Genomic DNA, 55,704 nt, shown 5'->3' with positions numbered 1-55,704 from the left:
GTCCGCCGCGGCGTGGATGCCGTGCCCGATTCTGGTCAGACCGGGCATGCGCGCCGCGGCGGCGATGTTGGCCGTCGACACCTCGCCCGCGTGCGCCGTGATCCCCAGACCGGCTTCGGCGAATCGCTCCGCCAGCCGGTACATGGGGGTCCAGTCCGCCTCGGTGTCGTACGGCGCGTAGAGGAAGTCGATCCCCGCCAGCCCTTCGCCGGCGGCGCGGATGCAGCCGTCGGCGAACGCGTCCACGCGATCGGGATCCTGCCCCGCGTGGATGACGATCGCCAGCGCCTCGGCGCGCAGGCGCGGATAGTCGGCACGCACCTGCTGCTCGGCCTGCCGGAACAACGACATGAAGCCGTCGCGTGTGACGACCTCACCACCGCAGCGAATCTCGACGTACCACGCGCCGGCGGCGGCGTGGTCGCGCATCAGCGCCGCGAACCGCGCGACGAACAACTCGTCGTCATCGCCGCGTTCGAGCGGAACCGGCTGCACCGACCCGATCCGCTGCAAGCGCTCCTTGCCGGGCGGAAGCTCGGCCGCCAGCCGCCGTCGCCAGGCCGCCCAGTCGTAGGGCTCCCGGCCCTCGCGCTCGGCCAGGATCAGATCGAGATAGCGAGTCGCTTCCTGATGGACGTGCAGATCGGCTTTCGGCACGCTTGCAAGGGAATCCGAGGCCTTCATCATCCCACTCTACCGGCTGGCGAGGGACCGGTGTCGTCGCTGGTCAGAGCGCCGGCAAGCTCACGATCTAGGCGGATTCCGTGAGCAGCGCCGCCAGGCGGTCGGCGAATTCGGTGAGCCGGTCCAACGCTGGCCCACCGCGGGCAATCCGGAATCCGTAACGGCGGCCCAGCAACGCATCCTGAACGGCACGGAACTGAGCCCAACGCCGCACGCGTTCGCGCTCGATTTCCGCGGCCTCGGCGAAGACGTCCAGGACGCGGTACACCGCCTTGCGCACGTCGTCCGCCTCGAGGAGCGTCAGCGCGCGCGACCTGAGCAGCGTGCCGGCGTCGTAAGCGGGATCGCCCGCGTACCCCTTGGGGTCGACGGCCAACCAGGGCTCACGGTCGGCACGCAGGATGTTCCTGGCGTGGAGATCTCCGTGAATGAGCACATCCGGCTGGGCGCGACCCAGCTCACGGACGGTCGCCAGGGCGGCGTCCACCGCGCGGCCCCGCAGCGTGTGCGTCAGCTCCTCGGCATCCTCGCGCAGCTGCTCCGCCCAGGCGTCGGCCTGCTCACTCAGCCGGGGCAGGCCGGGCGGCGCGGGGATGGCCAGCCGGCGATTGATCCGTCCTGCGACCGTGACAACCTCATCGCCGTCCTCGACCTCCGCCAGCGTCGACGCCCGGACCCGCTCCAGCAGCATCGCGAAACGTTCGTCGTCACGCTCGTGCAGCAGAACGGCTCCGCGCCCAGCCCAGGCCGCGAACGCGTCCGGCTCATGGACGTTGCCGGGGTGCGGGAACGACACCTTCAGCACAGCGGTCCCCTCGGCCCCCCGCCGCACCGGAACGATGACCCCGACACCGCCGTGCATGACCTCGCCGTCCGGCTCGCACCCCCAGCGCCCCAGCAGCTTGTCCACGATCCCGGGCAGTTCGGCGAGCCACGCCGCTCCGGGGTCACCCTCGCGCTCGACTGTGCTCCGCGCGAACGCCTCTGGTACCTCAATCATCCGGGCACCCTACGCGCCGGCGTCCCTCCCGAGCCCGGCCTATGCCCGGGTCGCCCAGAGGCGGATCGCTCCGGCCCCGCCGGCGGCGAGTGTGCGGCCGTCGGGGCTGAACGCCAGGCACAGCACCCAGCCGGTGTCGTCGCCGGGCAGTTCGTGGGACTGCGCGCCGGTGCGCGGGTCCCAGATCCGGACCACCTCGTCGCCGCAGCTGGCGAGGGCGCGGCCGTCGGGGCTGAACGCGACGGCCACGTGCCTCGGCACGTCCGCCGGCCATCCGGTGTGCGCGGTCAGCGCGTGGAGTTCCCTGCCGGTGTGCGCGTCCCAGAGGCGGACCGCCCCGGCGTCGTCGCCGCTGGCGAGGACGCGGCCGTCGGGGCTGATGGCGAGCGACGTGACCTGCGAGGCCTGCTCCGGCAATGTCAGGAGCCGTTCGCCGCTCCCGGCGCTCCAGAGGTGGGCTTCCTGGAGACCGCCGCTGGCCAGGACACGGCCGTCCGAACTGACGGCCAGGGCCGTCACGGGTGCGAGGGACTGCCTCAGCGTGCGGCGTTGCTCTCCGGTGCGGGTGTCCCAGAGGCGGATCGCCTCGTCGCCGCTGACCAGGGTGGTGCCGTCCGGGCTGAACGCCACCGATGACACGGACGCCAGCCACCCGGCGTCGCCGTCGAGCTGACGGAGGAGTTCGCCGGTGTGCGGGTCCCAGACGCGGACCACCTTGCCGCTGCCGCTGGCCAGGGTGCGCCCGTCGGGGCTGAACGCCACCGACTCCACGCGCCCGATGCGCCCGCCCATCTCGCGGAGCTGTTCCCCGCTGTGCGCGTCCCAGATGCGGATCCGCTTCTTCTCGCCGCTGGCGAGGACGCGCCTGTCGGGGCTGAACGCCACCGACTCCACGTCCTTCATGCCCTTCGCCGACAGCGTGAGGCGCGGCGTGTGATGCATCCTTGGCTCCGGGTTCACCGGTTGATTGTCCCCTGGAACGCGCGTGCGGGTGGCCGCGCCTCAGCGCGGGCAGTCGAACCCGTCGCCCGGCCCCCATGACTCCGCGGGGTCCTCGGTCTGGGAGAACCAGCCGCAGGACAGCACCGGCGTGGAGCCCGCCTCGGTGTGGTGGAGGATCACGACGGGCTTGTTCCGCGAGACCGCCTCGCCCTCGGCGAAGTCGATGTGGCCACTCGCGCCCTCCTTCTCGATCCCGGCGTGGAGCTCGTTGTGCACGTTCGAGCGGCTGAGCTCCTGACCGCCCGTCGCCGCCAGGGCGCCGTCGGCCGCCTCGGCCAGCACCTGCATCGCGTCGTGGGCGAGCGCCGCGTGCCCGTCGTTGCGCCACAGGTCGTCGGGCCCGAAGTGGGCGGCGTAGTGGTCGTTGAACTCCCGCGCGATGTGGCTGGGCGACGCGCCGACGGGCAGCACGTGGGCCGTGTGGTAGAGGCGCAGCCAGTCGGGCCAGACGGGCGTCTCGTACAGGCCGGAGAGGGCGGCGTTGGTCAGCTCGTTCCCGCCGACGACGGTGAGCCGGTCGCCGCCGCAGGGCGTGGAGTCCTTGTAGTCCGTGAGGAACGCCTGGAACTCCCGCGACCGGGCCGTCCAGTAGACCATCGTGTCCCCGCCCGCCGCCGAGCGGACCTCGTCGCAGACCGCCTGGGCCACGTCGTGGATGCTCGGCTCCCACGTCACGCGCGGGTCGCCCGGCGGGGGCGTCGCGGCGTCCTGGGCGTCCGGGCTGTGCCACAGCTTGCGCCAGCTTCCCCCGGCGTCGGCGAAGAGCGTGGCGAAGCCGTCCCCGAGCGAGGCGCTGTAGAGGTCGTCCGGATCCTGGATCACCACCGCCGTGTCGGCGGGAACGCACGCGCCGGGCGCGGTCTCCACGATGTTGGCCTGGCGGGCGAACTGGCTGGTGATCTGGGCCTCCCGGCTGTTCGGCGGAGCCATCTGGTGGTAGTACGTCCCGGAGTTCATCGCGTCGGCGGTGGCGGTGGTGGCGACCACGGGTATCCGCGCCGCCTCGAGGATCCGCACCGCCGCCTGCGTGTCCGCCCGGCTCTGGGCGAAGCCCACGACCCCGGCGATCTCCTCCGGGCTGCCGGGGTCCGCCGCCTCCGCGTCCGCCACGATGTCCTCCGCGACCGCCTCGGCGTCCGTGTACTTCTCGCCCGCGCGGTCGTACAGCTCCACCCGCAGCCACACCTTCAGCTTGTCGTCGTCCGCCTCCCGGTTCAGCTCGCGCTGCGCCAGCGCGACGCCGCGCAGCTCGGGCACGGCGCCGTCCGAACGGGCCTCCCACTCCTCGTCGCTGCCGGCCATCCCCACGCCGACGTAGGCGACCGTCCGCACCTCGTCGCCCTCCCGGGCCGCGTCCTCGGCGAGGGCGTTCTGCTCGGCGATCATCGCGCGCGCCTCCCCGTACTCCGCGGCCAGCGCGGGCGGGCCGTCCTGGGCGGTGGGCGCCGACACCTCCCCGGCGGCCGCGCCGAGGCAGTCGGCGCTGGGGTCCCGGCCCGCCTCCCACGCCACCCGGCCGGCGCCGCCGAGGACGAGCGAGGCGACGACGCACCACGCGGCCGCCTCGGCGCCGGGCCCGACGAGCCTGCGCTTCGGGGCACGGTCGGAGGCCGGAACGCCCGCCGGCAGCCCGTCGTCCAGCTCCACCAGCAGCGGGCGGACCACGGCGGGACGGCCGCGGGCGGCGCGCAGCACCCCCGCCGCCTCCGCCGGCGTGTGCCGCTCGCCGCCCGCGACCGGCTCGGGCGCGTCGGGCCCCTCGACCGCCTCGGGCGCCGGGCAGTCCGCCACGAGCAGGACCGGGGCGCAGGCGACCCAGTGGGCGGCGGTGGCGTACTCCTCCAGGAAGCGAACGCCTCGCTCCCTGGCCTCCGCGTCCGGGCCGCCCGGCAGGTGGACGGGCAGGACGTAGCGGGTGACGCGGCGGCGCCGCCACGGCGAGAGGCGGGCCCAGCGCCCCGCGCGCCCCCACCGCTTCAGGTCCACGAGCAGGGCGCGCAGCAGCAGTTGCTCCAGCCGGCGTTCCCGCTCGGCGGCCGGCAGCCCGCCCGGGGCGTCCGAGGCCACGAGCCCGCCGACCCGGTTGAAGGCGTGGGTGAAGAACTCCGCCCCCAGCAGCGGCGTTCGGTCGCGGTTGACCCACTCCGCGTACCAGCGGTGCCGCTTCGAGCGCAGCAGACGGCGCGTCCAGCGCCTGGCCCACAGCCGGCGGGGGAGGGTCTGGCACAGCGGGCCGGCGAGCCAGTTCCACGCACCCGCGAGGGTGAGCCCGCCGCCGGGACCGCCCTCGTTGGTGCCCGCTATGCGCCACAGGGCGTCACGCACCGGGCCGCGCTCGTGCTCGTAGCAGTAGTCGCGCAGCGCGGTGGGGCCGGTCGGTCCCCCGGCAGCGGCTGTCCGCATCCCGTCGACGATGCGGCGCGTCAGCGAGAAGTTCGGCAGCTTCAGCCGCCCCGTCCCCGGCACGACTCCCTGCCTCAGGACCTCCGGCTGGATGTCGCAGCACAGCGGCCGTACGCCGTCGCCGGGAGGGCGGTGGCTGGGCACCTGCGTCTCGACGTGGGCGTGCCGCCCGCTGCCCGGGTGGAGAAGCCCCCGGTCCAGCTTGTACACGTCCTGGGGCGCGCCGTCGCCGAGGAGCAGCACGACCGGCGGCAGCACGTCGCGCGCCTTCGCCTTCCGGTCGGGTCTGCCCTCGGCCGTGGTCGGCGCGATGGCGCTCTCCAGCGCGGAGAGCAGGTGATCCCAGTCTGGGTGTCCGGTGTCCGGCATCGTGTGGCCCCCCGTACCGTGTGTGGCCTGTGGATGCCCGCAGTCTGGCCCGTCTTGCTCGGGAGCCCTCCCGAAGCCGCGTCAGGCGACGGCGTCGTCACCGCTTGAGTATCGCCTGGAACGCGCGCCAACTGCCGGGGGGGGAAGCGGAGGATCGGGCCGCGGGGTCGCTTGGAGTCGCGGACGGCGGTGAGAGCGGGGACGTTGGTGGCGACCTCGACGCACTCCCTCTGGGGGTCGCTGTAAGAGGACTTGTAGAAGGCGAAGTTCGTCATGGCTCACAGATCGTTGCGGATGGTGTTGATGAGCGCGAGCGATTCGCTGGAGTCGAGCGCCCGCGCGGTGATCTTCTCGAACAGGTCCGCATGCTGTACAGCCTCTTTCCCGCCCTCGACCCAGCGCCGGGTGAAGGCGAGTTCCATGTACACCACGTCCATGGCGCCTGGTTCGGCGAACGACAGGACACTGAAGTTGCAGTTCATGCCAAGGAGCGCTCCGGCGCTGAAGGGCAGGACGCGGACCGTGATGTGGGACCTGCTGGCCATGCTCGTCAGATGCTCAAGCTGGGCGGCCATGGTGACAGGGCCGCCGACGAGGTGGCGCAGGGCGGCCTCGTAGATGACGACGTTCAGCGTGAGCGGGGGGTCGGCGCTGAGGCGGCGCTGCCGCCTGAGCCGTGTCGCGACGAAGTCCTCGACGCTGGTCGGATCCTCCGGATCCGACAGATCGTCCCGCAGCGCCCGGGTGTACGCCGGGGTCTGCAACAGGCCCGGGATGTAGGTGAGGTGCCAGGCCCGGATGGCCGTGGCCGCATCCTCAAGGCTGACGTACTCCTTCACGTCCCCCAGAAGCGGGAAGTCGTCCCACCATCCCTTGCTCTTCCGGCGTTCGCGGTCCACCCGGGCCAGTTCGAGCAGGTGGGGGACCGTTGCTGGGTCGCTGACGCCGTACAGCTCGGTCAGCACCCGGATATCGGGGTCGCGCATCGGAACCCAGCCGCCCTCCATCTTCGCGACCTTCCCGGTCGAGGACGTCAGCGCCTTCGCGGCCTGGCCCTGTGTCAGCCCTGCCGCGAGCCGGAGTCGCAGCAGCTCGCCGCCGAGGCGCCTGCCCAACACCGTGGAGACGCGGCTGTCTTGGGATGGCTGGCGCTCCGTCACGTGAGAACTCCTCTCGGTCAGCCGGGGCCCAGTCTGGTGTCATCGGCGCGGCGCGTGCAACTCGTTCGGGGATAATTTTCCTGGATCAACTTGAATTCCATCTGCTGCACTCGCTACGGTCGGTGCTCAACTGATCGCTACACGACACCCATTGGAGGTGTGCGCCTGTGTGCGAGGAGCGTGACCACAGGGACGTCATCCGCCAGGACCGCGTCGAGTACCAGCCCCACCCGGCCAGCGTCACGTGGGCCCGGCGGCGGGTACGCGAAGTCCTGGAGAAGTGGGGCTACGCGGAGCTGGCGCTCGAAGCGGAGCTCGTCACGGCCGAGTTGAGCGGCAACGCCGTGCTCCACGGCTGCGTCACCGGCGACCGGTTCTGGGTGCGGGTGACCGTCGCCGCCGCGTGGCTGCGGGTCGAGGTCGGGGATTCGGCCGTAGGGGAGTGGCCGCAGCCGCGCGTGGCGCGCGCTGACAGCCGGTGCGGGCGCGGGCTCGCCATCGTCCGCCACCTCACGCACCGCTACGGCGTGAGCTGCTCGGCCCTGAGCAAGGCCGTGTGGTGCGAGTTCGACCTGACGCGCACCACCATGGCGAAGTCCTGAGCGAGCCCGGCCTAAATGGGTTGCTGCGGCACCAGCGCCCTCCGCACGATGTGCGCATGACCACGAACGCCGCCACCGTCCTGCCGCTGACCGCGACCGACCGCTCGGCGCGGGTTCAGAAGCAGCCCGGCCGGGAACGGAGGCCGACGCTTCCGCCCTCGTGACCGCCGCCCTGGTGGCGGGGCTCCTCGCCGGGTACGGCATCGCCGTGCCGGTGGGAGCGATCGGGGCGTATCTGGTGTCCCTCACCGCCCGCACCTCCTTCCGGATCGGGGCCTGCGCCGCGCTGGGCGTGGCCACCGCCGACGGCGTGTACGCGCTGGCCGCCGTGGCCGGGGGCGCGGTGCTCGCGCCCCTCATCGAGCCGGTCGTGCTGCCGCTGCGCTGGGTCTCGGCGGCGGTGCTCCTGGCGCTGGCGGCCCACGGCGGCGTGACGGCCGTCCGGCGGTATCGCGGGCGGCTGTCGGCGGCCGCCCGGGCCGAGGAGGCCGCCGTCGGCGCGCTGCGGGCGTACGGCGGGCTGCTGGCCCTCACGCTGCTCAACCCCATGACCGTGATCTACTTCGCGGCGCTCGTGCTCGGCGGCCAAGCCGCGTCGGGCGGCGAGGCGCCGAACGGGCCGGAGCAGGCGGCGTTCGTCCTCGCGGCGTTCGCGGCCTCGGCGAGCTGGCAACTGCTGCTCGCGGGTGGCGGCGCGCTGCTCGGCCGGGTGCTGACCGGCGCGCGCGGGCGACTCGTCACCGGCCTGGCCTCCGGCGCGCTCACCGCCGTGCTCGCCGTCCGGCTGCTGTAGCGGCAGCCGTGCGGGGACGGCAAGCAAACGCCCCTCGCCGGTGACGACGGCTGGGACCCCGTCAGCTGACGCCGAAGAGGAGCTGGGGGTCGGCGTTGGCGCCGGTGATGACCGTGGCCACGGTCCCGTTCGCGTCCGCGTCCGTGTCGTCCCCCTGGAGGGCGCCGCCGTGCGCGGCGACGGCCGCCAGCCCGGCCGCGCCCGCCGGCTCCGGCAGCACGCCCAAAGTCTCGGCGGCCAGGCGCATCGCGGACAGCAGCTCCTCGTCCGTGACGAGCACGATGTCGTCCACGAGCGCGCGGGTGCGGGCCACCGCCTCCGCCGTGGGCCGGGTGATGTTGATGCCCGCGGCGAAGACGTTCTCCGGCACCGCCTCGGTCACCTCGCCCGTGCGCCAGCTCCGGTACAGCGCGGGCGCGTTGACGGACGCCGCCCCCAGGACCCGTACGCCGGGCGCGTGCGCCTTGACCCAGCGCGCCACGCCGGTGATCAGCGCGCCGTCGCCGAGGGGCAGCACCACCGCGCCGAACGGCTCGGCCCCCGCGCCGTCGCGCAGCAGCTCGACGCCTATGGTGCCCGCGCCCTCGGCGACGGCGGCGTCGCGCCCGTCCTCGACGAAGACCCGGTCGGCCGCCCCGGCGGCGTACGCCCTGGCCGCTGCCTTCACGTCGTGCGAGACCGCGTGGACCGTCGCCCCCAGGCTCGCCGCCCGGCGCAGCTTCACCGGCGACATCCCGGCGGGCATGAACACCTCGGCACGCAGCCCGTGCCGCCGCGCCGCCCAGGCGATGGCCTGCGCGAAGTTCCCGCCGCCCGAGCCGCAGACGACGGTCGCGCCGGGCGACCGACGCGCCAGCTCCCCGACGTGGAAGTCGGCACCCCGGCCCTTGAAGCTGCGCAGCGGGTTGAGCGTCTCGACCTTCACCAGCACGCGCCGGCCGCCCAGCCGTTCGCAGAGCTGCCCGTCCACGTACTGCGGGGTGTTGAGGAAGAGAGGGTCGATGGTCTCGGCGGCGCGCGCGATGCGGTCGAGAGAGAGGTCGAGTTCGGCGTTCATGCCCGTCACGTTAGACGCCGGCCGTGATCGCGACGGCGGGACGGATGACTGGCACTGGTCATCGGACGGAGTACGGTAGGCGCAAGATCACATTCGGTGACCAGGAGGAACGCGGTAACCACCATGGTGGAACGGCCGAGGGCGATAGAGGGCTCTGCCCCGGAGGGGTTCGAGGACCTCCTCCGGATCGTGGAGGAGCTGGACGTGCCGGGCTTCAAGGCCGAAATCATCAGGGGGAAGATCGTCGCGTCGCCGTGGTCTCATTTCCGGGCCGTGCCGCTTCTGGAGTTCCTGCGTCGGGAGCTGGCGAAGCATGCGCCCGAGGGGCACTCCGCGCACACCACGCCTGTCCTCTTCTCCTTCTCCCACGCACGTCGTGCCTACGGTCCGGACCTCTTCGTCGTGGACGAGGCGACCGCTCTCAAGAGCCCGGGAGTCCATGTCGACAGCGCAGCCCTCTCCCTCGTGGCCGAGCTGACCTCCGTGTCCACCAGGGACGTCGACTGGGAGGAGAAGCTCAAGGTCTACGGCCGCCAGGTGCCCGTCTACCTGCTGTTGGACATGCAGGTCAAGGAGATCACCGTCTTCTCGGAGCCTTCGGAGAAGGGGTACCAGGCGCACCGGACGGTCCCGTTCGGGAAGACGCTATGGATTCCCGAGCCCTTCGGCTTCGACCTGGACACCACCGGTCTCGCGCCCGCCCGGCCCGCCGACTAGGCACCGCGTCTACACGTCCCACACCCCCGTCGCCGCCGTGCGCCGCACGTAGTCGGGGAAGTCGCGCGGCTCGCGGCCCAGGGCCTGGCGTACGCCGTCGGTGGGGGCGGCTTCCTTGCCGCTGAAGGTTTCGAGGAAGATCCCGGTGACCAGCTCGGCGAATTCGGGGGGAAGGCCGGCCTCCACCATGCCCTGGCGGAAGTCGGCGGGGGTGATGGGGACGTCGTGCAGCTCGCGGCCGGTGGCCTTGGCGATCTGGGCCGTGACATCGGCGAGGGTGAGGGCGCGCGGGCCGGACAGCTCGTAGCGGCGCCCGCTGTGGCGGCCGGTGGTGTCCAGCAGCGCGGCGGCGGCCACGTCCGCGATGTCCTCGGCGTCGACGAAGGGCTCGGCCTGGTCGCCGGTGGGCAGGGTCACCTCGCCGCCCAGGATCAGATCGCGCACGAACTCCTCGCTGAAGTTCTGCGCGAACCAGCGGCAGCTGACGATGGTCCAGTCGGCGCCCGAGTCGCGCAGCGCGCTCTCGGCGGGGAGAGCGGAGTCCATGACGGCGGAGAGCAGCACGAGGCGGCGTACGCCGTGCGCGAGGGCGCGGCGGGCGAAGGCGCCGACGGCCTCGGCGGCGCCGGGGACGCTGATGTCGGGGGAGTAGACGATGAACGCCGCCCTCACGCCGGCGAGCGCGGCGTCCCAGGTGGCGGGGTCCTCCCAGTCGAAGGGCGGGGTGGCCGAGCGGGAGCCGATCCGCACGGGCACGCCGTGGGAGGTGAGGCGTTCGGCGACGCGGCGGCCGATCTTGCCGGTGCCGCCCAGGACCAGGATCTCGTCGTTCACGGTGGTGTTCGTCGTGGGGTTCGTCGTGGTGTTCGTCATGGTTCCAGTGCAGCTCAGGGCGGGTGGCGGGGCCATCGTTGATCCGCTCATCGGCATATGCGGCGATCTCATCCGCGTCTACGCTGTGGCCGCATGGACGCACTCACCAGCCTGCTGGACGGGCCCAGGGCCCGGGGGGCTTTCCTGATGCGGGTCGTGCTGGAGCCGCCGTGGGGCATACGGGTGGAGGAGCAGGCGCCGGTCACGGTGGCGTGCGTGGTGCGGGGCGAGGCGTGGATCAGGCCGGACAGCGGCGGGGGGTGGACGCGGCTCGGGCCGGGGGATGTGGCCGTGGTGCACGAGCCCGCGCCGTACGAGGTGGCCGACGCGCCCGGTACGCCGCCGCAGACCGTGATCAAGCCCGGCGGCTGCGCGTACACGCCCGACGGGCGGGTGGACCTGTGCGAGGCGATGGAACTGGGGGTGCGCACCTGGGGGACCGGCCCCGACGGCGCGACGGCGATGCTGATCGGCACCTACCAGACGCGCGACGAGGTCAGCCGCCGCCTGCTGGGCGCGCTGCCCGGGCTGCTGACGCTGCGCCGCGGGGAGTGGGACGGCGCGCTGCTGGCGTTGCTCGACGCGCAGATCGCGCGGGACGAGCCGGGTCAGGAGATCGTGCTGGACCGGATGCTGGACCTGCTGCTGATCTCGGTGCTTCGCGCCTGGTTCGCGCGCCCGGCGGCCGAGGCGCCGCCGTGGTACCGGGCGCACGGCGACCCCGTGGTGGGCAGGGCGCTGCGGCTGATCCACGATCAGCCCGCGCACCCCTGGACGGTGTCGGCGCTGGCGGCCCGGGCGGGGGTGTCGCGGGCGGGGCTGGCGCGGCGTTTCGCGGCACTGGTGGGGGAGCCGCCGATGACGTACCTCACGGGGTGGCGGCTGGCGCTCGCGGCGGAGCTGCTGCGCGAGCCGGACACCACGCTCGACGCGGTGGCGCGGCGCGTGGGCTACGGCAGCGCGTTCGCGCTGAGCGCGGCGTTCAAGCGGGAGCGGGGGGTCAGCCCGAGCGAGTACCGGGCCGAGTACGCCCTGACCGGCGCCCGATGACGCCGGGTCACGGGGAGCCGTGCTCGCGGCGCGTGTCGTATACGGCCAGCGGCTCGGGGGTGGCCGTGACGGAGGTCAGCAGGACCACGGAGTCCTGGAGGGCCTGGAGGGCGTGGCGGCCCTGCGGGATGTTCATGAGCTGGCCCGCCCGCAGCTCGGCGGGCCCGGCGTCCTTGGAGGTCAGCCGCACCCGCCCGCGCAGCACCTGGAGGCTGGCGGCCGGCGGGGCCGTGTGCTCCTCCAGCTCCGCGCCCCCGGTCAGCGCGATGACGCTCTGCCGCAGCGGACCGTCGTGCAGGAACAGGTGCGCGCTGCGCCCGTGGTCCGCGTGCCGGGCCTTGGACAGGTGCTGCTCGGCGAGCAGGGTGAGGTCCTCCATGCCCTCCATGCTGCCGCGCGGGCGGCGTGGCGCAACCGGTGCGACTCGTTAAGTCCACGACTCGTTAAGTCCGACTCGTCCATCGGGACCCGTCAATCCGACCCGTCGATCCGACTCGTCGATCCGACTCCTCAGTCCGCTGCCAGCTCGACCCGCACCGCGCACACCTTGAACTCCGGCATCCGCGAGGTCGGGTCCAGCGCCGGGTTGGTGAGCGTGTTCGCCCGGCCCTCGCCCGGCCAGTGGAAGGGCATGAACACCGTGTCGGGCCGGATGTCCGCGCTGATGCGGGCCGGGGCGACGGCGCGGCCCCGCCGGGAGGTGACGGCCAGGCGGTCGCCCTCGGCGGCTCCCAGGCGTTCGGCCAGCCGGGGGTGGAGCTGCACGAACGGGCCGGGCGCGGCGGCGTTCAGGCTCGCGACGCGGCGGGTCTGCGCGCCGGACTGGTACTGGGACAGCACCCGCCCGGTCGTCAGCAGCAGCGGGTACTCCGGCGTCGGCTCCTCGGCCGAGGGCCGGTGCGTGACCGGCGCGAAGCGGGCCCGGCCGTCCGGGGTCGCGAAGCGGTCGAGGAACAGGCGCGGGGTGCCGGGGTGCTGGGCGGGGGAGTGGTCGTTGGAGGGGTCGTCGTTGACCTCCTCGGGCGGCGGCGCGGCGACCTCGGGACAGGGCCAGAACACCCCGTCCTCCTCGGCGACGCGCCGGTAGGTGATGCCGGAGTAGTCCGCCTTGCCGCCCGCCGAGGCGCGGCGCAGCTCGTCGAAGACCTCCTCGGGGTCGGTCGGGAAGCCCTTCTCCCAGCCCAGCCGGGACGCCAGGTCGTGCAGCACCGCCAGGTCGCTGCGGCACCCGGCCGGCGGCTCCACCGCCTTGCGGCGCAGCAGCACCCTGCCCTCCAGGTTGGTCATGGTGCCGGTCTCCTCCGCCCACTGCGTCACCGGCAGCACGACGTCCGCCATCGCCGCGCTCTCGGAGAGGACGACGTCGCAGACGGCGAGGAAGTCCAACGCCCGCATCCGCTCGGCGACGTGGGCGGCGCGCGGGGCGGAGACCACCGGGTTGGACGCCATCAGCAGCAGCGCCCGCACCCCGTCCGGCGTGTCGCGGCCCAGCGCGTCGAGCAGCTCGTAGGCGCTGCGGCCCGGCCCGGGCAGCGAGTCGGGGTCGACGCCCCACACGCCCGCGACGTGCTCGCGCGCCGCGGCGTCGGCGAGCATCCGGTAGCCGGGCAGCTGGTCGGCCTTCTGCCCGTGCTCGCGCCCGCCCTGGCCGTTGCCCTGCCCGGTCAGGCAGCCGTAGCCGGACAGCGGGCGCCCGGCGCGGCCGGTGGCCAGGCACAGGTTGATCCAGGCGCCGACCGTGTCGGTGCCCTTGGACTGCTGCTCGGGGCCGCGGGCGGTGAGCACCATGGCGGCGTCCGGCTCGCAGAACATCCGCACCGTCTCGCGCAGCTTCGGCACGGGCACGCCGGTGATGCGCTCCACCAGCTCGGGCCAGTGCGCCATGGCCGCCGCCCGCGCCTGCTCCCAGCCGGTGGTGCGGGCGGCGATGAACGCCTCGTCCGTGCGGCCCTCGGCCACCACCAGGTGCAGCAGGCCGAGCGCGAGCGCCAGGTCGGTGCCGGGGCGCGGGGCGAGGTGCAGGTCGGCCTGCTCGGCGGTCCGCGTGCGGCGCGGGTCGACGACGATGAGGCGGCCGCCGTTCTCCTTCAGCTCGGTGAAGTAGCGCAGCACCGGGGGCATGGTCTCGGCGAGGTTGGAGCCGACGAGGATGACGCAGCCGGTCTTCGGGATGTCGGCGAGCGGGAAGGGCAGGCCCCGGTCCACGCCGAACGCCTTCGTGCCGGCCGCCGCCGCCGAGGACATGCAGAAGCGGCCGTTGTAGTCGATCTGCGAGCTGCCCAGCACCAGGCGGGTGAACTTCCCCAGCGTGTACGCCTTCTCGTTGGTCAGGCCGCCGCCGCCGAAGACGCCGACCGCGTCGGGACCGTACCGCTCGCGGGCGCGCGCCAGGCCCGCCGCGACCCGGTCCAGCGCCTCGTCCCAGCTCGCGGGCACCAGGTCGCCGGAGGCGGCGTCGCGCACCAGCGGCTGGGTGAGCCGGGCCGTGGCCGACAGCACCTCGGGGGCGGTCTGGCCCTTGCCGCACAGCGCGCCCTGGTTGACCGGGAACGCCGTCCGCGCCACCACCTCCAGGCCGCCGGCCGCCCCGGGGCTGGGGCGCAGCGTCATGCCGCACTGCAACGCGCAGTACGGGCAGTGCGTGTCGGTGTCCGTGGCCTTTGCCGTCGCTGTCCCCGCTGCCGCTCGCGTCGTCATGCCCTCCGTGCCCTCTCCCGTGCCTCGTCGTGGCACCCAGGATGCTTCGTGCGTGTTACAGCCAAGGCGGCGGCCCGTTACGCGACCGGTGCACCCCCCTCCCCCTGTGAGCTTCGCTACGGTGAGGAACGGGGAGGCCATTGGTGACATCGAGGCAACATTCCGGCAACGCGCCGGGCGCACGCTGACCGCATGAGCACCGCTCCGGCACCCGCCACGCCCCCCGCCACCGCCCCGGCCCCGGCCCTCGTCGCCGTCGCTCACGGCTCCCCGGACCCGCGCGCCCGGCACGCCGTCCAGGCCCTGCTGCGGCTGGTGCGCGCGCTGCGGCCCGGCCTGCGGGTCGAACTCGGCCACCTGGAGACCGACGAGCCGCTGCTCGCCGACACGCTGGCGCGGCTGCGCGGGGAGGCGGTGCTGGTGCCGCTGCTGTTCAGCCGCGGCTACCACATCAAGCACGACATCCCCGCCGTCATCGAGCGCAACGCCGCCCACCTGCGCGTCGCCACCGCCGCCTGCCTCGGGCCGCACCCGCTCCTCGCGGAGGGCCTGCACAGCCGGCTGATGGAGGCCGGGTACCGGAAGGGCTCGCCGGTGGTGCTGGCCGCCGCCGGGTCCCTCGACCCGGAGTCGGCGGCGGGCACCCACCACACGGCGGACATGCTCGCGGCGCGGCTCGGCGGCGTACCGGTGATGCCGGCGTACGCCTCGGCCGCTCGTCCGACCGTGGCGGAGGCGGTGCGCGCGCTGCGCGCGGCCGGGCACGCGGCGGCGGACGAGGAGATAGCGGTGGCCTCCTGCTTCACGGCGCCCGGCCTGTTCGCGACGCGCTGCGCGGAGGCGGCTCCCGGGGTGGCGGCCGCGCCGCTCGGCGCGCATCCGGCGCTGGCGCGCCTGCTCCTCCACCGCTACGACCAGGCCCGCGGCGCCCGCCCGGCCCCGGCCCGCACCCTCCAGACGGTCACCTGACCGGGGGGACCTCCTGGGGGCTCCGCCCCCAGGCCCCCGCCGCTGCGCGGTGCCCCGGCCCGTCCCCGCTCCCGCCTCCTCCTCCGCCCAAGGCGGAGACTGCCCACACCCCAAGGAGGGAGAGGGAGAGGTGGGACGGAGCCCCAGCGGGGGCCCGGGGCAGAGCCCCGGGCTACCGTCAGGCGTATGCACGCCGCCGATGCCTACGCCGCGGCCGACGCCGAGCGGTTCGATCCCGAGCCGGACAAGCGGCCGGGCCGCACCGCGTTCCAGCGCGACCGCGCCCGCGTCCAGCACTCCGCCGCGCTGCGCCGCCTCGCGGGCAAGACCCAGGTCGTCACCCCCGACACCGGTGCCACCTGGGACACCACCCCCCGCACCCGCCTGACCCACTCCCTCGAATGCGCCCAGATCGGCCGCGACCTCGGCGCCGCCTTCGGCTGCGACCCCGACATCGTCGAGGCCGCCTGCCTCGCCCACGACCTGGGCCACCCCCCGTTCGGGCACAACGGCGAGCGCGCCCTCGACGAGATCGCCCGCGACTGCGGCGGCTTCGAGGGCAACGCCCAGTCCCTGCGCCTCCTCACCCGCCTGGAGCCCAAGCGGTGGAGCGAGGGCGGCAGCGGGCGCAGCGTCGGCCTCAACCTCACCCGCGCCACCCTCGACGCCGCCACCAAGTACCCCTGGCCGCGCGGCGGCCACCCCAGCGACCCCGCCTCCGGCAAGTACGGCGTCTACGCCGACGACCTGCCCGTCTTCACCTGGCTGCGCGCCGGCGCGCCCGGCACCCCGCCGCCGACCCGTCGCTGCTTCGAGGCCCAGGTCATGGACTGGGCCGACGACATCGCCTACTCCGTGCACGACGTGGAGGACGGCCTGCACGCCGGCCACCTCGACCCCGCCCTCCTCCTCTCCGGCCCCGAACGCGAGGAGCTGTTCGCCGTCGCCGCCCGCCGCTACGCCCCGCCCGGCACCGAGCCCGCCGCGCTCGCCGACGCGCTCGACCGCCTCCTCGCCCAGGAGTGGTGGCCCCACCGCTACGACGGCTCCGCCCACGCCCAGGCGCGGCTGAAGGACGCCACCAGCCAGCTCATCGGGCGTTTCTGCCTCGCCGCCGAGCACGCCACCCGCGCCGCCCACGGCCCCGGCCCGCTGCGCCGCTACGCCGCCGAGCTGGTCGTGCCCCCCGCCACGCGCCTGGAGTGCGCCGTGCTGAAGGCCGTCGCCGACCGGTACGTCATACAGCGCCCGGACTTCGCGCGCCAGCGCGCACGCCAGCGCGAGCTGCTGACCGAGCTGGGCCAGGAGCTGGTGCGCCGCGCCCCCGACGGGCTCGACCCGCAGTACCGGGCGCTCTTCGAGGACGCCGCGCGGACGGGCGACGACGCCGCGCGGCTGCGCGTGATCGTCGACCAGATCGCCGCCCTCACAGACGCCGCCGCCCGGTGGTTGCACGCCCACCTGACCCGCGCGCCCCGCGCGCCCCGGCATTCACCGCAGACGCCCGCGACACGACCGCCGCGTGGCTGACCGCCCCCTTTCGGGAAGGTCCCAGGTGGGGCAGGCTCCATCGGGAGCTGCCGTGAGTGGCCGTGAGTGGCCGAGTGACCGGGAGGCAAGCGCGTGAACGGTACATACCGGACGTTCGTGATCGTCGGCGGTGGGCTGGCCGGGGCCAAGGCGGCCGAGACCCTCCGGGAGGAGGGCTTCACCGGCCGGGTGATCCTCGTCGGCGACGAGCACGAGCACCCCTACGAACGCCCGCCGCTGTCCAAGGACTACCTCGCCGGCCGCGCCGAGCGGGACAGCGTCTACGTCCACGAGCCCGCCTGGTACGCCAGCCAGCGCATCGAGCTGCACCTCGGCCAGCCCGCCGTCGCCATCGACCGCGACCGCCGCGAGGTGCGGCTGGGCGACGGCACCCGCGTGCAGTACGACGCGCTGCTGCTGGCCACCGGGGCCGAGCCGCGGCGCCTGGGCGTTCCCGGCACCCAGCTCGCCGGCGTACACCACCTGCGCCGCCTCGCCCACGCCGACCACCTGCGCGGCGTCCTCACCGACCGCGGCCGGCCCGGGGAGCCGCTGGTCATCGCGGGCGCGGGCTGGATCGGCCTGGAGGTCGCCGCCGCCGCCCGCACCCTCGGCTCCGAGGTCGTGATCGTCGAGCCGCAGCCGACGCCCCTCCACGCCGTGATCGGCCCCGAGATCGGCGCCGTCTTCACCGAGCTCCACCGCGAGCACGGCGTCACCTTCCGCTTCGGCACCCGCATCCGCGAGATCGCCGGGCGCGACGGCGTCGTCGCCGCCGTCCACACCGAGGACGGCGAGGAGATCCCGGCCCGCGCCGTGCTCGCCGCGATCGGCGCCAGCCCCCGCACCGCGCTGGCGAAGGCCGCCGGCCTCGACCTGATCGACGACGGCGCCGGCGGCATCGCCGTCGACGCGTCGCTGCGCACCAGCGACGAGCGCATCTTCGCCGCCGGCGACGCCGCCGCCGTGGCCCGGCCCGGCGCCGCGCCCGGCACGCCCGGCCGGCTGCGCGTCGAGCACTGGGCCAACGCGCTGAACTCCGGCCCCGCCGCCGCCCGCGCCATGATCGGCCGGGACGTCACCTACGACCGGGTGCCGTACTTCTTCTCCGACCAGTACGACATGGGCCTGGAGTACTCCGGCTGGGCCCCGCCCGGCGCGTACGACCGCGTGGTGTGCCGGGGCGACGTCGCCAAGCGCGCGTTCGTCGCCTTCTGGCTGCGCGAGGGCAGGGTGCTGGCCGGGATGAACATGAACGTCTGGGACGTCACCGGCCCCGTCCAGGAGCTCATCCGCTCCGGCGCCCCCGTCGATCCCGACGCCCTGTCCGATCCGGCCGCGCCACTCGCAGCCACGCAGTCGCGCGACTAAGGTGACGAGAGTAACGCCCGCATAACGAATGCCCGCATAGCGGACAGGCGGGCCACGCGCGCGCGTCGATGGCGCGCGCAGGACCACGAGCACGAGCGAAGGCCCGGGGCCAGGTGCAGCTGAAGTCGCTGGACGCACAGACCGTGACCTCCCTGGTGAGGGCCGCCACGGCCGCCCCCTCCCTGCACAACGCGCAGCCCTGGCGCTTCCGCTTCCTCAGCGACAGCGCCACATTCCAGGTCAGGGCCGCCCTCGACCGTGCCCTGCCGCGGGCCGACCCGCACGGCCGCGCCCTGCACATGGGCTGCGCGGCGGCCCTGTTCAACCTGCGCGTCGCCGCCGCCCACGCTGGCTGGCTGCCGGTCACCACCCTGCTGCCCGACCCCTACGAGCCGCGCCTGCTGGCCACCGTGCGGATGCAGCGCCCGGTCATCGACCACACCGCGTTCCACCCCGCCATGGAGAACAACGCCGCCGAGCTGACCGAGCGCACCGATCTGGCCGCGCTCTACCCCGCCATCCGGCAGCGCCACACCTGCCGCCGCCCCTTCCGCGAGGAGCCCGTCCCCGGGCCGGCGCGTGCCGCCCTGGTCGAGGCCGCCCGGCGCGAGGGCGCGCACCTGCACTGGCCGGCGCCCGGCGAGGCCTGGGCCGTCCTGGAGGTCTCCCGGGACGCCGAGGGGCGCGACCTGGCGGCGTTCACCACCAGCGGCACCGGCCAGCCCTCGCCGCAGCTCGCGCTGCTGGGCACCGCCGAGGACCGCCCCCTGGACTGGCTGCGCGCGGGCCAGGCCCTGGAGCGCGTGCTGCTGGTCGCCACCAGCCACGGCCTGTCCGCCGCCCTCTCCAGCCACACCCCGGAGTGGTCCGAGCCCCACGCGCCCGAACGCCCCCAGCTCGTGCTGCGCATCGGGTACGCCGACGCACCCTCCCCGGCCACCCAGCGCCGCGCGGTCTCCCTCGTCCTCGACATCGTCTGATCGCGCATGATGGCTGCATGACCGACCGGGCCATACGCACCGCCCTCGTACCCGTCGCCGAGATCCTCGACCTGCGCTGGAGCGTGCTGCGCCCCGGCCTGCCCCGCGAGTCGGCCGTTTTCGCCGAGGACGCCGACCCCGCCACCTTCCACATGGCGGCCTACGCCGACGACTCCTCCCGCGGCTCGCCGGCCGTCCTGGCCTGCATCACCGTCTTCCCCGACCCTCCCCCGGGCCCCGCCGCCGGCACGGCGTACCGCTTCCGCGGCATGGCCAGCGCCCCCGAGGTGCGCGGCCAGGGGTACGGCGCCGCCGTGCTGGAGGCGGCCACCGCCGAGGCGGCGGCGCGCGGCGCCGAGCTGCTGTGGTGCAACGGCCGCACCGTGGCCCGGGGCTTCTACGAGCGGCAGGGCTTCGACGTCCTCGGCGAGGAGTTCGTCATCGAGGGCGTCGGCCCCCACTTCGTCTTCGCCCGCAAAGTCGGCCGAGTCGGCTGAGTCGGCCGAGTCGGCTGAGAACGGCGCCAAACGCATCGAAAGCGGATAACTTGCTCATGGCGATCCAAGTGAGCAAGGGAGCGAGCCATGCCCAAGCAGACCGTGGCCGAGCAGTTCATCGACATCCTGGTCAGGTCCGGCGTACGCCGCCTCTACGGCGTCGTCGGCGACAGCCTCAACCCCGTGGTGGACGCCGTCCGCCGCAACGCCGCCATCGAGTGGATCCACGTCCGCCACGAGGAGACCGCCGCCTTCGCCGCCGGCGCCGAGGCGCAGCTCACCGGCCGCCTCGCCGCCTGCGCCGGCTCCAGCGGCCCCGGCAACCTCCACCTCATCAACGGCCTCTTCGACGCCCACCGCTCCATGGCCCCCGTCCTCGCCCTCGCCTCCCACATCCCCAGCTCCGAGATCGGCACCGGCTACTTCCAGGAGACCCACCCCGACCAGCTCTTCCGCGAGTGCAGCCACTACTGCGAGCTGATCTCCAACCGCCGCCAGATGCCCCGCCTCCTCCAGACCGCCATCCAGCACGCCGTCGGCCGCGGCGGCGTCAGCGTCGTCGCCCTCCCCGGCGACATCGCCGCCGAGCAGGTGCCCGAACGCGCCGAGGAGCACGCCCTCGTCACCGCCCGCCCCACCGTCCGGCCCGCCGACTCCGAGGTCGACGCCCTGGCCCGCATGGTCGACGAGGCCGACCGCGTCACCCTCTTCTGCGGCAGCGGCACAGCCGGAGCCCACGCCGAGGTGATGCGCTTCGCCGAGCGCCTCAAGGCCCCCGTCGGCCACGCGCTGCGCGGCAAGGAGTGGATCCAGTACGACAACCCCTACGACGTCGGCATGAGCGGCCTGCTCGGCTACGGCGCGGCGTACGAGGCGATGCACGAGTGCGACCTGCTGCTGCTCCTGGGCACCGACTTCCCCTACAACGCCTTCCTCCCCGACGACGTGCGCATCGCCCAGGTGGACGTCCGCCCCGAGCACCTCGGCCGCCGCTCCAAACTCGACCTGGCCGTCTGGGGCGACGTCAAGCAGACCCTCGGCTGCCTCACCCCGCGCGTCCGCGAGCGCAGGGACCGCCGTTTCCTCGACCGGATGCTGAAGAAGCACGCCGACGCCCTCGAAGGCGTCGTCCGCGCCTACACCCGCAAGGTCGAGAAGCACACCCCGATCCACCCCGAGTACGTAGCCGCCGTCCTCGACGAGGAGGCCGCCGACGACGCCGTCTTCACCGTCGACACCGGCATGTGCAACGTCTGGGCCGCCCGCTACCTCACGCCCAACGGCCGCCGCCGCGTCATCGGCTCCTTCAGCCACGGCTCCATGGCCAACGCCCTGCCGCAGGCCGTCGGCGCCCAGTTCCTCGACCGCACCCGCCAGGTCGTCTCCCTGTCCGGCGACGGCGGCTTCGCCATGCTGATGGGCGACTTCCTCACGCTCGTGCAGTACGAGCTCCCCGTGAAGGTCGTCCTCTTCAACAACTCCTCGCTCGGCATGGTCGAGCTGGAGATGATGGTCTCCGGCCTCCCGGCGTACGGCACCGCCAACCGCAACCCCGACTTCGCCGCCGTCGCCCGCGCCATGGGCGCCCACGCCGTCCGCGTCGAGAAGCCCAAGGAGCTGCGCGGCGCGCTGCGCGAGGCGTTCCGGCACAAGGGCCCGGCGCTGGTGGACGTCGTCACCGACCCGAACGCCCTGTCCATCCCGCCGAAGATCAGGGCCGAGATGGTCACCGGCTTCGCCCTCTCGGCCAGCAAGGTGGTGCTGGCGGGCGGCGTCGGCCGCATGGTGCAGATGGCACGCTCCAACCTGCGCAATGTTCCCCGGCCTTGACGCCGCGGCGCCGTCGCCTAGGTTGTGGTCATGAGCGACGCAGAACCCAGGATCGACACCTCCGTGCCGCAGTCCGCCCGCATCTGGAACTACTTCCTCGGCGGGAGGGACAACTACGAGGTCGACCGGGCCGCTGGCGACGAGGTCATCAAGATGTTCCCCGGCATCGTGGACGGCGCCCGCGGCGCCCGGTACTTCCTGGCCAGGGCCGTGCGCCACCTCGCCGAAGTGGAGGGCGTGCGGCAGTTCCTCGACATCGGCACCGGCCTGCCCACCGTCGACAACACCCACGAGATCGCGCAGCGCGTCGCCCCCGCCTCCCGCGTCGTCTACGTCGACAACGACCCGCTGGTGCTGGCGCACGCCCGCGCGCTGCTCTCCAGCACCGCCGAGGGGACGACGGACTACATCGACGCCGACCTGCGCGACCCCGAGGCCATCGTCGCGGCGGCGGGGCGGATCCTGGACTTCGACCGGCCCGTCGCGCTCATGCTGATGGGCATCCTCGGCCACATCGAGGACTACGACGAGGCCCGCTCCATCGTCCGCCGCCTCGTCGCCGCCCTGCCCTCCGGCAGCTTCCTCGTGCACTACGACAGCACCAGCACCAGCGAGGAGTACATCGCGGCGGCCGACTTCTACAACGCCCGCGCCACCGTGCCCTACATCCTGCGCAGCCCCGAGCAGCTCGCCGGCTTCCTGGACGGCCTGGAGCTGGTCGAGCCCGGCGTCGTCTCCTGCTCCCGCTGGCGGCCCGACACCCTGGCGCTCGGCCTCCCCGCCGAGATCCACCAGTACGGCGGCGTCGCCCGCAAGCCGTAGAGTGTCAGCCCGCCACCGTAGACTTCTGGCGTGGCGGGCAGGATCAACGACGAGGACGTGAAGGCGGTCAGGGACGCGGTCCCGATCGACGCCGTCGTCTCCGAGTATCTGCAGCTCCGCAACGCGGGCGGGGGCAATCTCAAGGGCCTGTGCCCGTTCCACGACGAGAAGTCGCCCTCCTTCCACGTGAGCCCCAGCAAGGGCCTGTACCACTGCTTCGGCTGCCAGGCGGGCGGCGACACCCTCGACTTCGTCATGAAGGTCGAGCACCTGTCCTTCGCGGAGTCCGTCGAGCGGCTGGCCGCCCAGGCCGGCATCACCCTGCGGTACGAGCAGGGCGGGTACGCCCCCGGGCGGCAGGCCGGCGAGCGGACCCGCCTGGTCGAGGCGCACAAGGCCGCCGCGGCGTACTACGCCGAGCAGCTCGCCTCGCCCGAGGCCGAGATCGGCCGCCGCTTCCTGGCCGACCGCGGCTTCGACCAGGCCGCGGCCGGGCACTTCGGCGTCGGGTACGCCCCCGCGGGGTGGGACCACGCCGTGCGGTTCCTGCGCGGGCGCGGCTTCACCGACCGGGAGCTGCTGACCTCCGGCATCGCCCAGGACGGGCGGCGCGGGCCCATCGACCGGTTCCGGGGCCGCCTGATCTGGCCGATCCGCGACATCACCGGCGAGGTCGTCGGCTTCGGCGCCCGCAAGCTCCGCGAGGACGACACCGGCCCGAAGTACCTCAACACCCCCGAGACCCCCATCTACCGCAAGTCCCAGATGCTGTACGGGGTCGACCTCGCCAAGCGCGACATCGCCAAGCGCAACCAGGCGGTGGTCGTCGAGGGGTACACGGACGTGATGGCCTGTCACCTCGCCGGGGTCACCACGGCCGTCGCCACCTGCGGCACCGCCTTCGGCGACGAGCACGTGAAGATCCTGCGGCGCGTGCTGATGGACTCCTCCCGCTCCCACAGCGCCGGGGAGGTCATCTTCACCTTCGACGGCGACGAGGCGGGGCAGAAGGCCGCGCTGCGGGCGTTCGACGGCGACCAGAAGTTCGCCGCCCGCACCTTCATCGCCATCACCCCCGGCGGCATGGACCCCTGCGAGCTGCGGCTCGCCGAGGGCGACGAGGCGGTGGCGAAGCTGGTCGAGTCCCGCTCGCCGCTGTTCGACTTCGCCATCAGGTCCGTGCTCCGCCACCACAACCTGGAGATCGCCGAGGGGCGATCGGCCGCGCTGGAGCAGGCGGCGCCGATCGTCGCCGAGATCAGGGACACCTCGCTGCGGCGCGAGTACGCCGTCCGGCTCGCCGGGATGCTCGGCATCCTGGACGAGGAGTTCATCGTCCGCCGCGTCGGCCGGCTCGCCCGCGCGGGCGGCGGCCGGTCCCAGGCCCGCCCGGCCCTCCGCCCCGCCGCCGTCGCCACCGCCCCGCGCCCCGCCGCTTCCGCTCCCGTGCCCTCCGGCCCGCCGCTGAACCTCCGCAGCCCGGCCCTGCTCGCCGAGCGCGAGCTGCTCAAGCTCGCCCTCCAGCTCCCGCGCCTGGTCTCCCCGGCGTTCGACGCCTATGGCGAGGACGAGTTCACCGCCCCGCCGTACGCCCTGATCCGCCGCGTCATCGGCGAGGCGGGCGGCTGCGACGCGGCCGGCGAGGACGGCGCGGCGTACCTGCGCCGGGTGCAGGACGCCGCCCCCGACGACACCGTCCGCGTCCTGATCCGCGAGCTGGCCGTCGAGCCGCTGCGCACCCGCCGCGACCCCGACGAGTTCTACGCCGGGGAGCAGCTCGTGCGGGTGCGGCTGGCCGCCGTCGACCGCCGCATCGCCGATCTTGAGGGCGCGGCGCGGCGACTGGAGGCGCAGCGGGACGCCGAGCGCTCGGCCGCCGTGCGCCAGGAGCTGTGGACCCTCCAGCGGTACCGCACGGAGCTGCGCGAGCGAGGAGCCCCCGCCCTGTACGGAGCGTGAAAGTGGGCGCATGGCTCTCGTGGTGAGTGTGTGTCGTACCCCACACTGGGTGAGGCGCCGCTCCCCCCTCCCTGGCCGCGACCCCCCCGGAGGTCTCCCCGTGCAGACCGTGCAGACCCAGACGCTCAGCGGTGCGGCTCCTGCCACCCCCGCCCCCCTGCCCGCGCTGGTCACCCTGGAGCGCACGGAGCCCGAGCCGGCCGAGACGGCCGGATCCGTCGACACCGCCGAGCCCGAGCCCACCGACTCCGACTCCGACTCCGACTCCGACTCCGACGAGCTTGCCGAGCAGTCCGCCGCCCGCACACCCGTCGTCGTGCCGTCCAACGGCGGCAGCGACCTCTTCCGCCAGTACCTGCGCGAGATCGGCCGCATCTCCCTGCTGACCGCCTCCGACGAGGTCGAACTCGCCCGCAGGATCGAAGCCGGGCTCTTCGCCGAGGCGAAGCTGCTCAAGGCCGACCAGCTCGACGAGCGGCTCGCCCTGGACCTCGACCGCCTCGTGGTGCGCGGCCGCCTCGCCAAGCGCCAGCTCATCGAGGCCAACCTGCGGCTCGTCGTCTCCGTCGCCAAGCGGTACATCGGCCGCGGCCTGACCATGCTCGACCTGGTCCAGGAGGGCAACCTCGGCCTGATCCGGGCGGTCGAGAAGTTCGACTACACGCGCGGCTTCAAGTTCTCCACCTACGCCACCTGGTGGATACGGCAGGCCATGTCCCGCGCCATAGCCGACCAGGCCCGCACCATCCGCGTCCCCGTCCACGTCGTCGAGCTGATCAACCGCGTCATCCGCGTGCAACGCCGCGTCCTGCAGGAGCAGGGCTACGAGCCCAGCCCCGAGGAGGTCGCCGTCACCCTCGGCCTCACCCCCACCCGCGTCAGCGAGATCCTGCGCCTGGCCCAGGACCCCGTCTCCCTCCAGGCCCCCGTCGGCGAGGAGGACGACGTCAACCTCGGCGACCTCATCGAGGACGCCGACCTCCCCTCCCCGGCCGAGTCCGCGGCGTTCATCCTCCTGCGCGAACAGCTCGAGGCCGTCCTGTCCACCCTCGCCGACCGCGAACGCCGCGTCGTCGAACTCCGCTACGGCCTCCTCGACGGCCGCCCCCGCACCCTGGAGGAGATCGGCCAGCTCTTCGGCGTCACCCGCGAACGCATCCGCCAGATCGAACACAAGACGCTGGGCAAGCTCCGCGACCACACCTACGCGGAACAGCTGCGCGGCTATCTCGACTGACCCCGAGGTGGTCAGTCCGCGAGTTTGGACCGGACCGTGTCCGCCTTAGGATCCTCCAGCTCCTCGAACAGGGTCAGGGAGCGGCGCCAGGCGTCGGTGGCCTGAGGGATGTCGCCAGCGGCGCGGTGGATATCGCCAAGGGAATCGAGGACCATCGCCTCGTGGCGGCGGTCTCCCAGGCGGCGGAAGGCTGTGGCGGCTGCCGTGTGGCGGCCGATTGCCGCGGCTGAATCGTCGCGGCGGTGCAGGGCGGTGCCGAGGCGGAAGGTCGCCAGGGCCTGGCTCCATTCGTTACCCAACTCGCGGAAGATGGCCAGCGCGCGTTCCATGCAGGAGGTCGCGTCGTCCAGATGGCCAAGGCCGAGATGGCCTTGGCCGATGCTGAGGTGGCACATGCCCTCGCCTCTGCGCTCACCGATCTCCGCGAAGATCGGCAGGGCGAGTCGGGAGTAGTTGATGGCCTGCTGGAATTCTCCCCGTTCCAGAAAGGAGAGGCTCATGCCACGCAGCGAGAAGCCCTCACCCCAGCGGTCCGCCGTTTCCCGGGTGGCGGCCAGGGCCCGGGAGTAGCATTCGAGCGCGTCGTCGAAGCGCCGCAGGTCCCAGTAGGCGTCGGCGAGACTGAGGGCAACCCAGCCCTCGCCGAACCGGTCCCCCAGGCTTCTTGCGGCCTCCAGACCGGTGCGGTGGGTGGCGATCCAGTCATCCCAGTAAGATCGGCGTTCAAAGAATCCCATGAGGGCGATGGGGAGTTTCCAGGCAATTTCATTCCTGCCGCTTGAACGCGCTTCGCGAACCGCGTCCAGTAGCGCCATGCGTTCCGTCTCACACCAATGCAGCGCCTCATCCAGGCTGCCGAAAGTCTCTCCGCCGGCGCTTCTCGCCATCGGCGGCAGAGCCAGGTGACGCATTTGCGGCAGAATGAGCCGCGAGGCCGCGTGTGCCGTGTGCAGATACCAACCCAGCGTTCGGTCTACGGCCTCGCCTCGCGTGACTTCTGTCTCCTCTTCCATAGCCCTCTCCAGAGCATACGAACGAATCAGGTCGTGTACCCGATAACGGTCGCGCTTCGTCTGCTGTACGAGATGAAGCCCACTCAGGCTGTCCAGTGCACGGGCCGCGCGAACCCGTGGAACGCCGGTGAGCGCGACCACCGCTGAGGTCGCGAGTTCGGGGGACGGGTGGAGCCCCAGAAGGCGGAAGGTCCGGGCGGTGTCCGGCGCCAGAGAGCGGTACGACCAGGAAAAGACGGTGCGGACCGTTGAGAGTTCGTCCTCGTCCAGGGCCAGCCCGTCGAGCCGATCCCGTTCGTCGAGCAATTCGCCGACGAGGTCGGACAGGTCGTGGTGGGGGTGAGTAACCGCGCGTTCCGCCACAATGCGCAGTGCTAGCGGTAAATGGTCACAGAGCGCTGCAAGGTGGCGCGCGGCCTCGGGCTCCGCGTCCACCCGGTCGGCGCCGACGATCTCGCTCAACAGGTTGAGCGACTCCTCCTGGGTCAGATGGTCTACCGTCATGCGGGATGCCCCGTCTCGCGCGATGAGTCCCGACAGCCGGTTGCGGCTGGTGACCAGCACCAGACACCGACCCGTGCCCGGGAGCAGGTGGCGGACCTGGTCGGGGGTGGCGGCGTTGTCCAGAAGAACCAGGACGCGGCGACCATCCAGAACGGAGCGGAACAGGGCGGATCTGGCGCCGAGGTCCGCCGGGATGCGCGCCGCCGGCACGTTCAGGGCGTGGAGGAAGCCACTGAGCGCCTGCTCTGCCGTCAGCCTGGCGTGGAGGCCGTATCCCCGAAGGTCAACGTAGAGGTCTCCGTCCGGGAAGGCGCGCCGCACCCGGTGTGCCCAGTGCACGGCCAGGGCGGTCTTTCCCACACCCGCCGCGCCGGCAACCGCCGAGATCACCACCGGTGAACTGTGCGGCTGATGGGATATGGCAGAAAGAAGGGAATCGAGTTGAGCGAGCTCACTTTCTCGGTTGACGAACTTTGAGACATCCTGGGGAAGCTGCCGTGGCACCGTCCAGTTCTCGCCACCCCCGACCGTCACGTGCACGCCGCCTGCCACGCTTCCGGCCTGGATCGCGGTCTCCGCGCCGCCCGAGAGTTCGTACCGGACCTCGGGTCCGGAAGTGTGCTGGTCAGACATTCGCTTGCGCTTCCTGTGACAGGCGCCTGGTGATCGGGCATGGTTCGCCCGTGCCGCGTGGGATGGCAATCGATCAGCGGTATGCCCGGAGTTGATCGATTCGAGTGCTCATTTGACTGGAATTCGGCTCATTCGATTTGGTGCCACCTTTTGGTGGTTGGCAGAGGATAGCCGTACCGTTAGCGGAAGGGGTAGGGTACTTCCGGCACATGTGTGGGAAACATGTAGGGGGTACCGTGAAGCTTCGTTTTCTCAGCTCCGCCAGCAACTCGGGATCGTGTCCGTCCCTGTACGAGACAGAAGACGGTGACATCGTTGTCCAGGGCTACAAACTGACCGACCCCGAGGCACTCTCCCAGCTCAGGGACGTGCTGCCGGGCGAGGAGTTCGTCATCGTTCCCCGGTCGCTGCTCGACTCGTTCAAGTGACGTACGGCACGGAGCGCGCTCGGGCAACGGAGATCAACCGCGATCCCGACGCCTTTCTCCAGCTCTTCCGCGACTTCGCGCACACGGCCTTCCGACTCGAAGTGCGCGCAGGGTACGGCGTGGCCGACGAGGACGCGCCGTATCAGCAGTTCCTCGCCGGTGAGGACCCCGGCATCGAGTGGCTGCGGCCCTGGCTGGACCTGATGTCAGAGCAGACCGGCCAGGGCAAGCGGGTGGAGCGGGTGCGCGTGGTGGACGAGCCTCCCAGTGACTACCTGCGCTGGGAGCTCGTCAACACGCCACACAATCTCCGGGCCGGCGAGGACATCCGATACCTGACCCGGCGGCGCGCCGAGGACCTCGGCTTGCCGCCGTACGACTACTGGGTGTTCGACAGCAGCCTGCTCGTCTTCCTCCGCTTCGGCGACGACGACCGCTTTCTCGGCTTCGATTCGACCCGCGAGCCCGCGGCCCTCGTCGAGCACCTGCGGTGGCGGGATGCGGCGTGGCACCACGCGCTGACGTACGCCCGGTACGCAGATGAGCACGTAGCGGAAGGCTCACGGGGCTGAACGCCGACGGGAACGGGTCGCTGTGGGCGGGGAGGCTGGTCCGCCTCCGTGGGTTCGCCGCGCGGGACTGGGAGTACTTCGCGCGCTTCGAGGAGGACTCCGAGGACGCACGGAAGGTGCACCGCATCGTGCCTCCCCGGTCCGACGAGGCGCACCAGCGCGAGACGGCGGAGATGGCTGGCAGGCCCGCCGACGAGGAGCAGGTCGTGCTGGCCATCGAGGATCTGGCGGATGAGGCAACCGTGGGCGCGCTGTCCACCTTCGATGTGGACACGCGGGCCGGGCGGTTCCGGTACGGAATCGCCGTGGACCGGGCACGCCGACGCCGCGGGTACGCGACGGAGGCTGTCGGTCTGCTGCTGCGGTACATGTTCGACGAGCGGCGGTTGCACAAGTGCGAGGCGGAGGTCTACGCGTTCAACGAGGCGTCGCTGCGGTTTCACGATCGGATGGGCTTCACCCGGGAAGGGCTCCTGCGGGATCACGAGTTCTTCGGCGGCGAGCACCACGACGTCGTCGTCGTGGGGATCACGGCACCCGAGTTCCGGCGGCGTCCGCGGCCGTAGGCCCGGCACTTCTTTCCGCGGAGTGTGACGACCCCGACCCCGCCCTGACCGTGTCCGCCGACGCCCGGCAGGCGCTCGTCGAGCACGTCAAGGGCTGACGTACGACGACCCCACTCCCGACACCTCAGGGGTGGGGTCGTTCCCGCTCGGCCAGCTCCTCCTCGGCCGTGGCGGCGAGGATGTCCAGGAACCTCCGCATCCGCTCGGGGCGCTCGTGGGCCTGCCAGTCGCATTCCTTGCTGGAGGCCCGCAGCCCTTCGACGACGAGGGTGGGCTCGTTGCGCATGATCTCGCGCAGCTGGTCGTGGATGCGGCTCTCGCGGTCGGTGCCCATGGCGATCACTTCTCGGTCAACTGCGACGTTTCCCCAGGTCAAGCGTAACGCGCGCGCTCAGGCGCCGCCGAGTCGAACTGTTGCCGTTTTCAACCTGCCCCCGCACATCGGCGAGCAGGAGGCGTGACGCAGCACACCTTCATCGACCGATGACTCCGTTCGTGCCCGTCGGTCATACCAGCGACGAGACCGAAGCAACACAACGGACAGACAGGATGACTGACATGACCGCCACCGCGAAGGGCCCTGCCAGCTACTTCCCCTCCATCGAGAAGAAGTACGGTCGCCCGATTGCGGAGTGGAAGGACCTGATCCGCTCCTCGCCTCTGACCAAGCACATGGAGCTCGTGAACTGGCTCAAGGCCGAGCACGGGCTGGGCCACGGTCACGCCAACGCCCTCGTCGCGCACACCCTCGCCGAGCGGGCCGGCGACTGAGCTGCCACGCATGGGAGCGCGTTTCATGGGGTGGTCCGGGCGCCCCTCGGCAACGACGGGGTGCGCCGCCGCTCAGGCGACGCCGTTGAAGGAGAAGGAGAGGATCTCGCCGGTCGCCAGGTCCATCGAGGCCCTCCAGAAGCAGGAACCGCCGTCGGCCACGGTGATCCACTCGTGGGTCCAGTCCGGCGCGGGCAGCTCCGGCTCGGAGGGCTCGGCGACGAAGTCCTCGCACAGCCCCGCCACCCGCAGCTGCCGGTGCCCGTCCCCGCTGAGCTCGGTGTACTGGCGGACGTAGCCCTCGTCCAGCTCGATCGTCTCGGGCCCGTCCGCCGTGTACGTGAACTCCTCGGTGGGTGGCAGCGCCTCCTCGAACCGCTCCACGTCCGCCCGCTCGGGGACGCCGGAGGTCGCGTCCACCGTCGTGCCGTCCGGCAGAGCCATCGACTCGTGGTCCGACTCCAGCAGTGCCCCCCGCCAGCCGTCCCCCTCGATCACCGTCCCGGACTCGGCCCCGTCCGTCTCCCCGCACCCGGCGAGCGCCGCACCCGCCAGCACCGCCAGTGCCGCCGCCCCGAGGGTCGCTCGCCAGCCCCGTACCCGTCCGTGAGGTGTCATGCCGCTCGGACGGCGACGGCCACGAAGCGGTTCCCGCCCCCGCCCCCGCCGCCCCTACGTCTCGTCCAGTGCCGTGGCGGCCGCGTCGACGAAGGGTCTGATCAGCCGGATGTAGGCGCGCAGGGTCTCCCGGAACTCACGGCGGTTCTCCGGATTGGCGTTCTGGGCCGTGGCCGCCAGGGCGGTGGAGAGCGTTCCCGACATGATCAATAAGTCCGATGCCGCGACTTGGACCGGGGGAGGGCCTTCCAGATCAATCAGCGTCACCGCCCGACGCAACCGCTGATGCCGGTCGCCGTGGGCGGCCAGCGCGGCTTCGCACTCGGTGGCCGAGAGGCCGTCAACCCCTCGGAGTCCGTCGGCCACCGCCTGGGCCTGCTCGATGAGGCCCAGGTAGGCGGCCCGCCGAGTCTGGCGGATGCCTTCGCGGCGCTGCGCCTCGGCGGTGGCGTCGACGTGGATGCGGGCGGCGTGGGCGTTGCCCCTGCTGGTCAGCCAGCTCGCGAGCGAACTGGCTGCGACAGCCGTCGCACCCGTGAGGGCGGCGACGATCAGCGAGTTGTCAGGCACGCCAAGAAGTCTCTCCGACCCGCCCCGTGTGGTCGACGCCCCGCCGCTCAGGCGAAGTTGATCGCGCTGCCCGTGCCTACGTCCGCCGTCGCGTCCAGGTCGGCGGCGACCGAGGCCAGCTTGCCGCGGATGGCCGAGGCCGCGTCGTCGCCGAGGGCCAGGCGCAGCGGGGGGTCGGGCAGGTCCAGGGTGGCCAGCAGGGCGCGGGCCGCCTTCTCCGGATCGCCGGGCTGCTTGCCGGCGTTGGCAACGAGCTGCTCGCGGACGGCGCCCACCGTGCCGTCGTAGTCGGCGATGGGGGCGGAGGCCCGCACCGCGCCGTTGAACTCCGTGCGGAACGCGCCCGGTTCGACGATCAGCACCCGGATGCCGAGCGGCGCGCCCTCGGCGGCGAGGGCCTCGCTGGCCTGCTCCAGCGCGCCCTTGGCCGCGCAGTACGTGCCGAAGCCGGCGTACGCCAGCAGCCCACCCATGCTCGTGACCTGCACGATCGTGCCGCTGCGCCGCCGCCGCATCGGCGGCAGCACCAGCCGCGTCAGCCGCATCGGGGCGAAGAACATCACCTCCATCGCGTCCCGCAGCTCCGCCTCGCTCGTCTCCTCCAGCGCGCCGACCGTGCCGTACCCGGCGTTGTTGACCAGCACGTCGATGTGGCCGTACGCCGCCACCGCCGCGTCCACCGCAGCCCGGCACTGGGCCTCGTCCCGTACGTCGAGGGTGACGACCGTGAGCCGCTCCGGGTACTCCGCGGCCAGCTCCGCCATCGTCTCCGGGCGGCGCACCGCCGCCACCACCGCGTCCCCCGCCGCGAGGGCGGCGCGCGTGAAGGACGCGCCGAAGCCGCTGCTGGCGCCGGTGATCAGCCAGGTGCGTGCGTTGTCCTGTGTGTGCGTCATCGTGACCTCAACCTCCTGCACGTGACTCTGCCGGGCCCGGGGCACCGGCGACATGGCCCAAAGGTGGAAGGCGGAAAGGCGCTGGAGGGCGGAAAGGTGGTGGAACGCCGGGTGGGCGCGTTATAACGGCGGCATGACGCACGCTCCGACCCCGCCCCGCGCCGTGGCGGCGGCCCACACGATCGTCTCCGAGCCGCGCCGGCCGCGCCCGCTGCCCGGCGGCGAGGCGTTGCCGCCCGAGGACTACCGGAGGCTCTTCGGCGTCATCGAGGCCGTGGACCGGGCGCCCGACCTGCCCGCCTTCCGGGAGCGGCTGCTGCGCGCCCTGGCCGAGTGGTTCGGCTACTCCACGCTCGCCGTGCTGCACGGTCCGGGCATCGCCGAGGCGCTGTGGGAGGGCCGGGGCATCAAGAGCGGCTACAGCCAGGAGTTCCTGGACGAGTACGCCGAACGCTGGATCGCCGACGACCCGTTCATGGCGCCCGCCGCGCACCGGCTGCTCGCCGAGCGCGGCGTGGTGACGCTGCGCGAGCTCCACCCCGAGCGCGACCCCAGGCAGCGGGCGTACGTGGAGGGGTTCCTGACGCCGCACGGCATCGCCGACAAGGCCGGGATGATCGTCGACGGCGGGGCCGAGGGCGTGGTGTACGTGGGGGCGGTGATACGCGGCGCGCTGGCCGTGCCCGCCCGCGACCTCGCGGTGATGCGGGCGCTCAGCCGCCACCTCGCGCCGCACGCGGCCGCCCAGCTCGCCCGCGACCGGGAGGCGGCCGCCGCCTGCGAGGGGCTGGGGCTCACCGCGCGGGAGCGGGAGGTGGCGGGGCTGGCGGCGCAGGGGCTGACCAACCAGCAGATCGCGCGGCGGCTGTTCGTGGGCGTGGACACCGTCAAGAAGCACCTCACCCGCGCGCTGGCCAAGACCCGCACCACCAGCCGCACCCAACTCGCCGCCCGCTGGCGCGCGTTGTAACGCCTAGGACCAGCCCTCGGCATCCTCCCCGGTGCCTTCGCCGGTGCCTTCTCGGGCGCCTTCTCTGGCCGGTTCCGGCGGGTCGCCGGCCGGGCCGGGAACCTCCTGGCCGTCGCCCGCGTCCAAGGCGAAGGCGCCCGGGTGGGTCTGGTCGCGGACGGCTCCGTACTGCTTGCGGACCGCCGCGCCCACCTGGGCGTCCTCGCCCGGCTCGTACGTCTCGCCCGGCGCGGACGGCCACGCCGGCGGGGCGTCGGGCGTCAGCGAGCCGTCCGCCACGCCCAGCGCCCACGCCGCCTGCCGGGCCGCGCCCAGCGCCGTGTAGTCGCCCGGGGCCGGGATGACGACGCGCGCGCCGAGGATCGCGGGCGCCAGCGCCCGCACCGCGGGCAGCTCCGCCGCCGGGCCCAGCAGGAAGATCCGCTCTATCCGCACCCCGCGCCGCCGCAGCACCTCGGCGGCGTCGGCCAGGCCGCACAGCATGCCCTCGAACGCCGCCCGCGCCAGGTGCTCCGGCCTCATGCTCTCGCGCCGCAGCCCGGCCAGGGTGCCGGCGGCGTGCGGCAGTTCGGGGGTGCGCTCGCCCGCGAGGTACGGCAGCAGCACCAGGCCGTGGGCGCCGGGCGTGGAGGCGAGCGCCAGCTCGGACAGGCGCGGCAGCTCGACCCCCAGCAGGTCGGCGGCGCCGCGCAGCACGCGCGTGGCGTTCAGGGTGCGTACCACCGGCATGTGGTGGCCGGTGGCGTCGGCGTAGTTGGTGATGGTGCCGGCCGGGTCGGTCAGCGCCTCGTCGTGGACCGCGCAGACCGAGCCAGAGGCGCCCAGCGACACGACGGCGTCGCCGGGACCGACGCCCAGGCCGAAGGCGGCGGCCATGGTCTCGCCGGTGCCCGCCGAGATCAGCAGGCCCTCGGGCGTGCGCCCGGCGGCCTCGGCCGGGCCGAGCACCTCCGGCAGCGCCACGGGGTGGCCCACGGCCAGCTCCGCCAGCTCCGGCCGCCAGGACTCGGCCGCCGCCGACCAGTAGCCGGTGGCGGAGGCGGCGCCCCGGTCGGTGGTCCAGCGTCCCGGACGGCCCAGGAGCTGCCACACCAGCCAGTCCTGCGCCTGGAGCACGGTGGCGGTGCGCCGCGCCGCCTCGGCGTCGGCGCGCGACAGCCATCGCAGCCGCGCCACGGGCTGGCCGGTCTGCGGCACCGAGCCGACCGCCTCGGCCCAGGCGCGGCGTCCGCCGAGCGAGTCGACGAGCCACCGCGCCGCCGCCTGCGCGGCCTGCGCCCTGTCCTCGCCGCCGGCCGGCATCGCGACCGGCTGCCCGTCGGCGTCGAGCGCGACCAGGCCGTGCATCTGGGCGGCGACGCCGATGGCGGTGACGTCCTCCAGCAGGCCGCCGTCGGCTGCCTCCCCGAGCGACAGCAGCCAGGACTGCGGGACGGGCTCGCCCTCGGGGTGAGCGGCGTGTCCGTGGCGGAGGACCTGACCGGTCTCGGCGTCGCAGACAACGATGCGGGTGTAGGCGGACGAGTTGTCCAGACCGGCAACGATTCCCATGGCCAGATCATGCACCATCTCTCGGCCCCCTCTTCCGGGGGATGTCGGCAGTCTCCGCCGAGGCGGAGGGCCGGGGCGGAGGCCCGCCCGGCCTGAGCGTCCTGAGTGGCCTGAGCGTCCTGAGTGGCCTGGGTGGCCTGAGGCCCCGGCGGCCCGGCCGTCTCAGGCCGGGGTCGCCGAGTCGGTGGGCTCCTCCGCGGCCATCGCGCCGCCCCCGTGGCGGTCCGGCGGCGGCTGCGCCGTCGGGGACCCGGCCGCGGCGGGCGCCTCGCGGCCCGTCCGCCGCCGTTCCCGCAGCCGACGCGCGACCGGCTCGGTCCAGCGCGCCGCGAACGGCCCCATGATGACGAGTATCAGCACGTACGCCGTGGCCAGCGGCGCCAGCCTCGGCTCCGTCCCGGCGGCCAGCCCCGCGATGACGATGGAGAACTCGCCGCGCGCCACCAGCGCCCCGCCCGCCCGGAACCGGCCGCGCGGCCCGATCCCGGACCGCCGCGCCGCGTACCAGCCCGTCGCGATCTTGGTGAACGCCGTGACCACGGCCAGCAGCAGCGCGGGCAGCAGCACCGGCGGGATCTCCGTCGGGTCGGTCGACAGCCCGAAGAAGACGAAGAAGACGGCCGCGAAGAGATCCCGCAGCGGCGTGAACAGCCGCCGCGCCGTCGTGGCGACCTCCCCCGACAGCGCGATGCCGACGAGGAACGCGCCCACCGCCGCCGACACCTGCACCTTCTGCGCCAGCCCGGCGACCAGCAGCGTCAGGCCCAGCACCACCAGCAGCAGCATCTCCGGGTTCTCCGAGGAGACCGCCTTGCTGATCAGCCGCCCGTGCCGCAGCGCCCCGTACAGCGCGATGCCCGCCGTGGCCAGCGCCAGCGCCACCGTGAGGCTGCCGCTGGCCAGGCCCACCCCGGCCACCGCCGTGGTCAGGATCGGCAGGTAGAGCGCCATCGTCAGGTCCTCGATCACCAGCACGCCGAGGATCACCGGCGTCTCGCGGTTGCCGAGCCGGTCCATGTCGGTGAGGACCTTCGCGATGACGCCGGAGGAGGAGATGTAGGTGACGCCCGCCAGCGCCAGCGCGCCCACCGGCCCCCAGCCCAGCAGCAGCGCGGCGACGGCGCCGGGGAGGGCGTTGAGCACGATGTCGACGACGCCCGACGGGTACTGCTCGCGCAGGCTGTCCACCAGCTCCGGCGCGGTGTACTCCAGGCCCAGCATGAGCAGCAGCAGGATGACGCCTATCTCGGCGCCCACCTCGATGAACCCCTCGACGGTGTCCAGCGGCAGCAGCCCGCCCTGCCCGAAGGCGAGGCCGCCGAGGAGATAGAGGGGGATGGGGGAGAGCCCGACGCGCTCGGCGAAGCGGCCGACGATGCCGAGGCCCAGCACGAGCAGGCCGAGCTCGATGAGCATGCCGGTCGTGTCGTGCACGCTCAGTCCCCCGCGCCCAGGCCGGCGATGATGTCGGCGAGGTCCGAGACGCCTTCCCGGGTGCCGATGGCTACCAGCGTGTCACCTGCCTCCAGCCGGTAGTCGGGCCCGGGCGCCGGGTGGGCGCCCGTGCGGCGCAGCACGGCGACGATGGACGCGCCGGTACGGGTGCGGGCGCGGGTGTCGCCCAACGGCCCGCCGCGGTAGGGCGACTCGGGCCCGATCTCGATCTTCTCGGTGACGAGGTCGAGACCCAGCTCGCCCCCGGAGAGCTTGCTGACGGCGGCACCGACCGCACCCGTGCCCTGCGGCGCGAGGAGGGAGGCGAGCTTGGCCGCCTCCTTCGGCTCCAGCGGCACGGTGGCCTGGCAGGCGTCGGGGTCCTCCGGGTCGTAGAAGCCGACGAATCGCCGCCCGTCATCGTGGACGACGACGGAGATGTGCCGGCCCTCCCGGGTGGAGAAGTCGTACTGGGTGCCGACGCCGGGCAGCGGTGTGCGCTTCAGCGCCATGATGGGATGCCTCCAGAACAGCCAGGGGCCGTGGTTCCTGTGATCATAACGCCATAGAAGGTCCGGATAGTCCCTGCGGCGGCGGGCCTGGGCGGTTCGGCGGGCTGTGCCCGGCCTCAGGGGGCCGGGACGGCAATGCGGTACGCGCCACTGCCGCGCCTGCGCTCCCCCGGGCATGATGTGGACCATCCGCACCGGCACGGACGAAGGGCGCGACGATGCGCAACGACGGACTGGGGTCCTGGCCGGCACGCCGCGCACGCATGGCCCCCCACCACCCCGCCGTGGTCCACCGGAACGGTCAGCTCACCTACGCCGAGCTGCACGAGCGCGCCACCCGCCTCGCCCACGCCCTCCGCGCGCTCGGCTTACGCCGCGAGGAGCGCGTGGCCTACCTCGGCCCGAACCACCCCGCCTACCTGGAGACCCTCTTCGCCACCGGCGCCCTCGGCGCGGTCTTCGTCCCTCTCAACGCCCGCCTCACCGCCCCCGAAGCCGCCCACCAGCTCGCCGACTCGGGCGCGAAGATCCTCGTCCACGCGCCCTCCCACGCCCCGCTGGTCGACGAGCTGCGCGGCCAGGACACGGGCGTCCGCGCGTACGTCGAGGCGGGCCCGGCGTACGCCAGGCTGCTGGCCACCGCCTCCGCCGAGCCGATCGACGAGCCGGTGGGGCACGACGACCTCTGCCTGATCATGTACACCCCGGGCACCACCGGCCCGCCCAAGGGTGTCATGCTCACCCACGGCAACCTCACCTGGAACGCCATCAACGTCCTCGTCGACCACGACCTCGCCGCCGACGAGCGGGCCCTGGCCGCCGCGCCGCTGTTCCACATGGCCGCGCTCGGGATGCTCACCCTGCCCGTGCTGCTCAAGGGCGGGACCTGCGTGCTGGCCGAGTCCTTCGACCCCGGCGGCGTGCTCGGCCTGATCGCGCGCCACCGCGTCACCTTCATGTTCGGCGTGCCCACCATGTTCGAACTGATGGCCCGCCACGCCCACTGGCGGCAGGCCGACCTGACCTCGCTGCGCACCCTCACCTGCGGCGGCGCGCCCCTGCCGCCGGAGCTCGCCGCCGCGTACCGGGAGCGCGGGCTGACGCTCCGCCAGGGGTACGGCATGACCGAGACCGCGCCCGGCGTTCTCCTCCGCGGCGTCCCCCACTTCTTCACCGACGTGCGCGTCGCCCGGCCCGACCTCTCCCCGGTGCGGGACGGCGAGACCGGCGAGGTCCTGGTCAGCGGCCCCAACGTCATGCGCGGATACTGGCGGGCGCCCGAGGCGTCCGCCGCAGGCTTGGTCGACGGCTGGTTCCGCAGCGGCGACGCCGCCCGCGTCGGCGACGACGGCCGTGTCCACATCGTGGACCGCTTCAAGGACGTGATCATGTCCGGGGGCGAGAACGTCTACCCCGCCGAGATCGAGAAGCTGCTGCTGACCCACCCGGACATCGCCGAGTGCGCCGTCATCGGAACGCCCGACGAGCGCTGGGGGGAGGTGCCCCGCGCGGTCGTCGTCCCCCGGAAGGGGGCGGACCTCGACGCCTACACGGTGATCGCGGCGCTCTCCGGCCGCCTGGCCCGGTACAAGATCCCCACGTCGGTCGTCTTCACCGACCGGCTGCCGCGCACCGCCAGCGGCAAGCTCCTCAAGCCGCGCGTGCGCGAGCTGTACGGCACCCGCTGACACGCCTCCGTCTCCGCCGTCGCCTCCGCGTGGCGGGACGGGCGCGCCGGTGGTCTGCTGGAAGGACAGCGCGCCGGGAGACGGAGGAGCTGGAGGTGGAGGTGGAGGTGCCGGGGATGGACCAGCCCGTCGTGGCGGGGGTGGACGGATCCGACTCCAGCCTGGAGGCGGTGGACTGGGCCGCGGACCTCGCCGCCCGGCACGGCCGCGCCCTGCGCCTGGTCCACGCCTCCCTCTGGGAGCGCTACGAGGGCGGCGGCACGCGGGCCCGCGAGGTGCTGGCCGCCGCCGAGCGGCGCGCCGCCGGCCGCCGGCCCGACGTCAAGCTGTCCCTCGACACGGTGGCCGAGGCGCCCGTCGACGCCCTCCTCGGCGAGGCGATCGAGGCGTTCGTCCTCGTCGTGGGCCACCGGGGCCGCGGCCCGCTCACCAGCGCGATGCTCGGCTCCGTCAGCCTCGGCGTCGCCGGGCGCGCCCCCTGCCCGGTCACCGTCGTGCGCGGCTCCGCCCTCGCACGGGCCGGCCGCTTCGGCCGCGTCGTCCTCGGCGTGGACGCCACCGAGCAGGGGCGTTTCGCCGTCGACTTCGCCTTCGCGGAGGCCGGGGCGCGCGGCTGCGAGCTGCGCGCGGTCCACGCCTGGCGCGGACCGGGCCCGGGCCCGGAGGAGGACGTGGACGCCACCGAGGCGGCCACGGATGCCGAGGAACGCCTGGAGCGGGCGGTCGGCCCGGCCGCGGCCGCCCACCCCGGCGTGCCGCTGGCGCTGGAGACGGTGGACGGCCCGCCGCGCCCGGCGCTGCTGCACGCCGCCGAGGCCGCCGACCTGCTGGTCCTCGGCGCCCACCAGCGGCGCGGCGCCCCCGGCCTGCACCTGGGCCTGGTCGGCCACGCCCTGCTGCACTACGCCGCCTGCCCGGTCACGGTGGCCCCACAGCCGTGACCGGGTCCTGATCCGGGTCCGGGTCCGGGTCGGGAACCCGGTCCGGAACCGGCGCCCCGGCGAGGGCCCGCCGCACCTCGGCCGCCGGGAACGGCGTTCGCTTGCTGCGCGTGAGCAGCCGCCGGTGGAAGTCGCCCAGCACGACCGTGGCCCGCGCGTGCCGGTCGATGATCGCGCCGACCTCGGGCGGGACGCCGTCGGGCCGGCGGCCCGCGATCCACGCGCGCAGGAACGCGTCGCGGTCGGTGTCGCCGCGCACGCCGTCGAGCAGGTGGTGGCGGAGCAGGTGGCCCGCCACGTAGCAGCGGTCGTACGTCAGATGGTCCGCCAGGAAGCCCGCCTCCGCCGCCGACAGCTCGAAGTCCGAGCTCAGCGCGAGGCCGAGGTCCGCGAAGTACAGCCGCCGGCCGTCGGTCAGCACGTTGCGGAAGTGCGCGTCGAAGTGGACCATGCCGCGCGCGCTCATGAACGCCGCGCCGCGTGCCAGCTCATCCTCGACCCACGACCACCGCTGTGGGGAGGAGGTGGCCAGCCAGGCGGCGAGCGTGTGCGGCACGTGCTCCAGGAACAGCACCAGGCTGGCGGAGGACCGGCCGATCGCCTCCAGCCGGCGGCGCACGGCGGGGGCGCCCTCCCAGCGCGCGACGGCCCCGTCGACGCCCCCGAACTCGTCGGCGAAGCCGGCCGGCGGGTCGTCCGGCAGGACCCGCCAGTGGTAGAGCAGCGGGAAGCCGGCGTAGGCGTCCGTCAGGACCCACCCGGTCGTGAGGAGGTGCGCGGCCAGCTCGCGCCAGGCGCCGAAGCCGGCCGATCCCACCCCGTACTGGTAGAACAGCGGGAGGCTGAAGAGGTTGGCGGTGGACCGGGCGTTCGCGGGCCGGGCCTCGATGTCCGTCAGCGGGACGCGCTTGACGAAGACCGGCGTCCCCGCGACGTCCAGCATGCCCGACCGGCCGCCGATCCCCGAGCCGAGGGCGGGCGCGGCGGCCACGGCCTCGCGCAGCCGCCGGTCGCTGAGCAGGGACAGGCGCGCGCCCACCGTCGCGTACGCGGACAGCCGCGCGGCGTGCGGGCGCTCCTCCCGGCCCGGCGGGCGGTGCCCGCCCTGCTCAGCCGAACCCATGCCCGCTTCCCGCCTCTAGCCCCGGGCCATGCCGTCGGACGGCCAGTCCTGGTACAGCTCGTTGATCCCCGCGCCGCCGAAGAGCCGGTCGTCGCCGTCGTTCCCCACCAGCACGTCGTTGCCGTCGTTGCCGTACAGCGTGTCGTCGCCGCTGTAGCCCCACACCTCGTCGTCGCCGCTGCCGCCGTAGAGGTCGTCGTTCTCGCTGTCGCCGTTGACGTTGTCGTCCCCCGCCTCGCCGCGGACCTCGTCGTGGCCCTGCCCGCCGCTGACCCAGTCGTCGCCTCCGCCGCCGCGGACCGTGTCGCTGCCGAACGCGCCGTGCAGGTCGTCGGCACCGCCCGTGCCGGTGAGCGTGTCAGGCCCGCCGCCACCGTACTGCCAGCTCGCGCCGCTGAGGACGTCCGCCCCGGGCCCGCCGTCGACCTGGTCGCCCGCTTCGGCGGCGATCACGTCCTCGCCGTCTCCCCCGTCCACGTCCACGGTGCCCTCGCCGCCCGTGGCGATCCTGTCGTCGCCGTCGCCGAGCGAGAACCACGCGATGGGGTACTCGTACGCCGGATCGGGGAACGTGCACGTCACACGGGTGAGGTCGCCCTCATCGGGGTGCGCGCAACCCTCGCCCGCCTCGATGGGCACGGAGTCGGTGATGACATAGGTGCCTTCCTCGGCGCCCTGGTCGAAGGTCAGGTCGTTGACCTCGCCGTCGCCCGCCTCGTAGTAGAGGATGCTGTCGGCGACCGAGGCCAGGGCCCCCGACTGCTGCGCTGCCGCCGCCGCGCCCGGCCACAGCCCGACGCCCACGCCCGCGCCCGCCAGGGTGACGGCGCCCAGGGCGGCTAAGGACTTCCGCATGTGTCTCTCCCTCCGCATGTGCACCATGGTGGCTTTCAGGCATCGTCGTGCAGAACGTCGGCGAGGTCCACAGCTCGCGCACACGCGCGGAGCGCCCGGCGGAGCCCGGAGACGCCGCCGAACCGGTGCGTCCGGAAGCCCAGCGCCCGCGCCGCCTCCACGTTCGCCGCCGTGTCGTCGACAAAGAGACACCGCGACGGGTCGGCGCCGGCCGCCTCGCTCGCGCGCAGGAACGCCTCGGGATCCGGCTTGGCCACCCCGAGGTCGCAGGAGGCCAGCAGCGCCGCGAAGTGCCGGAGCTCCGGGTGCGCCGCCCGCACGGCCCGCCAGTAGTCGCGGTCGACGTTGGACAGCAGCACCAGGCGGTGGCGCGCGGACAGCGCCTCGACGAGGGAGGCCATGCCGGGCATCGGCCAGGAGTACGGCTCCAGCCAGGCGTCCTCGAACCGCCGGTAGCTCAGCGCCAGGCCGTGCGCGTCGACGAGTCGGCGGTGCACCTGGCGCAGCGTCACCTCGCCGGTGATGATCTCGCGGCGGGCCATGAGCCCGTCGAGGCGCCGGAGGGCGTCCCCGGGATCCGCGCAGTGCCAGGCGAGCCGCGCCGGCACAAGGGCGTGCCCGCCGATCGGATCGCCCGCCGACAGCGCCCGCTCGACGTTGACGCGCGCGCCGGACCGGAGCCGGCCCAGCGTCGACCTGCGGCGCGTGTCGGCGGACGGCGTGGCCCGCAGCAGCCCGTCGGAGTCTGAGGCGACGGCGAGGCCAACGCCGTTGACGCAGACCGAACGGGCTCCCGCAGCAGCCGAGTTGACGGCTCGCACGACGAAGCGGTCCTGGCCGGTGGCCACGACCGTACCGATCTCCTGGATGTGTCCGGTGAACAACCGGCACCCACCACCTCTCCACAGCAGGATGTGCAGGGGCCCGCCTCGGGCCCGAGAGATGGCGGGGTATCACCGCGTGGCCCCGGAGTCGCACCGGGTCGTCCCGCCGGCACCGGCGGAACCGGCGGGCTGTCACCGCCGCACCTGGAATCGCACCGGCCCGATTCTCACACGCGGCGCGGCGGACGGGAAAGCGTCGGCCTGCGGGCCGCCGCTGTCACCGCTCGCGGTACAGGTCGCGCAGCAGGGCGATCTCGGCTCCGTGGTGCAGCAGTTCCTGGTTGACCCACCACACGATGTCGATGAACGGCTCCTCGGCGTCGCTGCCGTGGGGGTAGGTGGAGTACCCGACCGTGTCCAGCGCGGCGTCGTCGACGCTCAGCAGAGCCTCCCGCCAGGCGGAGGCGCCCGCGTCGAAGGCCGCGACCGCCTCCGCGGCGTTCCCGCTGATGCGGTAGTCGTCCCGGGTCAGCGCGCGGCTGCCCGCCGCGTGGTCGGCGCGCAGGGCCAGCCCCTCGCTGACGTGGCTCAGGCGCCACGCGATGGTGGTGAAGGGCGGCGGCCACGGATGCGGATAGGGCGCGGCGTCGCGCCCCCAGTCCCCGGCACCGGCCAGCATCGTCGCACGCGGCCCGGGCCCGTCCACGCGCCGCCTCACCGACCAGCAGCCCGGCACCGGCTCCCAGAACAACTCCTCGTCGGTCATGGGCACGACCTCGGTGTCCGTCCCGTCACCGCTGTCCATGACGGGTCCCACCAAGCGGTTGGCGAGGCGCTCGCGGGCGAAGTCGAACTGCTCCAGCAGCGGAAGGAGGCGGGGAGGTGGGGTCACGGCAGGCTCCTCTCAGGGGTTGTTGACCGGTCAGCCTGTCACTGCCGCCTCCGCACCGCGTTCCCTTTTTCTCCTCGGCCCCGGACAGGCAGTGCGAGGCACTGCGAGGCGCTGCGAGGCGCTCCGGGCGAAAACACCTCGCCGATGGCGCACGACGCCCTTCCCCAGCCCTTCGCATGACGAATTCGTCCTTAACCTTTGGCCGAGCCTCAGCGAGATCGGTAGATTCTCCGCGGTGACCTTGATGGAGGTGCAGGGCCTCGCGTCGATGACCGACGGGGCGCGGTTGCGCTGGATGGCGCTGGGGGACACGACTCGGCAGCCGCCCGTGGTCATGCTCCATGGCGGTCCGGGTCTGCCGGACTATCTGGGCGATGTCGCTCCTATGGTCGGGGACCTCGCGCCCGTGTACCGGTATGACCAGCGTGGCACTGGCCGATCCCCGTGGCGGGGCGCCCATTCCCTGGCCCGGCACGTCGAGGATCTCGCCGAGTTGCTCGACGCATGGGGCGTGCCCAGGGCCGTGTTGATCGGGCACTCCTACGGCACCGACCTGGCGAGCCGGTTCTGCCTGGCGCACTCTGACCGGGTTGCGGCAGCGTTGTTGATGTGCGGGCCCTTCGTTGGCGATTGGCGCGCTGGGGACCGAGCGGAGCGAGTCCGCCGCATGTCCGTCGCGCAGCAGGAGCGGCTCCGCGCGTTGGAGGAGTTGCCGCACCGCACGGAGGAGCAGGAAGCCGAGCTGCTCACGCTGGCCTGGTTCACCGACCACGCCGATCCCGAACGCGGGTGGCGCTGGGCAGCGCGGGAGGCCCGGCAGCGTCGCCCGGTCAATTGGGCGATGAACGGCGAGCTTGGCAGGGAGGGACGCGCGGACCCGCTCGATGAGCACCTTGCCGAGCTGCGCGCGTGCCTGCCCGCGCGAGCGGAGCTCCTCGGTGGGTGCGACGACCCCCGCCCGGTGTCGGCACTTGAATCACTCGCGCGCCGGCTCGCTCTTCCGCTGACGCGGATCGAGGGCGCGGGACACGAACCCTGGCTGGAGCAGCCCGACGCCGTGCGTGCGCACCTTCGGCGATTCGTGCAGGGCGCGGTGGGCCCGTAGGAGCCGGGGAGGAGAATCCGATGGCGCTGTGCGGCCGCGCGGTCAACAATCGGCCGATGCCCGGCGTGAAGCTGTCCGATGGAATCGTCACCCTGTCACCGCTGCGTTTGGAGGACGTGGAGGCGCACCTCGCGGGGGAGGACGAGCTGCTGGTGCGCTGGCTCAACGGAGGGCCCGGGACCCGCGAGGGAACCGAGGCGTACATCCGGCACTGCCTGGATCAGTGGGACACCGCAGGACCGCTGCGCGCCTTCGGCGTCCGGGCGGGTGCCGAGGAGGTGCTCGCCGGGACGATCGACGTGCGGTTCGCGCAGGAGGGGTTGGGACGCGGCCAGGTGAACGTCGCGTACGGGCTGTACCCGTCCTGGCGGGGTCAGGGTCTGGCGACCCGCGCGGTCCACCTGGTCTGCGGGTACGCGGCGAGCGAGGGTGCGGCCGAGGCGGTGATCCAGGTGGAGCCGCGGAACGCCGCATCGGCCGCGGTCGCGCTGCGGGCGGGGTTCACCTACCGCGCCCGGATCCAGGCAGAGGACGGTACGCGGTTCGATCGGTATGTGCGGGGTCTGGCCGCTGTCAGCCGAGGTGGCTGAACGCACCGGCCCTCGTAGCCATGCCGCCCGCCGCGAAGGTGATCGCTCGCATCGTGATGTCGTCGCGTTCGGATGCCTCGGCGCGGTAGGTGAGCTGGGAGCGAGCCACCTTCCGAGCCGCCGAACCGCATGCGCGGCGCTCCAGTTCGGCGGCGGCGCCACCGCCTCACGGCGGGTGCGCCGGCGAATCCGCCGTGAGGCAGCCAGGCCCCGGCAGGGGTACCGGGTTGGCCGGGCCAGGGTGGTGGAACCCGTGTGTGAACGGTGGGCGCAGCGAACCTGAAAGGGGCGAGCGGATGATGACGACGGTGCCGGTGGTAGAGCCGCCAGGGCTCTGCTACCGGCTGGTGGCGCCGAACCTGGTGGGAACGCCGAAGCTGGTGCGGGACCACGTGGCCACCGTGCTGCGGCACAGCGGGTGCGAGGACATCGCCGAGACGGCGCGGCTGCTGGTCAGTGAGACGGCGACGAACGTCTTCCTGCACGCGGCCGTTGCGCGGCTCACCGTCGCGACCACGATCGGGCCCGAGCGGGTGCTGATCGAGGTCGAGGACGAGTCGGCGCGGGAACAGCCCGAGCGGCGCGTGGCGGGGGAGTGGGACGCCGAGTCCGGGCGGGGGCTGGCGTTGCTGGACGCGCTGGCGGAGGCGTGGGGGGTCAGGCCCGTGGCGCAGGCGAAGGTCGTGTGGTTCGAGCTGCGGCTGCCGCAGGGGACGGCTCGATGAGCCGGGACCCGGGACCTGCGCGGGAGCCGACGGCGGTGCGGCGGTATGCGTGCGAGCGTCCGGCGAACGGCAAGGGGCGGGCGCGACATGACCGTTCTGGCTCGCGCCGTCGCGGTGCGGGTCCTGACGCTGTCAGTCACTGACACTGCTGGTCCCTCTCGCCGTCCCTCGCCAGGCCCGCACCCACCGCTCTGGACGGCGGCGGCTCGGGCGGCGTAGCGTGGCGGCCGTGCGTTGATCTTCAGTGCGGCGGCGTCGCGGCTGCCGCGGACGGAGTGACCACCCTCTCGTTGGCGTAACGGCGGACGCGGGGGCGGCTTGGCGTCTTCACCCCTCACCCCCGTCGCACCGACTGGAGATCATCACGTGCATCACCTGACCTACGAGGCGTTCATCGCCCGCGCCGCCGCCGACCCGGCCGTCGTAGGGCTCGTCCTCAAGGGCTCCCACGCCCACGAGGGCATGGTCACCCCCCACTCCGACCGCGACCTGTACGTCCTCCTCGCCGACGACGCCGAGACCGACACCGAGACCGACCTCGCGGCGCTCGACGGCTACCGCTCCGCGGAGCTCGATCTCCTCGTCACCACGCTCGGCGCCTTCCGCGCGATCGGCGGACAGGAGCGTTACGCCCTCTCCCGCGCCCGGGTCGTGCTCGACCGGCTCGACGGCGAGATCGCGGAGATCGTCGCCGCCAAGGGGCGGCTCGGCGAGGACGAGGCGTTCCGCGAGGGCGCCGGCTGGCTGGACGCCTACGCCAACTCGCTCTATCGCTCGCTCAAGAACGCCCGGGACGGCCACCTGCTCGCCGCCCGCCTCGACGCGGGCGACAGCGTCGGATTTCTGCTGGGGCTGCTGTTCGTCCTGGACCGGCGCCCGCGCCCGTTCAACAAGTACCTGGAGTGGGAGCTGGAGCGCTTTCCGCTGCCGGGGTGGGACACGAGGGAACTGCTGGACGCGCTCGGCCGGATCGCGGGGACCGGTGACGTGGCCGCGCAGCGGCGGCTCTTCGCCCGGGTCGAGGCCGTGGCGCGGGAGGCCGGCCACGGCGCCACGCTGGACGCCTGGGGCGAGGACCTGGCGTTGATGCGGGGCGGAGGGCGTTGACCGAACGCGGCCACCCGGCGGGTGTCCGCCGGGTGGCCGCGCTCACGCCCGGGTTACCGCCGGAGGCTCACTGCTCACTGCTGGTGGGCCTCGACCTCGATGGTGATCTTGACGGCTTCGCTCACGGCGGCGCCCGCCGCGCCGCCCGTGACGCCGAAGTCCTTGCGGCTGATCTCGGTGGTGGCGGTGAAGCCGGCGGCGGGCTTGCCCTCCATGCCCGTCCCGAAGCCGTTCAGCTCCAGCTCAAGGGTGACGGGCTTGGTCACGCCGCGCAGGGTGAGCTCGCCGTCGACCAGGAGGCCCTCGCCCTCGGACCGCACCCCGGTGGAGGTGAAGGTCATCGTGGGGAACTCCTCGACGTGCAGGAAGTCCTCGCTCCGGACGTGGTCGTCACGCATGTCGTTGCCCGTGTTGATGGAGGCGGTCTGGATGGTCGCCGTGACCGAGGACTTCAGCGGGTCCTCGGCGGTGACTATCTCGCCCTCGAAGGAGTCGAAGCGGCCGCGCGTCTTGGCGATGCCCAGATGCCTGACGCTGAAGGAGATCTCGGAGTGGACCGGGTCGATGATCCAGGTGCCGGCGGTGTAGCCGGGCAGAGCGTCGGTGAGAGGAGTAGACACGGAAGCCCCCAGTGACAGAGTGAGATGGATGTGTGGCTAGAGGTAGTTGATGTAGTTAAACGCTCAGTCGGTGAGACGGTGACAAAGTAGCATGCAATAATTGAAGCCTCAACCATTCCCCCGCCTGCTGGGAAGACCATGTCCGACCACTCGGAGATCCGCTGGCTGAGCGACCATGAACAGCGCGTGTGGCGTTCGTATTTGATGGCCAACAGCGAGCTCCAGGCCCGCCTCGACCGGCAGCTGCGGGCCGATGCCGGGATGCCCGTTGCGTACTACCAGATCCTGGTGATGCTCTCCGAGAGCCCCGATCGCGCGATGCGCATGAGCTGCCTCGCCGAGCTCCTGCACTCCTCGCGCAGCCGTCTCTCCCACGCCGTCAGCGCCCTGGAGAAGTACGGCTGGATCAGCCGCTGCGCCCACGCCCACGACCGGCGCGGCTCCGTGGCCCGGCTCACCGACACCGGCTACGAGGCTCTGGTCCGGGCCGCTCCCGGCCACGTCACCGAGGTCCGCGAGGTGCTGTTCGACGCGCTCACGCCCGAGCAGCTCGACTCCCTGCACGAGATCAGCCAGGCCGTCCTGGCGAAGCTGCGGGAGCGCTGCGGAACGCCCGGAACGCCCCCGCCCTGACCAGCGGCGATAGCGAAACGCCGCTGGCGTACTGGTCCTGCCGGTCCTGCCGGTCCCGCTAGTCCTCGTGGACCTCGTCGTTCCCGGGGCCGGGGTGGAGGTCGTCCTGCTCCGCGCCGCCGTGGAGGACGTCATCGCCGCTGTTGCCGTAGATGGTGTCCCGGCCGGGGCCGCCGAGCAGCTCGTCGTGCCCGCGTCCGCCGCGTATCTCGTCGTCGCCCTCGTCGCCCTCCAGTTCGTCGCTCCCGTCCTGGCCGAGCAGCAGGTCGTTGCCCTCGTCGCCCTCGATGTAGTCCCGGCCGACGCCGCCGTCGAGGGTGTCGTTCCCCTGCTCGCCCCACTGGTAGTCGCCGCCGCTGAGGTCGTCGTCTCCGGGGCCGCCCCACAGGACGCCCCCACCGTCGCCCGCGAGCACCACGTCGTCGCCCTCGTAGGCCGAGATGTTGTTGTACCCCTGCGATCGCGTCGCGTCGATGTAGTCGTCCTCGTCGCCGAGCGAGATCTCCAGGACGGGCTCGGCCCAGTCCGGGTAGACGCACGAGACGAGGGTGAGGTCGGCCTCGTCGGGATGCGTGCACCCCTCGCCCACCTCGATCGGCACCTCGTCGTCGAACAACACCGCGAGCTCGTCCGGGCTGTGGGTGACGGTCACCACGTTCACCTGGCGGTCGCCCGCGTAGTAGTTGATCGCCTGCTCGCGCTCCGCCGAGTACGTCGTGTCGGCGTACGCCGCGTTCTGGGCGGCGGCCGAGGCGGACGCCGCCGGCGCCATGCCGGCGCCGGCGCCCGCGAGGGAGAGGGCGGACAGGGCGGACAGGGCGGGCAGGGCTTTCCAGGGCTTTCGCATCGTCATCGTTGCTACTCCGAGGAGGCTTGTGGGGTGTGGAGTGTGCGCCCGCCGCCAATCTAATTTCTCCGCTCTGTTGACGTAAATAGCGCCGACTCACACACTCGTCCCCATGGCACAGCAGCCTCAGGGGGCGCTGGCGCAGCTACGACGCGGCCACCAGGAGCGCGTGCTCGACCTGCTGCGCCGACACGGCGCGCTCAGTCGCGGCGAGTTGGGACACCGCTCGGGCCTGTCCCGCACCACGCTCCACGACATCGTCTCCGGCCTGATGGCCAACGGCACCGTGGTCGCGACCGTGCCCGACCAGGCGGTGCGGGGGCGTGGCCGGCCCGCCGAGTCCCTCAGCCTCAACCCCGCCGCCGGGCAGGCCATCGGCATCGACTTCGCCCACCGTCGGCTGCACGTCGCGATCGTCAACGTCGCGCACGAGATCATCGGCTCGGCCAGCGAGGGCCACGCCGCGAATCCGCCCTGGCAGCGCCGCGTCGAGATCGCCGAGCGCCTGATCGGCGAGCTGTCGGAGGGCCGCTCGGCGGATGGAGCGGATGGAGCGGATGGAGCGGGGGACGGCGCGGCGGGTGGCAGGGTGCGGCTCGGCGCGCTGCGGGCGATCGGCGTCGGCGTCGTCGGCCCCGTGGGCAGCCCGGGTGAGGAGAACGCCGCCGCCCGGCGGCTGGACGCGGTGCCCACGCTGCTGCGCAAGCGCTTCGGCGTTCCGGTGCTGATGGACAACAACACCCGCCTCGCCGCCCTCGCCGAGTCCATCTGGGGGGCGGCGGCGGGCTGCCAGGACGTGCTGTACCTGCGCCTGTCCCACGGCGTGGGCGGCGGCCTCGTCCTCGGCGGCTCGCTGCACCGCGGCGCCCACGGCGTCTCCGGGGAGTTCGGCCACATCACCGTCGATCCGGACGGCAGGGCGTGCCGGTGCGGGGGCCGGGGCTGCCTGGAGACCATCGCCTCGGTCAAGGCGGTGCTGGACGCTCACCGCGAGGCGGGCGGCCGGGCGCGGACCCTCCGCGCCCTGGCGTCGGCGGCCGGGGCGGGCGACCCCGGCGTAGGGGACCTGCTCGCGCGCGTCGGCGGCCAGGTCGGGCTCGTGCTCGCCTCGGTGTGCAACACGGTGGGCCCGGACCTGGTCGTGCTCGGCGGGGAGGTGGCCGAGGTCGGCGCGGCGCTGACCGATCCGGTCGAGCGGGAGCTGCGTGCCCACGTCATGCCCATGCTGCGACGCCGCCTGAAGGTCCGCGCCGCCCGGCTCGGCGAGACGGGCGGCGCTCTGGGCGGCATCGCCCTCGTGCTGCACGAGTCGCCGCTGCTGGCCCGCTACCCGCCCTCACCCGCCCCGCACGACCCCGACAGCCCGGCCAGCGACCCCACCTCCTACTACGCCGGGGATCTCTACGCGAGGGCCTCCCGCAGGAGAACCGTCCCGTGAACAGTCCTTTGAACCTTCTCTTCCTGATGACGGACCAGCACCGGGTGGACACCCTGGGCTGCTACGGCAACCCCCACGTGGACACGCCCAACCTGGACCGGCTCGCGGCCGCCGGCACCCGCTTCGACCGCTGCTACACGCCCACCGCCATCTGCACCCCCGCGCGGGCCAGCCTCCTCACCGGCCAGGCGCCGTTCCGGCACCGCCTGCTGGCCAACTACGAGCGGAACGTGGGCTACCTGGAGGATCTCGCCGACGACGCCTTCACCTTCCCCGACGCCCTGCGGGAGCGCGGCTACCGGCTTGGCCTGATCGGGAAGTGGCACGTCGGCACCCACCGCACCGCGGCCTCGTTCGGCTTCGACGGCCCGGAGCTGCCCGGCTGGCACAATCCCGTGGACCACCCCGACTATCTGGCGTACCTGGCTGAGCGCGGCCTGCCGCCGTACCGCATCTCCGACCGGATCCGCGGCACCACCCCCAACGGCAACCCCGGCAACCTGCTGGCCGCCCGGCTCCACCAGCCGGTCGAGGCCACGTTCGAGCACTACCTGGCGACCCGGGCCATCGAGCACCTGGAGCGCTACGCCGCCGGCGGCGGCACCGGCGGTGCGGGGCGCCCCTTCTTCCTGGCCACCCACTTCTTCGGACCGCACCTGCCCTACCTGCTGCCGGACGCGTACTTCGACCGCTACGACCCGGGACTCGTCGAGCTGCCGGAGTCGATCGCCGAGACCTTCGAGGGCAAGCCGCCCGTGCAGCGCAACTACAGCGCGCACTGGACGTTCGACACCATGCCGATCGAGGTCACCCGCAAGCTCATCGCCGTCTACTGGGGGTACGTCTCCCTCATCGACGAGCAGATCGGCCGCATCCTCGACCGGCTCGACGAGCTCGGCCTGGCCGAGGAGACCGCGGTGTTCTTCACCGCCGACCACGGCGAGTTCACCGGCGCGCACCGCCTGCACGACAAGGGACCGGCGATGTACGAGGACATCTACCGCATCCCCGGCATCGTGCGCCTGCCGGGCGGCCCGCCGCAGGTCAGGCGCGAGTTCGTCAGCCTGACGGACTGCACCGCCACCCTCCTGGACCTCGCCGGCTGCGATCCCTCCCCGGCGGTGGACAGCCGCAGCCTCGTGCCCCTGCTGCGCGGCGAACGTCCGCCGTGGGCACCCGAGATGACCGCCGAGTTCCACGGCCACCACTTCCCGTACCCGCAGCGCATGATCCGCGACGAGCGCTACAAGCTCGTCGTCAACCCCGAGTCGGTGAACGAGCTGTACGACCTGGCCACCGACCCGCACGAGCTGCGCAACCGCCACGAGCACCCGGAGCTGGGACCGGTGCGGCTGCGCCTGACGCGCCGGCTGTACGACCTGCTGCGGGAGCGCGGCGACAACTTCTACCACTGGATGACCCCCATGTACGACATCGGCGCCGCCGACCACGACCCGACCCTCAGCGCGTTCGAGGCGGACGACGACGACGGCGGCGTGCCCGGCACCGTGTGATCACTGGGAACCCACGAGGCCCGGAGCCGTCGGCCCGCCGGGATTGTCAGTGGCCGGTGGCAGACTCGTCGGCATGGGTGTGCAGGTGTGTTTGAGAGACGTCGGGCCGGCCGATCTGGAGGTGTTCTTCGCTCAGGCGCACGACCCGGAGGCCGTGCGGCGGTCGAAGGTCCCGCCCCGGGAGCGGGAGGCGTTCATGACCCACTGGGAAACGAGGATCCTCGGCGATCCAGCTGTCTTCGTGCAGGCCGTCACCGTCGAAGGGGAGCCGGCGGGCAACGTGGTGGCGTGGTGGGACGAGGACCGGCGTTTCATCGGGTACTGGTTCGGCCGGCAGTTCTGGGGCGGGGGCGTGGGCACGCGGGCGCTGGCGCTCTTCCTGGAGCGGGAGAGGACCCGCCCGCTGTACGCCGATCCCTTCGTGGGGAACACCGGCTCGGTGCGGCTGCTGGAGAAGCACGGCTTCCGGCGCGCCGAGACGGTCCGGCACGGCGAGAACGAGCACGTCATGCTGGTGCTCGCGAAGACCGCCGACGGCGCCGACGGCGCTGACGACTCCTGACCCCGCGCAGTGCGGGCGCAGAGCAGGGCCCAGCCGTCGTACGCCTGCCGCTGCGCGGTGAGGAAGCGCGTGAGCACCTCGGCGAGGCGGGCAGGCATTTCCGCTCAACGTGTAGCGGCGCGCGTAGGAGGCCGCGTAGGAGGCAGAGCCGCTCGGCGCCACCCCGCTCACCAGCGCGGCAGCGCCGCGTCGTACGCCGGCTGGATCCGCCGCATGTAGCCAGTGTCGTCCCGCCGGTCCCGGCCGGCGGCCAGGTAGGCGTCATGGAGGCGAGCCAGAGCCTCCGGGTCCAGCTCGACGCCCAGGCCTGGGCCGGTGGGGACCGGCACCGCGCCGTCGACGAAGCGCAGCACGCCGGGGCGGACCACGTCGGTGGCGTCGGGCTCCCCGGCGTTCCACGGATAGTGGGTGTCACAGGCGTAGGTGAGGTGGGGCGTGGCGGCGGCGGCGTGGGTCATGGCCGCGAGGCTGATGCCGAGGTGGGAGTTGGAGTGCATGGACAGCCCGATGCCGAACGCCTCGCTCACCGCCGCCAGGTCGCGGATGCGGCGCAGCCCGCCCCAGTAGTGGTGGTCGGCGAGGATGACCTGCACCGAGCCGCGCTCCACCGCCGGGCGGATGGTGTCGAAGGAGATGACGCACATGTTCGTGGCCAGCGGCATCGGGGAGGTCTCCGCGACCGCGGCCATGCCGTCGAAGCCCGGAGTGGGGTCCTCCAGGTACTCCAGTACGCCGTCGAGCTCCCGCGCCACACGGCGCGAGGTCTCCACCGTCCACGCGCAGTTGGGGTCCAGCCGCAGTGGACGGCCGGGGAAGGCCTCGGCCAGGGCGCGGATGGCGGCGATCTCCTCCTCGGGCGGGAAGACGCCGCCCTTGAGCTTCAGGGAACGGAAGCCGTAGCGGTCGATCATGCGGGCGGCCTGGCGGACGATGCCCTCGGGGTCCAGCGCCGGGCCCCAGGAGTCGGCGATGGCGGGGCGGCCATCCAGCGCGGGGTGTTCGGCCCACTTGTAGAACAGGTAGGCGCTGTACGGGACGGCATCGCGCACGGCGCCGCCGAGGAGCTCGCTGACCGGCCGGCCGGTGATCTTGCCCTGGGCGTCCATGCAGGCGACCTCGATCGCGGAGGTGACGCGTGCCCGCTCGAACGCCGTCAGCGGCCCGTCCGGCCCGCCGAGAGCCTCGTCGACGGCCCGGGCGATGGCGGTGGTGGCGAACACGCTCATGCCGGTGATGACGCGCCGGGCCACGCGCAGTCGTTCCAGCTGGTCGCGGTCGCCGGCGCACTCGCCGAGGCCGACGACCTCGCCATCGCCGGCACGCAGCCGCAGCACGCAGCGCAGCACCAGCGGCTCGTGCACGCCGTCGGCGTTGAGGAGGGGCGGATCGGCGAAGGCGATAGGGGTGATGGCCAGGTCGTCTATCCTCACGGGCGTTTCTTCCTCTGTTCCGATCCCGGTAGCGCAGCTTCGAGTGCCATAGACCGGACGCCCACTCGGGGAGGCGCGAGGGGCGTCCGGTGGCCAGGGTGTACGACGCGGTGATCACGGCCGGGGGTGCCGCCCGCGTTTCGGCTACCCACCGGGTCGTGTCGGCGCCCCGTTCCACGCGGCCGTGTGCGCCTCCGGACCTGCCGCGCGGATGCTGTAGGGCAAGGGTTCTTCTTCCTCTCAGGGACTGGCGCACGTGTGCGGACGAGGTGGCCGGGGTGGTGGCCGTGGTGGCCGGGTCCGCATGCTGGGATGTGCGGCCCGGCCACCGCCGGTCAGTGTGACGCGTCGTAGGACTGCTGGTAGATCTCCAGGAAGCGATCGAGTCCCAGGCCGTCGAGTTCGCCGAGGTAGGAGTCCCAGTCGGAGTCGAGGGACTTCTGTCCGGTGATGAACTGCACCGCGCTCTGCTGGATGTAGGTGCCGAGGTTTGTCTGGAGTGTGGCGAGTTCACTGGCCACGGTGTTGTCGATCCATGTCTCTGCGATGGGGAACACCAGATCCTGGTCCGCGTGCGGCTCGTAGAGCTGGGTGGCTTCGAACAGCCGGCGTTCGTATCCCTCTGGCGTCATCGGGTCGGCGGCCGTGACCTGCGAGTTGCGGAACTCCTCGGTGTGGTAGTACTGCGACATTGCGCTCCATGCACCAGTGTTTTGCTCGGGAATGGCCCTGAGCGCCGGCTCCATGGTCTCGTCGAGCGCGATTTCGCCCTCTTCGGGCTCCTCCCAGCCCGTGCCCTTGAGGCCGAAGTGGCCGTTGGCCCGGCCTTCGTCGGTGAAGAGGTAGTCGAGCATCTTGATGGCCTGGATCTGCTCGGTCTGCGTGGCCTGGGTGGTGAGGACGAAGGTCGCTCCGGCGAACGACGAGGGCTGGTAGGTGGCGTAGCTGGTGCCGTCCGGACCGCTCAGCGGCTCCATGGCGGCGTAGTCGAAGTCGCGGCCGTTCTCCTGGCCGGTTGTCACGAAGAGGCCGGGGTGCATTGCCGCGGCGGCGCCCAGGATGACGTCGTTCGCGTGGTCGCCCTGCTGAATGTACGCGTCACCGTTCTGGGTGAAGGCGCTGCTGTCGATCAGGCCCTCGTCGTAGAGGGACTGGATGTACCTCAGGCCCTCGCGCCAGCCTTCCTTGTTGGCCTGGATGTCGGCCTGGCCGTCGTTCATGAAGAGGGTGGGGTTCACATCAATGGTGGTCAGGGGTGCCGGGTAGTAGGCGAACGCGTTCATCAGGAACGGGATGAGCGAGTTCTCGGCGCTGCCGCTCAGCGGGATCTCGTCGGACTTGCCGTTGCCGTTGGGGTCGTCGTTCTTGAAGGCGCGCAGCACCTCGCGGAACTCGTCCGTGGTCGTGGGCATCTCCAGGCCCAGGTTGTCCAGCCACTCCTGGTTGATCCACGTCTTGAATCCGTGCGAGCAGTGGTAGCAGTCGTTCCACTGGGGCATCCCGTAGATGTTGTCGTCCGGCGCGGTGGCCATCCGCTCGAATTCCGGCGTTTCCGTGAACGCGTCCTGGATATTGGGGGCGTACTGGTCGATCAGCTGATTGAGCGGCTGAATGATACCTTGCCCGCCGTACCTCAGAAGTTCTGCCTGGCTGAACTGATCGAGCCATGGAATGAGCAGATAGACGTCGGGGAGGTCACCGCTGGCCAGCGATATCTGGCGCTTCTCCTTTGCGGCGGTGGCGTCGAGGGTGGTCGTCTGCCACTTGATGGTGATGTTGAATTCGTCCTTGATCAGGTCGGTGAAGGCGTTTTTGTCCATATCATCGACCCAGTCTTGCTGTGGGGCGAACACGGTGAGGGTCACCGGCGGATTTCCCTTGATCGTGGGCAGCGGCTCCGAGGTGCTGGTGCCGCCAGTGCCGCCGGAGCAGGCCGCCAGGGTCGCCAGAAGCGCCCCGGCGGCCGAGAATCTTGCGAGCAGGCGTGAACGACGCACGGTGCAGTCCTTTCTGTAACAGGGCTGTGAAAGAGGGAGGGAGACGGGGAGGGAGGGGTTCAGCCCTTGATCGCGCCGATCATGATTCCCTTGGTGAAGTAGCGCGCGACGAAGGGATAGATGAGCAGGACGGGCACGCTCGCGATGACGATCAGCGAATATTTGAGGAGGTC

54 protein-coding genes and 1 pseudogene (1 of these 55 only partly in view) are annotated in these 55,704 nt (G+C 72.9%); 28 read left to right on the top strand and 27 right to left on the bottom strand.

Annotated features, from left to right (window positions below; genetic code table 11):
• The 6 genes and pseudogenes from ACTWQH_RS16430 to ACTWQH_RS16405 form a co-directional block, all read right to left on the bottom strand.
• Window positions 1–684: the 5' portion of an adenosine deaminase family protein gene (locus ACTWQH_RS16430; RefSeq protein WP_443287296.1), read on the bottom strand. Its footprint begins 342 nt before the window's first position; only the first 684 of its 1,026 coding nucleotides appear in the window; its start codon is at window positions 682–684; its stop codon lies beyond the left edge, outside the window.
• Window positions 685–751: 67 nt separating this feature from the next.
• Complete coding sequence (locus tag ACTWQH_RS16425) at window positions 752–1,684, bottom strand: aminoglycoside phosphotransferase family protein (protein WP_443287295.1); 933 nt, start codon at window positions 1,682–1,684, stop codon at window positions 752–754.
• Window positions 1,685–1,723: 39 nt separating this feature from the next.
• Window positions 1,724–2,626 carry a WD40 repeat domain-containing protein gene (locus tag ACTWQH_RS16420; RefSeq protein WP_443287294.1) on the bottom strand — a complete coding sequence of 301 codons (903 nt, stop codon included), beginning with the start codon at window positions 2,624–2,626 and terminating at the stop codon, window positions 1,724–1,726.
• A 60-nt stretch (window positions 2,627–2,686) separates the two neighbouring features.
• Window positions 2,687–5,458 (bottom strand): hypothetical protein, encoded by a 2,772-nt coding sequence (locus ACTWQH_RS16415; RefSeq protein WP_443287339.1) that lies wholly within the window; start codon window positions 5,456–5,458, stop codon window positions 2,687–2,689.
• A 185-nt stretch (window positions 5,459–5,643) separates the two neighbouring features.
• Window positions 5,644–5,733, bottom strand: a pseudogene (locus ACTWQH_RS16410) (DUF397 domain-containing protein); the annotation flags it as partial.
• 3 nt (window positions 5,734–5,736) lie between these two features.
• A complete protein-coding gene (locus ACTWQH_RS16405; protein WP_443287293.1) occupies window positions 5,737–6,618 on the bottom strand; it encodes a DUF5753 domain-containing protein in 882 nt (293 codons plus the stop codon).
• 167 nt (window positions 6,619–6,785) lie between these two features.
• Between ACTWQH_RS16405 and ACTWQH_RS16400 the strand changes: the two genes are divergently transcribed.
• Both ACTWQH_RS16400 and ACTWQH_RS16395 read left to right on the top strand, forming a co-directional pair.
• Window positions 6,786–7,220, top strand: a complete 435-nt coding sequence (locus ACTWQH_RS16400) for an ATP-binding protein (RefSeq protein WP_443287292.1) — start codon at window positions 6,786–6,788, stop codon at window positions 7,218–7,220.
• A gap of 160 nt (window positions 7,221–7,380) precedes the next feature.
• Window positions 7,381–8,013, top strand: a complete 633-nt coding sequence (locus tag ACTWQH_RS16395; RefSeq protein WP_443287291.1) for a LysE family transporter — start codon at window positions 7,381–7,383, stop codon at window positions 8,011–8,013.
• A gap of 61 nt (window positions 8,014–8,074) precedes the next feature.
• Here ACTWQH_RS16395 and ACTWQH_RS16390 read toward each other — a convergent pair whose 3' ends face one another.
• Window positions 8,075–9,070: a threonine ammonia-lyase gene (locus tag ACTWQH_RS16390; RefSeq protein ID WP_443287290.1), complete on the bottom strand. Its 996-nt coding sequence runs from the start codon at window positions 9,068–9,070 to the stop codon at window positions 8,075–8,077.
• A gap of 96 nt (window positions 9,071–9,166) precedes the next feature.
• Between ACTWQH_RS16390 and ACTWQH_RS16385 the strand changes: the two genes are divergently transcribed.
• Window positions 9,167–9,787, top strand: a complete 621-nt coding sequence (locus ACTWQH_RS16385; protein ID WP_443287289.1) for a Uma2 family endonuclease — start codon at window positions 9,167–9,169, stop codon at window positions 9,785–9,787.
• A 9-nt stretch (window positions 9,788–9,796) separates the two neighbouring features.
• Here the strand turns inward: ACTWQH_RS16385 and ACTWQH_RS16380 are convergent, their stop codons facing one another.
• Complete coding sequence (locus ACTWQH_RS16380; protein ID WP_443287288.1) at window positions 9,797–10,660, bottom strand: NmrA family NAD(P)-binding protein; 864 nt, start codon at window positions 10,658–10,660, stop codon at window positions 9,797–9,799.
• Window positions 10,661–10,753: 93 nt separating this feature from the next.
• Between ACTWQH_RS16380 and ACTWQH_RS16375 the strand changes: the two genes are divergently transcribed.
• A complete protein-coding gene (locus ACTWQH_RS16375) occupies window positions 10,754–11,710 on the top strand; it encodes a cupin domain-containing protein (protein WP_443287287.1) in 957 nt (318 codons plus the stop codon).
• Window positions 11,711–11,717: 7 nt separating this feature from the next.
• On the opposite strand, the gene ACTWQH_RS16370 is transcribed toward ACTWQH_RS16375, so the two are convergent.
• Both ACTWQH_RS16370 and ACTWQH_RS16365 read right to left on the bottom strand, forming a co-directional pair.
• Window positions 11,718–12,098 (bottom strand): cupin, encoded by a 381-nt coding sequence (locus ACTWQH_RS16370; RefSeq protein WP_443287286.1) that lies wholly within the window; start codon window positions 12,096–12,098, stop codon window positions 11,718–11,720.
• A gap of 122 nt (window positions 12,099–12,220) precedes the next feature.
• Window positions 12,221–14,407 (bottom strand): molybdopterin oxidoreductase family protein, encoded by a 2,187-nt coding sequence (locus ACTWQH_RS16365; RefSeq protein ID WP_443287285.1) that lies wholly within the window; start codon window positions 14,405–14,407, stop codon window positions 12,221–12,223.
• 192 nt (window positions 14,408–14,599) lie between these two features.
• Between ACTWQH_RS16365 and ACTWQH_RS16360 the strand changes: the two genes are divergently transcribed.
• From ACTWQH_RS16360 to ACTWQH_RS16320, 9 genes are all read left to right on the top strand, one after another.
• A complete protein-coding gene (locus tag ACTWQH_RS16360; protein WP_443287284.1) occupies window positions 14,600–15,376 on the top strand; it encodes a sirohydrochlorin chelatase in 777 nt (258 codons plus the stop codon).
• A gap of 186 nt (window positions 15,377–15,562) precedes the next feature.
• A complete protein-coding gene (locus tag ACTWQH_RS16355; RefSeq protein ID WP_443287283.1) occupies window positions 15,563–16,906 on the top strand; it encodes a deoxyguanosinetriphosphate triphosphohydrolase in 1,344 nt (447 codons plus the stop codon).
• Between the two features lie 93 nt (window positions 16,907–16,999).
• Entirely contained in the window at window positions 17,000–18,277 is a 1,278-nt protein-coding gene (locus tag ACTWQH_RS16350) for an NAD(P)/FAD-dependent oxidoreductase (RefSeq protein ID WP_443287282.1), read from the top strand.
• 113 nt (window positions 18,278–18,390) lie between these two features.
• Complete coding sequence (locus tag ACTWQH_RS16345) at window positions 18,391–19,257, top strand: Acg family FMN-binding oxidoreductase (RefSeq protein WP_443287281.1); 867 nt, start codon at window positions 18,391–18,393, stop codon at window positions 19,255–19,257.
• Between the two features lie 17 nt (window positions 19,258–19,274).
• Window positions 19,275–19,754, top strand: coding sequence for a GNAT family N-acetyltransferase (locus ACTWQH_RS16340; RefSeq protein ID WP_443287280.1), 480 nt, complete (start codon window positions 19,275–19,277; stop codon window positions 19,752–19,754).
• 87 nt (window positions 19,755–19,841) lie between these two features.
• Window positions 19,842–21,584: a pyruvate dehydrogenase gene (locus tag ACTWQH_RS16335; RefSeq protein WP_443287279.1), complete on the top strand. Its 1,743-nt coding sequence runs from the start codon at window positions 19,842–19,844 to the stop codon at window positions 21,582–21,584.
• Window positions 21,585–21,614: 30 nt separating this feature from the next.
• Window positions 21,615–22,406 carry an SAM-dependent methyltransferase gene (locus tag ACTWQH_RS16330; RefSeq protein WP_443287278.1) on the top strand — a complete coding sequence of 264 codons (792 nt, stop codon included), beginning with the start codon at window positions 21,615–21,617 and terminating at the stop codon, window positions 22,404–22,406.
• Window positions 22,407–22,436: 30 nt separating this feature from the next.
• Complete coding sequence (dnaG, locus tag ACTWQH_RS16325; RefSeq protein ID WP_443287277.1) at window positions 22,437–24,365, top strand: DNA primase; 1,929 nt, start codon at window positions 22,437–22,439, stop codon at window positions 24,363–24,365.
• 10 nt (window positions 24,366–24,375) lie between these two features.
• Window positions 24,376–25,602, top strand: a complete 1,227-nt coding sequence (locus tag ACTWQH_RS16320) for an RNA polymerase sigma factor (protein ID WP_443287276.1) — start codon at window positions 24,376–24,378, stop codon at window positions 25,600–25,602.
• Between the two features lie 11 nt (window positions 25,603–25,613).
• On the opposite strand, the gene ACTWQH_RS16315 is transcribed toward ACTWQH_RS16320, so the two are convergent.
• Window positions 25,614–27,752: an ATP-binding protein gene (locus ACTWQH_RS16315; protein WP_443287275.1), complete on the bottom strand. Its 2,139-nt coding sequence runs from the start codon at window positions 27,750–27,752 to the stop codon at window positions 25,614–25,616.
• A gap of 236 nt (window positions 27,753–27,988) precedes the next feature.
• On the opposite strand from ACTWQH_RS16315, the gene ACTWQH_RS16310 reads away from it, so the two are divergent.
• The 3 genes from ACTWQH_RS16310 to ACTWQH_RS16300 are packed head-to-tail and all read left to right on the top strand — an operon-like array spanning window position 27,989 to window position 29,318.
• On the top strand, window positions 27,989–28,180 hold the full coding sequence (locus ACTWQH_RS16310; protein ID WP_443287274.1) for a hypothetical protein: 192 nt from the start codon (window positions 27,989–27,991) through the stop codon (window positions 28,178–28,180).
• Window positions 28,177–28,752 carry a DUF6879 family protein gene (locus ACTWQH_RS16305; RefSeq protein ID WP_443287273.1) on the top strand — a complete coding sequence of 192 codons (576 nt, stop codon included), beginning with the start codon at window positions 28,177–28,179 and terminating at the stop codon, window positions 28,750–28,752. Before ACTWQH_RS16310 ends, ACTWQH_RS16305 begins: the two co-directional genes overlap by 4 nt.
• Window positions 28,749–29,318 carry a GNAT family N-acetyltransferase gene (locus ACTWQH_RS16300; RefSeq protein WP_443287334.1) on the top strand — a complete coding sequence of 190 codons (570 nt, stop codon included), beginning with the start codon at window positions 28,749–28,751 and terminating at the stop codon, window positions 29,316–29,318. Before ACTWQH_RS16305 ends, ACTWQH_RS16300 begins: the two co-directional genes overlap by 4 nt.
• A gap of 124 nt (window positions 29,319–29,442) precedes the next feature.
• On the opposite strand, the gene ACTWQH_RS16295 is transcribed toward ACTWQH_RS16300, so the two are convergent.
• Window positions 29,443–29,652 (bottom strand): hypothetical protein, encoded by a 210-nt coding sequence (locus ACTWQH_RS16295; RefSeq protein WP_443287272.1) that lies wholly within the window; start codon window positions 29,650–29,652, stop codon window positions 29,443–29,445.
• 224 nt (window positions 29,653–29,876) lie between these two features.
• Here ACTWQH_RS16295 and ACTWQH_RS16290 point away from each other — a divergent pair, with 224 nt between their 5' ends.
• Entirely contained in the window at window positions 29,877–30,089 is a 213-nt protein-coding gene (locus tag ACTWQH_RS16290) for a DUF4287 domain-containing protein (RefSeq protein WP_443287271.1), read from the top strand.
• 72 nt (window positions 30,090–30,161) lie between these two features.
• On the opposite strand, the gene ACTWQH_RS16285 is transcribed toward ACTWQH_RS16290, so the two are convergent.
• The 3 genes from ACTWQH_RS16285 to ACTWQH_RS16275 are packed head-to-tail and all read right to left on the bottom strand — an operon-like array spanning window position 30,162 to window position 32,173.
• Entirely contained in the window at window positions 30,162–30,707 is a 546-nt protein-coding gene (locus tag ACTWQH_RS16285; RefSeq protein WP_443287270.1) for a hypothetical protein, read from the bottom strand.
• 54 nt (window positions 30,708–30,761) lie between these two features.
• A complete protein-coding gene (locus ACTWQH_RS16280) occupies window positions 30,762–31,277 on the bottom strand; it encodes a hypothetical protein (protein WP_443287269.1) in 516 nt (171 codons plus the stop codon).
• 47 nt (window positions 31,278–31,324) lie between these two features.
• Window positions 31,325–32,173 carry an oxidoreductase gene (locus ACTWQH_RS16275; RefSeq protein WP_443287268.1) on the bottom strand — a complete coding sequence of 283 codons (849 nt, stop codon included), beginning with the start codon at window positions 32,171–32,173 and terminating at the stop codon, window positions 31,325–31,327.
• Window positions 32,174–32,306: 133 nt separating this feature from the next.
• Here ACTWQH_RS16275 and ACTWQH_RS16270 point away from each other — a divergent pair, with 133 nt between their 5' ends.
• A complete protein-coding gene (locus ACTWQH_RS16270) occupies window positions 32,307–33,143 on the top strand; it encodes a helix-turn-helix transcriptional regulator (protein ID WP_443287267.1) in 837 nt (278 codons plus the stop codon).
• A 3-nt stretch (window positions 33,144–33,146) separates the two neighbouring features.
• Here ACTWQH_RS16270 and ACTWQH_RS16265 read toward each other — a convergent pair whose 3' ends face one another.
• The 3 genes from ACTWQH_RS16265 to ACTWQH_RS16255 form a co-directional block, all read right to left on the bottom strand.
• On the bottom strand, window positions 33,147–34,694 hold the full coding sequence (locus tag ACTWQH_RS16265) for an FGGY family carbohydrate kinase (RefSeq protein ID WP_443287266.1): 1,548 nt from the start codon (window positions 34,692–34,694) through the stop codon (window positions 33,147–33,149).
• 162 nt (window positions 34,695–34,856) lie between these two features.
• Entirely contained in the window at window positions 34,857–36,128 is a 1,272-nt protein-coding gene (locus tag ACTWQH_RS16260) for a cation:proton antiporter (RefSeq protein WP_443287265.1), read from the bottom strand.
• Between the two features lie 2 nt (window positions 36,129–36,130).
• On the bottom strand, window positions 36,131–36,640 hold the full coding sequence (locus tag ACTWQH_RS16255; protein WP_443287264.1) for a cation:proton antiporter regulatory subunit: 510 nt from the start codon (window positions 36,638–36,640) through the stop codon (window positions 36,131–36,133).
• 218 nt (window positions 36,641–36,858) lie between these two features.
• Between ACTWQH_RS16255 and ACTWQH_RS16250 the strand changes: the two genes are divergently transcribed.
• Together ACTWQH_RS16250 and ACTWQH_RS16245 are read left to right on the top strand one after the other, a co-directional pair.
• Window positions 36,859–38,328: an acyl-CoA synthetase gene (locus tag ACTWQH_RS16250; RefSeq protein ID WP_443287263.1), complete on the top strand. Its 1,470-nt coding sequence runs from the start codon at window positions 36,859–36,861 to the stop codon at window positions 38,326–38,328.
• 95 nt (window positions 38,329–38,423) lie between these two features.
• Window positions 38,424–39,269 (top strand): universal stress protein, encoded by an 846-nt coding sequence (locus ACTWQH_RS16245; RefSeq protein ID WP_443287262.1) that lies wholly within the window; start codon window positions 38,424–38,426, stop codon window positions 39,267–39,269.
• Here ACTWQH_RS16245 and ACTWQH_RS16240 read toward each other — a convergent pair.
• The 4 genes from ACTWQH_RS16240 to ACTWQH_RS16225 form a co-directional block, all read right to left on the bottom strand.
• Window positions 39,247–40,392, bottom strand: a complete 1,146-nt coding sequence (locus tag ACTWQH_RS16240) for a protein kinase family protein (protein ID WP_443287261.1) — start codon at window positions 40,390–40,392, stop codon at window positions 39,247–39,249. The genes ACTWQH_RS16245 and ACTWQH_RS16240 overlap by 23 nt on opposite strands.
• 15 nt (window positions 40,393–40,407) lie before the next feature.
• A complete protein-coding gene (locus ACTWQH_RS16235; RefSeq protein ID WP_443287259.1) occupies window positions 40,408–41,247 on the bottom strand; it encodes a calcium-binding protein in 840 nt (279 codons plus the stop codon).
• Between the two features lie 35 nt (window positions 41,248–41,282).
• On the bottom strand, window positions 41,283–42,131 hold the full coding sequence (locus tag ACTWQH_RS16230) for an HAD-IA family hydrolase (protein WP_443287258.1): 849 nt from the start codon (window positions 42,129–42,131) through the stop codon (window positions 41,283–41,285).
• 217 nt (window positions 42,132–42,348) lie between these two features.
• Window positions 42,349–42,963, bottom strand: coding sequence for a DinB family protein (locus tag ACTWQH_RS16225; RefSeq protein WP_443287257.1), 615 nt, complete (start codon window positions 42,961–42,963; stop codon window positions 42,349–42,351).
• Window positions 42,964–43,207: 244 nt separating this feature from the next.
• Here ACTWQH_RS16225 and ACTWQH_RS16220 point away from each other — a divergent pair, with 244 nt between their 5' ends.
• Both ACTWQH_RS16220 and ACTWQH_RS16215 read left to right on the top strand, forming a co-directional pair.
• Complete coding sequence (locus tag ACTWQH_RS16220) at window positions 43,208–44,068, top strand: alpha/beta fold hydrolase (RefSeq protein WP_443287333.1); 861 nt, start codon at window positions 43,208–43,210, stop codon at window positions 44,066–44,068.
• 20 nt (window positions 44,069–44,088) lie between these two features.
• The gene (locus ACTWQH_RS16215; protein WP_443287256.1) at window positions 44,089–44,658 is read left to right on the top strand and encodes a GNAT family N-acetyltransferase; all 570 of its coding nucleotides are present in this window, start codon (window positions 44,089–44,091) and stop codon (window positions 44,656–44,658) included.
• Here ACTWQH_RS16215 and ACTWQH_RS16210 read toward each other — a convergent pair.
• Window positions 44,642–44,767 carry a hypothetical protein gene (locus ACTWQH_RS16210; protein ID WP_443287255.1) on the bottom strand — a complete coding sequence of 42 codons (126 nt, stop codon included), beginning with the start codon at window positions 44,765–44,767 and terminating at the stop codon, window positions 44,642–44,644. The genes ACTWQH_RS16215 and ACTWQH_RS16210 overlap by 17 nt on opposite strands.
• Window positions 44,768–44,954: 187 nt before the next feature.
• Here ACTWQH_RS16210 and ACTWQH_RS16205 point away from each other — a divergent pair, with 187 nt between their 5' ends.
• Window positions 44,955–45,383 (top strand): ATP-binding protein, encoded by a 429-nt coding sequence (locus tag ACTWQH_RS16205; protein WP_443287254.1) that lies wholly within the window; start codon window positions 44,955–44,957, stop codon window positions 45,381–45,383.
• 366 nt (window positions 45,384–45,749) lie between these two features.
• Entirely contained in the window at window positions 45,750–46,490 is a 741-nt protein-coding gene (locus tag ACTWQH_RS16200; RefSeq protein WP_443287252.1) for a hypothetical protein, read from the top strand.
• Between the two features lie 74 nt (window positions 46,491–46,564).
• Here the strand turns inward: ACTWQH_RS16200 and ACTWQH_RS16195 are convergent, their stop codons facing one another.
• The gene (locus ACTWQH_RS16195) at window positions 46,565–47,110 is read right to left on the bottom strand and encodes a YceI family protein (RefSeq protein WP_443287251.1); all 546 of its coding nucleotides are present in this window, start codon (window positions 47,108–47,110) and stop codon (window positions 46,565–46,567) included.
• Between the two features lie 138 nt (window positions 47,111–47,248).
• Here ACTWQH_RS16195 and ACTWQH_RS16190 point away from each other — a divergent pair, with 138 nt between their 5' ends.
• A complete protein-coding gene (locus ACTWQH_RS16190) occupies window positions 47,249–47,743 on the top strand; it encodes a MarR family winged helix-turn-helix transcriptional regulator (protein WP_443287250.1) in 495 nt (164 codons plus the stop codon).
• 58 nt (window positions 47,744–47,801) lie between these two features.
• Here the strand turns inward: ACTWQH_RS16190 and ACTWQH_RS16185 are convergent, their stop codons facing one another.
• Window positions 47,802–48,596 carry a calcium-binding protein gene (locus ACTWQH_RS16185; RefSeq protein ID WP_443287249.1) on the bottom strand — a complete coding sequence of 265 codons (795 nt, stop codon included), beginning with the start codon at window positions 48,594–48,596 and terminating at the stop codon, window positions 47,802–47,804.
• A gap of 106 nt (window positions 48,597–48,702) precedes the next feature.
• Here ACTWQH_RS16185 and ACTWQH_RS16180 point away from each other — a divergent pair, with 106 nt between their 5' ends.
• The 3 genes from ACTWQH_RS16180 (at window position 48,703) to ACTWQH_RS16170 (ending at window position 52,104) form a co-directional block, all read left to right on the top strand.
• Window positions 48,703–50,028, top strand: a complete 1,326-nt coding sequence (locus tag ACTWQH_RS16180) for an ROK family protein (RefSeq protein ID WP_443287248.1) — start codon at window positions 48,703–48,705, stop codon at window positions 50,026–50,028.
• Between the two features lie 8 nt (window positions 50,029–50,036).
• On the top strand, window positions 50,037–51,542 hold the full coding sequence (locus tag ACTWQH_RS16175) for a sulfatase-like hydrolase/transferase (RefSeq protein WP_443287332.1): 1,506 nt from the start codon (window positions 50,037–50,039) through the stop codon (window positions 51,540–51,542).
• 73 nt (window positions 51,543–51,615) lie between these two features.
• Window positions 51,616–52,104 carry a GNAT family N-acetyltransferase gene (locus tag ACTWQH_RS16170; RefSeq protein ID WP_443287246.1) on the top strand — a complete coding sequence of 163 codons (489 nt, stop codon included), beginning with the start codon at window positions 51,616–51,618 and terminating at the stop codon, window positions 52,102–52,104.
• Window positions 52,105–52,271: 167 nt separating this feature from the next.
• On the opposite strand, the gene ACTWQH_RS16165 is transcribed toward ACTWQH_RS16170, so the two are convergent.
• Together ACTWQH_RS16165 and ACTWQH_RS16160 are read right to left on the bottom strand one after the other, a co-directional pair.
• Window positions 52,272–53,534: an enolase C-terminal domain-like protein gene (locus ACTWQH_RS16165; RefSeq protein WP_443287245.1), complete on the bottom strand. Its 1,263-nt coding sequence runs from the start codon at window positions 53,532–53,534 to the stop codon at window positions 52,272–52,274.
• A 335-nt stretch (window positions 53,535–53,869) separates the two neighbouring features.
• A complete protein-coding gene (locus ACTWQH_RS16160) occupies window positions 53,870–55,531 on the bottom strand; it encodes an ABC transporter substrate-binding protein (RefSeq protein WP_443287244.1) in 1,662 nt (553 codons plus the stop codon).
• Between the last annotated feature and the right edge of the window lie 173 nt (window positions 55,532–55,704).

Source organism: Streptomyces sp. 6N223 (genome assembly GCF_052246635.1).
Taxonomy (GTDB): Bacteria; Actinomycetota; Actinomycetes; order Streptomycetales; family Streptomycetaceae; genus Streptomyces.
The sequence above is the reverse complement of the archived record's forward strand: the minus strand, read 5'-3'. Positions and strand labels throughout refer to the sequence as shown.

Bases quoted from the DNA above. Each gene is read 5' to 3' on its own strand.
- ACTWQH_RS16425 (WP_443287295.1), bottom strand. From the start codon at position 1,684: ATGATTGAGGTACCAGAGGCGTTCGCGCGGAGCACAGTCGAGCGCGAG.
- ACTWQH_RS16420 (WP_443287294.1), bottom strand. From the start codon at position 2,626: ATGCATCACACGCCGCGCCTCACGCTGTCGGCGAAGGGCATGAAGGAC.
- ACTWQH_RS16415 (WP_443287339.1), bottom strand. From the start codon at position 5,458: ATGCCGGACACCGGACACCCAGACTGGGATCACCTGCTCTCCGCGCTG.
- ACTWQH_RS16390 (WP_443287290.1), bottom strand. From the start codon at position 9,070: ATGAACGCCGAACTCGACCTCTCTCTCGACCGCATCGCGCGCGCCGCC.
- ACTWQH_RS16380 (WP_443287288.1), bottom strand. From the start codon at position 10,660: ATGACGAACACCACGACGAACCCCACGACGAACACCACCGTGAACGAC.
- ACTWQH_RS16375 (WP_443287287.1), top strand. From the start codon at position 10,754: ATGGACGCACTCACCAGCCTGCTGGACGGGCCCAGGGCCCGGGGGGCT.
- ACTWQH_RS16370 (WP_443287286.1), bottom strand. From the start codon at position 12,098: ATGGAGGGCATGGAGGACCTCACCCTGCTCGCCGAGCAGCACCTGTCC.
- ACTWQH_RS16365 (WP_443287285.1), bottom strand. From the start codon at position 14,407: ATGACGACGCGAGCGGCAGCGGGGACAGCGACGGCAAAGGCCACGGAC.
- ACTWQH_RS16360 (WP_443287284.1), top strand. From the start codon at position 14,600: ATGAGCACCGCTCCGGCACCCGCCACGCCCCCCGCCACCGCCCCGGCC.
- ACTWQH_RS16355 (WP_443287283.1), top strand. From the start codon at position 15,563: ATGCACGCCGCCGATGCCTACGCCGCGGCCGACGCCGAGCGGTTCGAT.
- ACTWQH_RS16340 (WP_443287280.1), top strand. From the start codon at position 19,275: ATGACCGACCGGGCCATACGCACCGCCCTCGTACCCGTCGCCGAGATC.
- ACTWQH_RS16335 (WP_443287279.1), top strand. From the start codon at position 19,842: ATGCCCAAGCAGACCGTGGCCGAGCAGTTCATCGACATCCTGGTCAGG.
- ACTWQH_RS16330 (WP_443287278.1), top strand. From the start codon at position 21,615: ATGAGCGACGCAGAACCCAGGATCGACACCTCCGTGCCGCAGTCCGCC.
- ACTWQH_RS16320 (WP_443287276.1), top strand. From the start codon at position 24,376: ATGGCTCTCGTGGTGAGTGTGTGTCGTACCCCACACTGGGTGAGGCGC.
- ACTWQH_RS16315 (WP_443287275.1), bottom strand. From the start codon at position 27,752: ATGTCTGACCAGCACACTTCCGGACCCGAGGTCCGGTACGAACTCTCG.
- ACTWQH_RS16295 (WP_443287272.1), bottom strand. From the start codon at position 29,652: ATGGGCACCGACCGCGAGAGCCGCATCCACGACCAGCTGCGCGAGATC.
- ACTWQH_RS16290 (WP_443287271.1), top strand. From the start codon at position 29,877: ATGACCGCCACCGCGAAGGGCCCTGCCAGCTACTTCCCCTCCATCGAG.
- ACTWQH_RS16285 (WP_443287270.1), bottom strand. From the start codon at position 30,707: ATGACACCTCACGGACGGGTACGGGGCTGGCGAGCGACCCTCGGGGCG.
- ACTWQH_RS16275 (WP_443287268.1), bottom strand. From the start codon at position 32,173: ATGACGCACACACAGGACAACGCACGCACCTGGCTGATCACCGGCGCC.
- ACTWQH_RS16270 (WP_443287267.1), top strand. From the start codon at position 32,307: ATGACGCACGCTCCGACCCCGCCCCGCGCCGTGGCGGCGGCCCACACG.
- ACTWQH_RS16265 (WP_443287266.1), bottom strand. From the start codon at position 34,694: ATGGGAATCGTTGCCGGTCTGGACAACTCGTCCGCCTACACCCGCATC.
- ACTWQH_RS16255 (WP_443287264.1), bottom strand. From the start codon at position 36,640: ATGGCGCTGAAGCGCACACCGCTGCCCGGCGTCGGCACCCAGTACGAC.
- ACTWQH_RS16250 (WP_443287263.1), top strand. From the start codon at position 36,859: ATGCGCAACGACGGACTGGGGTCCTGGCCGGCACGCCGCGCACGCATG.
- ACTWQH_RS16240 (WP_443287261.1), bottom strand. From the start codon at position 40,392: ATGGGTTCGGCTGAGCAGGGCGGGCACCGCCCGCCGGGCCGGGAGGAG.
- ACTWQH_RS16235 (WP_443287259.1), bottom strand. From the start codon at position 41,247: ATGCGGAAGTCCTTAGCCGCCCTGGGCGCCGTCACCCTGGCGGGCGCG.
- ACTWQH_RS16220 (WP_443287333.1), top strand. From the start codon at position 43,208: ATGGAGGTGCAGGGCCTCGCGTCGATGACCGACGGGGCGCGGTTGCGC.
- ACTWQH_RS16215 (WP_443287256.1), top strand. From the start codon at position 44,089: ATGGCGCTGTGCGGCCGCGCGGTCAACAATCGGCCGATGCCCGGCGTG.
- ACTWQH_RS16205 (WP_443287254.1), top strand. From the start codon at position 44,955: ATGATGACGACGGTGCCGGTGGTAGAGCCGCCAGGGCTCTGCTACCGG.
- ACTWQH_RS16190 (WP_443287250.1), top strand. From the start codon at position 47,249: ATGTCCGACCACTCGGAGATCCGCTGGCTGAGCGACCATGAACAGCGC.
- ACTWQH_RS16185 (WP_443287249.1), bottom strand. From the start codon at position 48,596: ATGACGATGCGAAAGCCCTGGAAAGCCCTGCCCGCCCTGTCCGCCCTG.
- ACTWQH_RS16180 (WP_443287248.1), top strand. From the start codon at position 48,703: ATGGCACAGCAGCCTCAGGGGGCGCTGGCGCAGCTACGACGCGGCCAC.
- ACTWQH_RS16170 (WP_443287246.1), top strand. From the start codon at position 51,616: ATGGGTGTGCAGGTGTGTTTGAGAGACGTCGGGCCGGCCGATCTGGAG.